Raw genomic sequence first — 55441 nt, forward strand, 5'->3', positions numbered from 1 at the left:
GTGCCGGGCGTGCCGCCCGGGCCTTCCACGCGCGGCGGCGGGCCGCTCATGCAGCCGGCCAGCAGCACGGCCGCCCCGGCCAGCGCCAGCCACGTGCGCCATCCGGTCATGGATGCCGTCGATTTCCCGCCCGTTGCAGGCTGGTTGCACGGAGATACCGCCCCAAAGGATTCCTGATATGCCATCGTCTTCGTTGTTAGCACCGTGCGCGCGCTGCGCGGCGGCACGCATGTCCTACAATCTCGTACCTGTCTGACCGATCCACGCCTCGATCCCGATCCTGATCCCGATGAGCCAGTTCTTCGAAGACCATCCCACCCTGCTGCTCGCGGCCGAAGCCGGCGTGGCGCTGTTGCTGCTGATCTTCATCGTGGTGTGGACCATGGGCACGGCGCGCAAGCATCCGCGCCCGAGCCGCGCGCCCCAGGATCATCCGTCCCGGACCGCCGAGGCACCGAAGGACGCAGACCCGCCGCCCGCCGCCTGAGTTCCCGGCCCGGCTCCCTTAATGGAGCATGCGCGGCAGCACCAGCGCGAACTCGGGAATCGGCACCTCGAAACGATGGCCGTCCTCGGCCACGCAGAAGTACAGGCCCTTCATCGACCCCACCGGGGTGGAAATCGTCGCCCAGCTCGTGTATTCGAAGTGCTCGCCCGGCTTGAGCAGCGGCTGATGGCCCACCACGCCGAGGCCGGCCACTTCCTGCGCGGCGTTATCGCTGTCCGTGATGGTCCAGTGGCGCGAAATCAGCTGCGCGGCCACTTCGCCGGTGTTGTGGATGGTGATGGTGTACGCGAACGCGAAGCGTCCGCGATCGGGGTCCGACTGGTCGGGCAGGTACTGGGTGCGTACCGCCACGGAAAAAGCGTACTCGCTCATTGCTGGCTCATGCGTCGACCGGGATCGACGGATCGGATGGATGGTCGGGGCGGCCTGCGGCGCCGGGCGCCACGGTCGGGTGTCCGCATTGTGCGGCAAGGCCCCGGCAGGGGCAAGCGGGTGGATTTTGGCGAGGTTGGGCGGGATTCGGACCCGGCCCGGCGCCGCGGGCCCGGTCCGGCGTAAAATACGCGCCATTCCCATGCCGACGATCCGGATGCCGGCCGGGCCACCCGCCCCGCCCGCACCGCCCCACACCATGAGCACGCCCACCTACCGCATCGCCCCGTCCATCCTGTCCGCCGACTTCGCCCGCCTGGGCGAGGAAGTGCGCCGCGTCACCGAAGCCGGCGCCGACTGGATCCATTTCGACGTGATGGACAACCACTACGTGCCGAACCTGACCGTGGGCCCGCTGGTCTGCGAGGCCATCCGCCCGCACGTGACCGCCCCGATCGACGTGCACCTGATGGTGCGCCCGGTAGACCGCATCATCCCGGACTTCGCCAAGGCAGGCGCCAATATCATCACCTTCCACCCGGAGGCGAGCGATCACATCGACCGCTCGCTGGCCCTGATCCGCGACCACGGCTGCCAGGCCGGCCTGGTGTTCAACCCAGCCACGCCGCTGCACCACCTGGACCATGTGATGGACCGCCTGGACGTGATCCTGCTGATGTCCGTCAACCCGGGCTTCGGCGGCCAGTCGTTCATTCCCGAGACACTGAACAAGCTGCGCGCCGTGCGCGCCCGCATCGACGCCTACACGGCCCGCACCGGCCGCCAGATCCTGCTGGAAGTGGACGGCGGCGTGAAGGTGGACAACATCGCCGAGATCGCCGCGGCCGGCGCGGACACCTTCGTGGCCGGCTCCGCCGTGTTCAGCAAGCCCGACGCCGATGGCGGCTACCGCGGCATCCTCGGCCAGCTGCGCGACGCGCTGGCCACGGCTGGCCGTTGAGCGGACGGGCCGGACAGATGGGTCTTGAAATCCTGCGCCGCACGGACTGGAGCGGCATCGAGGCGGTGATCGTCGACCTGGACGGCACCATGGTGGATACGGCGGGCGACTTCCACGCCTCCGTCAACGCAATGCTGCTGGCGCTGGCGCACCTGCATCCGCACCTGGGGCCGGTGGCGCCGATGTCCACCCAGGAGATCGTCAGCTTCGTCGGCAAGGGATCGGAAAACCTGATCCGCCGGGTGCTGGACGCCCGTTTCGCGCCGCTGCACGCCAACGGCCTGTTTGCCGAGGCCTACGCGCTCTATGACCGCGAATACGTGCGCATCAACGGCCAGTTCTCGGCGCTCTACCCCAATGTGTGCGAGGGGCTGGCGGCGCTGAAGGCAACCGGGCTGCGGCTGGCCTGCGTGACCAACAAGCCCTGGAATTTCACCGAACCGCTGCTGGCCAAGACCGGCCTGGCGCCATTTTTCGAGCTGGTCTATGGCGGCGACGCCTTCGCGCTGCGCAAGCCCGATCCGTTCCCGCTGCTCAAGGTGGCCGAGGCTTTCCGCCTCGATCCGGCCGCCGTGCTGGCCATCGGCGACTCCGAAAACGATGCGCAGGCGGCCCGCGCGGCCGGTATGGGTGTGCTGTTGGTGCCATATGGCTACAACCATGGGAACCCTGTACAAGGCGTTGACGCCGATGGTATAGTCCCCGACATTGCCCGCGCCGCAGCGCTTGTTACCGCACAGCGCGCACAGCGGGTACCACGCTGAAAACTCCATGTTTCTCAACCGCAAACGCATCTTTTCTGGCAGTGATCGGCAGGCCTGGCCCTGGCGTCGCTGGCGCGCCTCTGAACAGGCGTAAAGTGCGTTCGCGAGTCACCTGACGGACTTGCCGGGCCGGACCCCGCTGCTTCACGCAGCCTGCCGTCCCCGACAAGCTCCCGGTTCCGCCGGACCCGGCCCCCGGTAGTCATACCAACACCCAAGGCCGGCCTCCGCGCCGATCCCCAGATCCCTCCGCCAGCGCCGTAGCCGCATGTGCTACGGTTAGCTCAAGAACGCGCCGCACGCCACGCCCGGCCGTGTGCGCGCTTGTGCGCCTTCGTGCAAGTCTTTCGCACCACGGTCCGCCCCCGGGGCGGGTTGCCAGCGTTGCCAGCCCTCCCCTGCCGACACAAGCGGTGCCGCGCCCCACATCCGATACGCGGGTGCCGCAAGAAGAGGATCGACATGACCGAACTGGAATTCAAATCGCTGGCCGACCAGGGCTACAACCGTATTCCGATCATCGCCGAGGCGCTGGCCGACCTGGAAACGCCGCTCTCGCTCTACCTGAAGCTGGCCCAGTCGCAAACGCGCGGCGTGAACACCTTCCTGCTGGAATCGGTGGTGGGCGGCGAGCGCTTCGGCCGCTATTCGTTCATCGGCCTGCATGCCCGCACGCTGCTGCGCGCCTACGGCCAGCGCGCCGAGGTGGTGACCGACGGCAAGATCGTCGAGACCCACGAGGGCAATCCGCTCGACTTTATCGCCACTTTCGAGAGCCGCTTCAAGGTGGCCATGCGCCCCGGCCTGCCGCGCTTCTGCGGCGGCCTGGCCGGTTATTTCGGCTACGACGCGGTGCGCTATATCGAGAAAAAGCTCGCCGATACCCAGAAGCCGGACGACCTGAACCTGCCCGACATCCAGCTGCTGCTGTGCGAGGAACTCGCGGTCATCGACAACCTGTCCGGCAAGCTCTACCTGATTGTCTACGCCGATCCGACCACGCCCGAGGCCTACCCGCGCGCGCGCCAGCGCCTGCGTGAGCTGCGCATGAAGCTGCGCCAGCCGGTGGACGTGCCGGTGACCAGCCCGTCCGTGCAGTCCGAGGTCTACCGCGAGTTCGCCAAGGCGGACTACATCGCCGCCGTGCACAAGGCCAAGGAATACATCATGGCCGGTGACATGATGCAGGTGCAGATCGGCCAGCGGCTGGTCAAGCCGTACCGCGACTCGCCGCTGTCGCTGTACCGCGCGCTGCGCTCGCTGAACCCGTCGCCTTATATGTATTTCTACAATTTCGGCGATTTCCAGGTGGTGGGCGCCTCGCCCGAGATCCTGGTGCGGCAGGAAACCCGCAAGATGGGCACCAACGGCGATGCCGACAGCAAGCACATCGTGACGATCCGCCCGCTGGCCGGCACGCGCCCGCGCGGCAGCACGCCCGAGCGCGACGCCCAGCTGGCCACCGAACTGCTCAACGATCCGAAGGAGATCGCCGAGCACGTGATGCTGATCGACCTGGCGCGCAACGACATCGGGCGCATTGCCGAGACCGGTACGGTGAAGGTGACCGACAAGATGGTCATCGAGAAGTACTCGCACGTGCAGCACATCGTCAGCTCGGTGGAAGGCACGCTGCGCGAAGGCATGAGCAATCTGGACGTTTTGCGCGCCACCTTCCCCGCCGGCACGCTGTCCGGCGCGCCCAAGGTGCGTGCGATGGAGATCATCGACGAACTGGAGCCGCGCAAGCGCGGCATCTATGGCGGCGCGGTGGGCTACCTGTCGTTCGGCGGCGAGATGGACCTCGCCATCGCCATCCGCACCGGCATCATCAAGGACGGCAATCTCTACGTGCAGGCGGCAGCCGGCATTGTCGCGGACTCGGACCCCGAGGCCGAATGGAGGGAAACCGAGGCGAAGGCGCGCGCCGTGATCCGCGCCGCCGAGCAAGTCCAGGACGGCCTGGACGCCGACCTCTGACCCCAGGAACTGGAGAAACGACCATGCTGCTGATGATCGACAACTACGACTCGTTTACCTACAACCTGGTGCAGTACTTCGGCGAACTCGGCGCCGACGTGCGGACCTACCGCAACGACGAGATCACGCTCGAGGACATCGAGGCGCTCAAGCCGGACCACATCTGCGTGTCGCCCGGCCCGTGCAGCCCGAAGGAAGCCGGCATCTCGGTGGCCGTGCTGCAACACTTCGCCGGCAAGATCCCGCTGCTGGGCGTGTGCCTGGGCCACCAGGCCATCGGCGAGGCATTTGGCGGAAAAGTGATCCGCGCCAAGCAGGTCATGCATGGCAAGGTCAGCACCATCGAAACCACCCAGGAAGGCGTGTTCGCCGGCCTGCCCAGGCACTTCGACATCACGCGCTATCATTCGCTGGCGATCGAGCGGGAGACCCTGCCCGATTGCCTGGAAGTGACCGCGTGGACGCCGGACGGCGAGATCATGGGCGTGCGCCACAAGACGCTGGCCGTGGAAGGCGTGCAGTTCCACCCGGAATCGATCCTGTCCGAACACGGCCATGCGCTGCTGGCCAACTTCCTGAAGGTGCCGCGATGAGGCGGCTCGACCCCGCAACATTCGCCCCCGCCCCCGACCACAGTCAAGAATCCGCCATGTCCATCACGCCGCAGGAAGCGCTGACGCGCTGCATCGAACACCGCGAGATCTTCCATGACGAGATGCTGCACCTGATGCGGCAGATCATGCAGGCGCAGATCTCGCCCGTGATGGCGGCCGCCATCCTGACCGGGCTGCGCGTCAAGAAGGAAACCATCGGCGAGATCTCGGCGGCGGCGCAGGTGATGCGCGAATTCGCCAACAAGGTGCCGGTGACGGACCGCGACAACTTCGTCGATATCGTGGGAACGGGCGGCGATGGGTCGCATACGTTCAACATCTCCACGGCGTCGATGTTCGTGGCAGCCGCCGCGGGCGCGAAGATCGCCAAGCACGGCAACCGGGGCGTGTCGTCCAAGTCGGGCAGCGCCGATGTGCTGGAGGCGCTGGGCGTGAACATCATGCTCACGCCGGAGCAGGTCGGCCAGTGCATCGCGCAGACCGGCATCGGCTTCATGTTCGCGCCGACGCACCATCCGGCCATGAAGAACGTCGCCCCGATCCGCAAGGAAATGGGCGTGCGCACCATCTTCAACATCCTCGGCCCGCTGACCAACCCGGCCGACGCCCCCAATATCCTGATGGGCGTGTTCCATCCGGACCTCGTCGGCATCCAGGTGCGCGTGATGCAGCGCCTGGGCGCCAAGCACGCCATCGTCGTGTACGGCAAGGACGGCATGGACGAGGTTTCGCTCGGCGCCGCCACGCTGGTGGGCGAACTCAAGGATGGCGAAGTGCGCGAGTATGAGATTCACCCGGAGGACTTCGGCCTGTCGATGATCTCCAACCGGGGCCTGAAGGTGGCCGATGCCGCGGAATCGAAGGAGATGCTGCTCGAAGCGCTGACCGATGTGCCGGGTACGCCACGCGAAATCGTCACACTGAACGCCGGCACCGCGCTCTACGCGGCCAATGTGGCCAGCTCGATCGAGGATGGCATCGAACGCGCGCGCGCAGCCATCGCCAGCGGCGCCGCCCGCGAGAAGCTCGACCAGTTCGTGCGCGCCACGCAGCAATTCAAGTAATCCGCCATGTCCGACATCCTGCAAAAAATCCTGGCCGTGAAGGCCGACGAAGTAGCCGCCGCACGCAAGAAACGCGACCTGCCCAGCCTGCGCGCCGAGGCCGAGGCCCTGCGCACCGAGCCCGGCCTGGCGCCGCGCGGCTTTGAGCGGGCCCTGCGCGAGAAGATCGCCGCGGGCCACGCGGGCGTGATCGCCGAGGTCAAGAAGGCGTCGCCGTCCAAGGGCGTGCTGCGCGAGCACTTCGTGCCCGAGGCCATCGCCGAAAGCTACGCCAGCCACGGCGCGGCCTGCCTGTCCGTGCTGACCGACGTGAACTTCTTCCAGGGCCATGCCGATTTCCTGAAGCGCGCGCGCGGGGCCTGCCCGCTGCCGGCGCTGCGCAAGGACTTCATGGTCGACCTGTATCAGGTCTACGAAGCCCGCACCTGGGGCGCCGACTGCATCCTGCTGATCGTGGCCGCGCTGGACCCGGGCCTGATGGCCGAACTGGAAGCCTGCGCGCTGGAACTGGGCATGGACGTGCTCGTGGAAGTGCACGGCGCCGACGAACTGGACCACGCGCTGCGCCTCAAGACCCCGCTGGTGGGCGTGAACAACCGCAACCTGCGCACCTTCGAGGTCTCGCTGGACAACACGCTGGACCTGCTGCCGTCGATGCCGCCGGAGCGGCTCGTGGTCACGGAGTCGGGCATCCTCGGCCCGGCCGATGTGAAGCGGATGCGCGACGCCAACGTCAACGCCTTCCTGGTTGGCGAGGCGTTCATGCGCGCGCCCGATCCGGGCGCGGAGCTGGCGCGGCTGTTTGCCTGAGCCCTTCGCCTAACCCCGGACGACCCCCATGCCGCGTGAAATCGAACTGAAGCTCGCCGTGCCAGACGCCGCGCTGGCGGCCGTGGCCGCATGGCTCGATGCCCACGGCGAGGCGCGTGGCGAAACCACGCTGCTCAATGTCTACCTGGACACGCCCGCGCGCGACCTGGCCCGCCAGCGTGCCGCGCTGCGGCTGCGCCAGAAAGACAACCAGACAGGCAGCCAGTGGCTCCAGACGCTGAAGACCGCCGGCAGCAGCCAGGGCGGACTGGCCTCGCGCAACGAGTGGGAGTGCGAGGTGGCCGGCGAGGCCATCGAGCTGTCCCGCTTCCCCGACGACGCGCGCGCCGTGCTGGCGCCGCTGGCCGGGCAACTGGCGCCGGTATTTCGCACCGATTTCGTCCGCCGCACGTGGATCGTCACGCAGGACGGCGCGCGCATCGAAGCCGCGCTCGATACCGGCACGATTACGGCGCCCGGGCAGGCCCGGACCGAGACCATCCAGGAACTCGAACTCGAATGGCTGCCCGGTGAGGATGGCGACGACAGCCCCCTCGCCGAAGCCGCGCTGCGCGCCTTCGCCGCACGGCTGGCCCATGTGGCACCGCTCACCCCGTCCGATCTGAGCAAGGCCGCGCGCGGCTATCGCCTGACGGGCGGCTCGCTTTCCTGACCTTCTCCCCCTCCCGCCCTCCCCGCATGCAAGCCGACTTCTTTGCCGCCCCGGCCGCCGAGCCCCCTGCCATCGCCCCGCTGCAAACCCAGGTCGATGCGCTGCCCGCCGCGTGGCGGGCCCTGCTCGCGCCGTGCCTCGGCCATGCCGCGTGGGACGAACTGGCGCGCTTTGTCGATGGCGAGCGCGCCGCCGGCAAGCCGGTATTTCCGCACGCGGTCTTCCATGCGCTGCACCTGACGCCGCCCGATGCCGTCAAGGTCGTGATCCTGGGGCAAGACCCGTATCACGGCACCGGGGTGGTCGGCGGCGCGGAGATTCCGCAGGCGCACGGCCTGGCGTTCTCGGTGCCCGAGGGCGTCAAGGTGCCGCCGAGCCTTCGCAATATCTTCAAGGAAATCGGGGCCGAGTATGGCGCCGAGCCGACGCGCGCCTCCGGCAACCTGGAAGGCTGGGCGCGTCAGGGCGTGCTGCTGCTGAACACCGTGCTGACCGTAGAGCAAGGCCAGGCGGCCAGCCACGCCAAGCGCGGCTGGGAGGCGGTGACCGACTGCCTGATCCACGCGCTGGCGGCGTCACAGCCCAATCTCGTGTTCCTGCTATGGGGCAGCCATGCGCAAGCCAAGCGGGCGCTGCTCGATGGGCAGACCGCGCACACGCATTGCGTCCTGGAGGCGCCACACCCGTCGCCGCTGTCCGCGCATCGCGGATTCCTGGGTTGCGGGCATTTCCGGCAGGCCAATGACTGGCTGGAACGCCATGGCCGTGCGCCGATCGACTGGCTGAAAGCCGACTGAAGGCTGACGAATCGTCAAGCAGTCGGCAGCCAGCGGAATCCGCTGAACGGCCCTTCGTCGTCAGCGGGCGTCATCTCCACCCTCGACACCTGCGCCGCCGGTGGGCCCGCCGCCATCCACGTCCGTAACGCCTCAAGCTGGTCGCGCGGCCCCCGCGCGATGACCTCGACCGTGCCATCGGTCCGGTTGCGCACCCATCCCACCAGCCCCAGCGCCGAGGCGCGGTCCGCGCAGGCCGCGCGATAGCCCACGCCCTGCACGCGGCCATGGGCGGTGAGATGCCAGGTTTCGGCGGTCGATGTCATCGGTCGCTCCTTTTCGGAATCGTCTCAGTCCTTCTCCGCCATCGACCGGCCAATCGCGCCGGTGCGCAGCGCGATCTTGGCGGCGTCCTCGCGCAGCGCGCGCAGGCGGCGCTCCAGCACTGCATTAGCGGCGCGTCCGGTCGAACTCGCGCCCGACTCGGCAGGTTGCGCGGGGTCATCCCGCTCGTCCGCGCCGATCTCGCCCGCCACGGCGGCCTGGGCCAGCACGTCCGCCTTGCGCCGGTCGGCCGAATCCGCGATCCGCGCGCGGCGCTCGCTGGCTTCGTCGTCATCGGCGGCGGCCCCTGCGGCCGGCTCGTGCGGCGGCAGGCCTACGCCGGCCACGGCAGTTTCCGTCGGCGTGCGGATAAAGCCGGCGCCGCGTGGCCCGTGCCGCTCCTCGCCCGCCAGCCGTTCGCTGGCCAGCGTCAGGCTGCGCGTGGCGGCCTCCGTGGCCTGCTCGATGGCGGCCTCCGCCGCTGGCACGTCCAGTTCCTCGTAGTGCTGGCGCACCTGGATGCGCGCCGCCGCCACATGCGCCGCCACCAGATAATTCTGATTGATGAAGCGGCTCAGGTTGTCCACGGCGCGGTGCCGGCTGCGCGGCTCGTCGAGCATGCGCTGGAACGAGGCAATCAGCGCCGACAGGTTGTCCATGAACTGCTTGCGCTGCACGCGGTAGGCGAAGTCGTCCTTGGTGCGGCGCAGCAGCAGGTCACGCGTGGCGGCGATATAGCGCCGGTTCGCCTGGAGCACGTTCTCCACCAGCTTCGGAATCGCCCGGTACTCCCAGCTTGGCAGCACAAAGCTGAAGATGGACGCAATCACGCCGCCAATCACCGTATCGATCAGCCGCTCGCCCACCACGGTCTGGCTGCCCGGCATCAGCAGGTTGATCTGGATCAGCACCTGTACGCAGGCGGCGATGGCCGTATAGCGGTACTTGATGGTGGAAAACGCCGAACTGGCCACCAGCGCCACGTACAGCACCGCCAGCAGCACCAGCGGCTCCGTCACCACGCGCAGCACCACCACGCTGATCAGACAGCCGATCAGCGTGCCGATCAACCGGTCGTTGTAGCGCTGCTTGGTCAGGCTGTAGTTCGGCTTCAGGATCACGACAATCGTGAGAAGAATCCAATAGCTGTGCGACGCATACGGCAGCCGGTCGCCCAGCCAGAGCCCTACCGCCACCGCCATCGTGATGCGCAGCGCGTAGCGGAACGCCGGCGAGCGCCAGCGCAGGTTGTCCAGGATCACGCCCAGCTCGTACTTCTGGCGGGTCAGGAACGGGGTCATGTCCGATCCCGGCATCACCTTGGCCGGCTCCACCGGCGTGCGGGACGCCTCGTGCAGCTGGCCAACCAGCGTGATGGCGCCGCGAATCATCTCAAGCGTCTCCGCTAGCGCTGTCATGGCCGCCGCCGGCACGTGGTGATGTCGTAATTGTTCGATTTCCGCCGTCACGGCGCGCAGGTCAGGGCCGTAGTCATGGGCGCTGTACGAGGGCTTGCCACGCGTGACGTCGTAGGCGATTTCCTCGAGATCCTTGCCCAGGCCGCGCACCAGCCGCCGTATCGCGTCCAGCACCGGCGTGCCGCCGAAGGTCTGGCGCAGCAAGGGATAGTCGGTGTTGGTGGAGAGGATGTACTCGTAGAGATCGAGCATCCGCAGGTGCACGCGCACCAGCAGGCCATCGTGCTTGGTGCGGTTTCCCCGCAGCACCAGGTCGCGCGCGGCCTGCTGGCGCTCAGCCACCACGATCTGCTGGCGCACCAGCTGGTTGAACTGTTCCTCGTAGTCGGTGCCGGCATCGTAGAAACCTGCCTTGATCTCGAGGTAGTGAGACATTTCGTACAGCGACTCGGCCAGGATCTGCTGGCGCGTGCGCCGCTCCATGACCCAGCTGACCGCCATCGCATACGCCAGGTAGGCCACCGCCCCGGCCCCGAACAGCCCGGCGTGGACAAGCGCCTTCTGGAGCACGAAGTCCTCGTTCACGGTGAGTGTCATGACGAACAATGCCGAAAACTGCAACGGCATGGTCTTGTTGCCATAGACCGTCATCATCCCGGCCAGGAAGGTCACCAGCACCAGCACCCACGGCAGCACGCGCGGGAACGGCGTGGCCAGCGCCACCACGGCGGTCACGGCGGTGCACAGCAGCACGCTGGCCAGCATCTCGTTGAACTTGTGGTTCAGCGGGCTGGGCAGGTCCATCAGGCTGGTACAGAGCGCGCCCATCGACACGACCATGGCGCTGGGCAGGTCCATGACCTGCATGGCCAGCAGCGTGGCGCCGATGACCCCGGTGGCCGAGCGCAGGCCACGGTAGATATAGTGCGAGAAGAGAAACGTGCGGGGATCGTGCGCGTATTCCATGGGGCGGCTTGGGGCTGGCGGGGCTGGCGAACGATGGCGACGTTGGCGCGGATGGGGGCGACCGGCGCCCGGTGTCAGGACCCGGGCGCCGTCATCGGCCGGTTACTGCCCCAGCCAGCGCGTGCGGGCCGCATGCTTGCCGGGCTCCACGTTCACTTTGTACTGCATGGCCGGCTCGCGCGCCAGGGTGACGGGCAGCACCTGGAGTTCGTCGCGCCGGAACAGGTGGAGTTGCACGGCGTCGCCGGGGCGGTAGCGCGCCAGTTGCTTGTCGAGCTGGCCCGGCGCCAGCCGCAGGCCGTCCAGCGCCACGAGCAGGTCGCCCGCCGAAACGCCGGCCGCCTGCCCTGCCCCGCCGTCGAGCACCTGGCTCACGCGTACCCAGCCTTCCTCGTTGCGGGTCTTGATGCCCAGCGCCGCGCCGGCGGACGGCTTGCCCGGCTCGACACGTTCGGCCTTGATGCCGAACGCGCGGAACAGCGGCGGCAGGTTGATCTCGCCCGTGCCCTCGGTCAGCGCCCGCAGCAGCGGGCCGAGCCGCAGCCCGGTCACCTGATCGAACAGCGCATGGACCTCGGCCTCCGTCACACCGCGCTGGGTGGCGCCCGGCGCGTAGAAGTCGCGGCCGTAGCGCTGCCAGAGCGCGCGCATGATGTCATCGAGCGACTTTCGCCCGCCGGTCTTCTCGCGAATGGTCAGGTCCAGCGCCAGCCCCACCAGCGAACCCTTGGTGTAGTAGCTGACGATGGCGTTCGGCGCGTTCTCGTCCTGCCGATAGTATTTCGTCCAGGCATCGAAGGCACTGTCGGCCACGCTCTGCTTGGTGCGGCCGTTGCCACGCAAGACGCCGTTCCAGGTCTTGGCCAGCATCTCGATGTACTGCGCGGTTGAAACCAGCCCCGTCCGGGCCAGGATCAGATCGTCGTAGTAGCTCGTAAATCCTTCGAACAGCCACAGCAGCGGCGTATAGGTTTCCTGCGCGAGCTGGTACGGCACGAACGCCGCCGGCTTGATCCGCTTGACGTTCCAGGTGTGGAAGTACTCGTGGCTGCACAGCCCCAGGAAGGTGCGATAGCCCTCGCTGGTCTCGGCGTTGCCGCGCACCGGCAGGTCGCCGCGCGCGCACATCAGCGCCGTGCTGGCGCGGTGCTCCAAGCCGCCGTAGCCATCGGTGGTCACCATCGTCATGAAGACGTAGCGGCGATTGCTGTCCAGGAACGGCGCGCGTGCCGAGCGCGGCTCGAACAGTCGGATCTGGGCCTCGCAAATCTGTTTCAGGTCGCGGCAGACGCGTTGCAGGTCCAGGTTCGGCACCTTGCCCGTGAACACCACGTCGTGCTGGGCGCCGCAGGCACGGAAGCTGGCCATGGCGAACGTGCCCATCTCCACTGGATGGTCGATCAGTTCGTCGTAGTTGGCCGCCTGATAGCGCCCGAAGCCGTAGCGGCGCGCGCCGCCGGGGCCGCGCGCCTCGGGCAGCGCCGTGGCGACGCGCCAGTCGGCATACGCCTCGCCGGTGGGCGCGTGCAGATCGACGGTGCACGGGTGGTCGTCCTGCCCCACCACGCGCAGGAACACGGAGCTGCCGTTGAAGAAGCCGTGGGTGGTGTCCAGGTGCGCGCTGCGCACCGACAGGTCCCAGGCGTAGACCTCGTATTGCAGCACCAGCGGCCCGGCATCGGCGGCATCGGCGGCATCGGCGGCATCGGCGGCAAGTGGCGCAGCCTGCCAGGTTTGCTTGTCGAGCTTGGTCAGCGGCACCGCCGCCCCGCCCGCATCGGCCCGGATACGGACGATATTGCGCGCGAAGTCGCGGATCATGTAGCTGCCCGGAATCCACGCGGGCAGCGTGAACACCTGGCCGGCGGGGTCGGGGGCGTCCACCGTCACGGTCACGGCGAACAGATGGGCTTCGGGCTGAAGCGGGGCGATGGCGTAGCGGATCGGCGTCATGGTTGCGATTGTAGCGCCACGCCCCGTCACCCTTCGAACGTGGACTTGTCTTGTGGGGGTTCCCTCGGACGCCTGCCTCAGGCGTTCACATCGACCACCACGCGCCCGCGCATGCCGCCCGCCATGATCTGGCTGGCGGCGTCGATGGCCTCGCCCAGGCGGATCTCGCGCGTGATGGCCTGGAGCCGGTCCGGGGCCAGATCCTGCGCCAGCCGCTTCCACGCCGTCTCCCGCAGCGACATCGGCGCCATCACGCTGTCGATGCCGGCCAGCGTCACGCCGCGCAGGATGAACGGCGCCACCGAGGCCGGGAAATCCATGCCCTGCGCCAGCCCGCACGCCGTGACCACGCCGCCGTAGCGCACCTGGGCGCAGGCATTGACCAGCGTGTGCGAGCCCACCGAATCCACCACGCCCGCCCAGCGCTCCTTCTGGAGCGGCTTGCCCGGCGCGCCCAGTTCGGCACGGTCGATCACGTCGGCGGCGCCCAGCGCGCGCAGGAAATCCGCCTCCGCGGTCTTGCCGGTAGACGCCACCACGCGATAGCCGAGCTTCGACAAAATGGCGATGGCCACCGAGCCCACGCCGCCCGAGGCGCCCGTGACGAGTACCTCGCCATCGCCGGGCTTCACGGGCCCAAGCGCGCCGCCGCGCTCCAGCGCCAGCACCGACAGCATGGCCGTGTAGCCGGCCGTGCCGATCGCCATGGCCTGCCGCGACGTGAACGCATCCGGCAGCCGCACCAGCCAGTCGCCCTGCAACCGCGCGCGCTGCGCCAGGCAGCCCCAGTGCGTCTCGCCCACGCCGAAGCCGTTCAGCACCACGCGGTCGCCGGTGCGCCAGCGCGGGTCGCTCGAATCGAGCACCGTGCCGGCGCCGTCGATCCCCGCCACCATCGGCCACTTGCGCACCACCGGCGCGCGGCCCGTGATCGCCAGCCCGTCCTTGAAATTGATGGTCGAATAGTCGACGGCCACCAGCACGTTGCCGTCCACCGGCAGCGCGGATTCATCGAGTTGGGTGACGGCGGCGGCCGTCTTGCCATCGGCCTGGGTCAGCAGCAAAGCCTGGAACGTCATGGTGTCTCCTCGATCTCTTTGATTTTTCAGGGAATTTGGTAACGCAGCGCAGGCGCCGGAAAGCAAAACGGCCGGACAGTGCCGGCCGCTTCAGACAGCCGGGAGGGTCCGGCGCCGCGCGTTACTTCTTGAGACTGGCGAGCTTGCGCTCCAGCGTGGCGATGTCCGCCGCACCCGGGATGCGCGTGCCGTCGGTGAAGAACACCGCCGGCGTGCCCGAGATGTTCAGGCTCTGGCCCAGCGCCAGGTTCTCGTCCACCGGCGTCTTGCAGCTGCCGTTGCCGGTAATGGCCACATGGTTCAGCATCCAGTCGCGCCACACCTTGGTACGGTCTGTTGCACACCAGACCTGCTTGGCCTTGGTGGTCGAGTCGGGCGACAGCACCGGGTAGAGGAAGGTGTAGACCGTGATGTTGTCCATCTGCTGGAAGGTCTGCTCGATCTTCTTGCAGTAGCCGCAGTTCGGGTCCGAGAACACCGCCACGGTGCGGCTGCCATCGCCCTTCGTCCATTTGATGGCGCGCGCCAGCGGCAGGTCTGACCACTTGATCTTGTTCAGCTCGGCCAGGCGCTCTTCGGTCAGGTTGGTGTTGGTCTTGGTGTCGATGACCTCGCCATTGATGATGTAGCGCCCGGTGGGATCGGTGTAGACGATCTGCCCGGCCACGTTGACTTCATACAGACCCGGTACCGGCGCCTTGGTTACGCTCTTCACCTCGGCGCGGCCGCCCAGCATCTTCTGGATGGACGCCTTGATGCGGTCCGTGCCCGGCTCGTCCGCGGCCAGCGCGTGCAGGGCGTAGCCGCCCAGGGCCAGGCCACCGGCCAGGGCAGCAAGGGCGCCCATGCGGGCGGAACGGCGGCGGAACAGTTGCAACATGGTGACTCCAGGGTTCGGGTGCCTTGTCGGCAGAATCTTTAAATAGTGGATAGCCGGCTCAGCCCAGCGCGCGGCCGATCAGGAAGCGCTTGAGCAGCCCCTGGCCGCCCACGGCGCGCATGCCGGCGTTGCGTATCAGCCGCGCGGGCGTGCCCGGCAGCGAAAACAGCCGGTGCAGGCCATCGGTGGCGGCCGTCAGGGAGAGCAGGTCCGTGGCACGTGCACGCTCGTAGCGGCGTAACAGGCGCAGGTCGCCTTCCGAGCGGAACGGTTCTTTGTCGGCCATCACGCGCCCAAGTTCCGTCACATCGCGTAAACCAAGATTCATCCCCTGCCCGGCCAGCGGATGCACCACATGCGCGGCATCGCCAACCAGCGCCACGTGCGGCTGGACGAACTGCTCGGCACGCTGCAGCACCAGCGGGAAACCCTTGGCCGGCGTCAGGCAGCGCAGCGCGCCAAACCGCGCGCCGACCGCGCCGTTGGCCACCTGGGCCACGGTGGCGGCGAGGGCCTCGGGGGACAGCGCAACGAGGTCCTGCGCGTGGGCTTCATCGGCTGACCAGACCATCGACACGCGGTTGCCGGGCAGCGGCAGCATGGCGACGATCTCGCCATTGGCGAGTTCCTCGTCGGCCATGAGCTTCTCGGGCGCGCCCAGGAACCATTGCCACGCGGTTTCCTGGTGCGGCAGTTCGCAGGCGAAATTCGCCACCACGCCAAGCTGGCGGTAGCGCCGCTGGCTGGTGCCGATATGGCATTGCTGGCGCACCCAGGAGCGCGCGCCGTCGGCGCCGACCACGCAGTTGGCGCGCACGCGGGCGCCGCTGGCGAGGGTCAGGGTCACGCCGTCGAGGTCGCGCTCGAACCCATCGGCGGCTTCGTCGAACCATTGCACCTGGTGCTGGAAGCGCAGCGCGGTGTCCAGCACGCGCTCCACATGGCTCGACTCGATGATCCACGCCAGTTGCGGCACGGCGGCGGCATAGGCCGAGAAATGGAGGTCGCCGTGCGGCGAGGGGCTGGCCTCGGCGGCGCTGACGTCGCCGAAGACGCGCATGTCGCGCACGGGCTGTACGCGGGCGGGGTCGAGCGCCTCCCAGACGCGCAGCCGCTCCAGCAATTGCTGCGAGCTGGCCGAGAACGCGTAGATGCGGCTGTCCCAGTCGTCTTCCCCGGTGCGCGCGGTCTCGCCCACGGGGCGCGGGGCGACGAGGGCGACCTGCATGCCCTGCTGGGCCAGCAGCAGCGCGCAGGCCTTGCCGACGATGCCGCCGCCGACCACGGCAATCTGAAAGCGGGAAGATGGAGTCGAGGACATGGAATGGGAGGCGGCGCGACGCGCCGGTGCGGCTGGTCCGGTCATGCCTCGATTATAGCGACGTGACGTGCGCGCCATCGGAGACATCGCACAAGCCGTGGCGGGCCGGCCGCCGGGGGATAAAGGCTGGCCAAGGGTGGCCATCCGCTAGAATACAGGCTTTGCTATTTCCAGCCAGACACCATGAGCCTCAAATGCGGCATCGTCGGCCTGCCCAACGTCGGCAAGTCCACGCTGTTCAATGCCCTGACCAAGGCCGGCATCGCCGCCGAAAACTATCCGTTCTGCACCATCGAACCCAATGTGGGCGTCGTGGAAGTGCCGGATCCGAGGCTTACGAAGCTGGCTGAGATCGTCAAGCCAGAGCGTATCCTGCCGGCGACGGTGGAATTCGTCGATATCGCCGGCCTGGTGGCGGGCGCGTCCAAGGGCGAGGGCCTGGGCAACCAGTTCCTGGCCAATATCCGCGAAACCGACGCCATCACGCACGTCGTGCGCTGCTTCGAGGATCCGAACGTGATCCACGTGGCGGGCAAGGTGGATCCGCTGTCGGACATCGAAGTCATCAACACCGAACTGGCGCTGGCCGACCTGGCCACGGTGGAAAAGGCCCACGCGCGCTACATCAAGCCCGCCCGCGCCGGTGACAAGGAAGCGCAGCGACTGGTGGCAGTGCTGGAAAAGGCACAGACCGTGCTCGACCAGGCCAAGGCCGTGCGTACGCTGGACCTGTCGCCCGAGGAATGGGAAGCCATCCGCCCGTTCTGCCTGATCACCGCCAAGCCGACGATGTACGTGGCCAATGTGCGCGAAGACGGTTTTGAGAACAATCCGCACCTCGACGCGGTACGCGAGCACGCCAAGCTGACCAATTCGCCGGTCGTGGCTGTCTGCGCTGCCATCGAAGCCGAGATTGCCGACCTGGAAGATGCCGACAAGGCAGAATTCCTGGCCGACCTGGGCATGGAAGAGCCCGGCCTGGACCGCGTGATCCGCGCCGGCTTCACCCTGTTGGGCCTGCAGACCTACTTCACGGCGGGTGTGAAGGAAGTGCGCGCCTGGACGATCCACGTGGGCGACACCGCCCCCAAGGCCGCAGGCGTGATCCACACCGACTTCGAACGCGGCTTCATCCGCGCGCAAACCATCGCCTACGAGGACTTCATCCAGTTCAAGGGCGAACAGGGCGCGAAGGAAGCCGGCAAGATGCGCGCCGAAGGCAAGGAATACGTGGTGAAGGACGGGGACGTGATGAACTTCCTGTTTAACGTCTGAGGCAAGCGTACCCCTTCCAAGGAAACCCGGCAGATGCCGGGTTTTTTGCTTTTGGGCCGTAGCCCGAGCCCCCCGCTCCCGGGCTACAACGGCTTCAACTGTTCATCCCGCATGCCCACCAGCAGTGCCTGGCCACTGCTGTCCAGCCGGAACTCGCCATAGCGGGCCTTGGCGAACCGCTCCGCCTGTCCTTCCTGGAAGAACCACGCGTCGGTGGATACCTGCACGATCGGGCCGCCCCAGCGCGAGGGGACGTTCTGGACGCGCAGGCGCCGCTCGCCCTCGGCCAGCGGCTGGCCGTTCTGCAACCGCACCAGTTGCCCGACCCCAGTGGCGTCGCGGCGGATCACCACCTCGGTCTCCCGCTCGCGCGGGGACTGGGCGCTGGCCTGGGCGGCGGCGATCTCCAGCCCGATGGCGAAGTTCAGCGCCATGTAGTCGCCCTGCATCAGGGACCTCGGGTCCACGGGCGCCAGCCGCAGGTAGACGACCTCGCCGTGCGAGAGCACCCGTTCCTTGCCGACGATGACCGCCCCGGCCACGCCGATCACCAGCAGCCATGCCACCACGATCCATCGTTTCATGGCTGTGCCTCCATCCGTCGCATCACGATCCGGACCGCCAGCAGCAACACGCCGGCCGCCACCAGCGTGGCGGACTTGGCCAGCAGGGTCCACTGGAGCGAGCCGTAGTACCAGACAAAGCCAGCGATGAGCGCCGCGACGCCGAGCCCGAGCCATGGCAGCGACCCGCGCCGCAGGGCCAGCGCCAACGCGAGCACCCCGGCGCCGACTGCCGGCGCCATCACCATCAACGCGGCGAACGCCAGCGTCACGACCATCACCGCCGCGCTGACGCGCGCCCCGACATGCAGGCGCCGGCATTCGAACAGCGCGAATATCAGCAGCACCACCTCGGTCAGCACCCCGGCCAGCCACGGCCCGGCCAGGCGCGGCGCGCCACGCTCGTCGAAGACCCCGGCCAGCGGATGGGTCGCGCCAGTCACCAGCAGCGCCGCCGCCAGCGCGAACACCAGCGTGGCGTCCGCGCCGGGCTCCCATCGTCCATGTTGGCCGTGCGCCGCCAGCGCGTGCTCCTTCAGCACGAAGACGGTGACCACCGCGCAGGCCAGCGGCATCAGCCAGCCGAGCGACCATGGCAGCACGACCCAGCCGTAGTGCCTGGCCCCGGCCAGCAGGATATTCAGCGCGAACGCCAGCGCCGCCCAGGCGCCGAGCGCCACCACGAAGCGATGGAGCCGGTTCGGCACGATGACGTACAGCGCCACTTCGAACCCGGCCACGCCGAGCCAGAACGCTGCGCGGTCCACCAGCCACTCGCCGCCGAGCGTCTCCGCCGTGCCGAAGATCGCCATGCCCTGCCCGCCCAGGCTCAGGGCCAGCGCGAACTGGCCAAGCGCAATGCGCCTGCTGCGCTCGCCGGCCATCCGATACAGCAGCACGGCCCCGCCCAGCATCAGCAGCCCCGTGACCAGCATGGCCAGGCCGTTGCCGCGCGTTGCCGCGAACACCGAGCCGAGCAGGAATACCTGGAAGAACAGCGCGCCGAGCCAGCCCGCCGCGCCCATCAGCAGGCGGATGGGCCACGGCGTGCGCGGATTCGCCACGTACTCCCCCTCGACCACGCCCTGCGTAGCGAGATCGTCCCAAAGCTTCCGCTCCACGGTCTGCGCGCTCATGCCGGGCTCCCGTTGGCGTCACGCCACGCCCGCAGCAGCCATGCCGCCGCCGCAGCAGCCAGCCCCACCGTGACCAGCCCGAGCAGCAGGAAGATGCCGAAGTCGCCATGGCCCTCGGCCAGCAGGCGTCCCAGCGCCGACACCGCCAGCGCGATACCGGCCAGACACGCCAGGCTCAGCACGACGATATCGAAAGAAGCGCGCCGCCGGAACCACCCGCCGAGCCCGGCCAGCGCCACCGCGCCGGCCACCAGCCCCACCGCCTCCACGCGATGGACCAGCACGCTCGTGAGGCCCAGCCAGGCCGCATAGCCGCAGGCGAGCACGGCGATCAGGCGCGGGCCGGCATCGCCACGAAAGCCCCAGCGGGCCGCACGGGCCGCCAGCACGTACCAGAGCGCCAGTTGAACGCAGCACGCCAGCAGCAGGAACAGCGTGGTCTCGCGCGCATGGCGCCCCGCAAACAGCAGGTCGAACATGCCGCCCACGCCCAGCCGCACGCTGCCATAGCGGAGCAGCGCCACATTGCCCACCACGATCACCAGCCACCAATGCGGCGCCGCGCGCGCGGCCAGCGCCCACGGCACGGCCAGCAGCGTCCACAGGGCGAACAATTGCCATGCATCGGCACCGGTCTGGTAGGTCTGGCCGATCACGGCCATCCAGACCCCCGATACCACCTGCGCGCCGGCCAGCGCGGCCTGCCCGACACCGTCCCCGGCCGGCCGCCATGCCGCCAGCGCCGCGAGCCCGGTCAGCAGACCCGCCAGCAGCCCGAACTTGGCGAACTTGTGCAGCGCGTCCCAGTTGAACGCGAAGAAGACGATGACGCCAGCGCAGAGCAGCGCGGTGCCGAGCAGCAGCAGCGCCCGCTCGAGCCAGCGGTGCCAGTCGGCCCGCGCCGGCAGGGTGCGGGCCCACGCGGGCGAGAGGCCCTCCGCGTCAAGGCGATCCTGGGCGCGCCAGTCGGCCAGCGCCTGCTGGGCAATGCGTCGATCTGAAAGCGATGACAACAGAGGTTCCAACGGAATTCTCCCGGGCTGGCATGCGATGGAAAACGATGGAAAGCGAACGCAAGCGCACTGTAGCAAAGCGGCCTGCCCGTGCCTATGAGAGGGTTCTGAAAACGCGGCGCACGGCTTCCGCCGTGCTCCCGGCGCCGGTATGCTGGCGCCTTTCTCATCCAATCCGGGCAGCCATGACCCTCGGCATCCTTGCCGCGCTCCACGACGAAGTCGATGGACTGATCGCCGCCATGCGGCACGAAGACGCGCGCGCTACCGTGCGCACCATCGGCATGCGGGACTACTACGCTGGCACGCTCCACGGGCAAGCGGTGGTGCTGGTGCTGGCGCGCGTGGGGAAGGTGGCGGCGGCCGCCACCACGGTTACGCTGATCCGCGAGTTCGGCGTGGACGAGATCGTGTTCACGGGGCTGGCCGGCGGCGTGGGGGCCGAGGTGCGCGTGGGCGATATCGTCGTGGCCGACCGCACCCTCCAGCACGACCTGGACGCCCGCCCGCTGTTTCCGCGCCACGAGGTGCCGCTGCTGGCGCGCGCCGAGTTCCCGGCCGATGCCGAACTGACGGCGGCGCTGCGCGCGGCGGCTGCCGATTTCCTGCGCCACGACCTCGCCACCGAAGTGCCGGACGGCGTGCTGGCCCGCTTCGGCGTGGCCGCGCCGCGCCTGCACGTGGGCATGGTGGCCAGCGGCGACCAGTTCATCAACGCCCCGGCGGCCGTGGCTGACTTGCGGGAGCGCCTGCCGGGCGTGCAGGCAGTGGAGATGGAAGGCGCGGCGCTGGCCCAGATCTGCTACGAGTACGGCGTGCCCTACGCGGTCATGCGCACCGTGTCCGATCGGGCCGACGACGTCGCCCATGTGGATTTTTCGGCATTTTTGCGCGATGTGGCCAGCCACTATTCGAGCGCGATCCTGCGGCGCTTCCTGTCCGCGCGGGGTCAGGCTTAAGCCGCCGACGATCCGGACCGCCTTACCGTCGCGGCCGCGCCACACCCCAGACGCCTACCAGCACCGCCGCGCCGAGGATGGCGGCAGTCCACCCCGAGAGCTGGCCGTCGGTAAACAAGTGCGCCGCACGCCCGCCGTAGAACGCGCCCAACGCGCCGAGCATGCCCAGCACCAGCGCGGCCGGCAGGCTCACGACCCGCCCGGCCGGGTGCATCTGGCGTCCCGCCAGGCCCACGATCGCCCCCACCACCACCAAGCCGAGCATCGGCACCCCCTGTCTGTCCGGATTTCGGCCACCACCGCGTGACCGCGCCGTAACAATACTGGCGTTTTGGCGCACTTGGAACAAAACGCCCCTTCACCCTGCAAAATCGCGGCCCGGCGGTATAATGACCATCGCTTCCGGCTACGATCCGGATGGCAACGAACCCCACAAATGCAACTGCTCGCGATCGGTATCAATCACACGACGGCACCCGTCTCGCTCCGCGAGCGCGTGGCGTTTCCGCTTGAGCAGATCAAACCGGCCCTGGGCGCGCTGCGCACCCACCTGGCCGGCCGCAGCGGCACCGAGGCCGCCATCCTCTCTACCTGCAACCGTACCGAGATCTACTGCGCCACCGATGTGCTGCAGCCCGGTGCGGACGGCTTCGAGCACACGCTGCGCTGGCTGGCCCAGCATCACAACGTGCCGGCCGGCGAACTGGCCCCCCATCTGTATGCGCTGCCCCAGTCCGAAGCCGTGCGTCACGCGTTCCGCGTGGCCAGCGGGCTGGACTCGATGGTGCTTGGCGAAACGCAGATCCTGGGCCAGCTCAAGGACGCAGTGCGCACCGCCGGCGAGGCCGGCGCGCTCGGCACCTACCTGAACCAGCTGTTCCAGCGCACCTTCGCCGTGGCGAAGGAAGTGCGCGGCCAGACCGAGATCGGTGCCCATTCGGTGTCGATGGCTGCCGCCGCCGTGCGGCTCGCCCAGCGGATTTTCGAAAGTGTTTCCACTCAGCGCGTGCTGTTCATCGGCGCGGGCGAGATGATCGAGCTGTGCGCCACGCACTTCGCCGCGCAGATGCCGCGCCAGATTGTGGTGGCCAACCGCACCATCGAGCGCGGCGAGCGGCTGGCCGAGCAACTGGCCGAACAGGGCCTGACCACGCAGGCCATCCGCCTGCAGGATCTGGGCGAGCGGCTGCACGAGTTCGACATCGTAGTGTCCTGCACCGCGAGTTCGCTGCCGATCATCGGCCTGGGCGCCGTGGAGCGCGCGGTCAAGCGCCGCAAGCATCGCCCGATCATGATGGTCGACCTGGCCGTGCCGCGCGATGTGGAACCCGAGGTGGCGCGCCTGAACGACGTGTTCCTGTACACCGTGGATGACCTCGGCGCCGTGGTGCGCGAGGGCAACGCGCTGCGCCAGGCCGCCGTGGCGCAGGCCGAGGCGATCATCGAGAGCCGTGTGCAGAACTTCATGCACTGGCTGGAGACGCGCAGCGTGGTGCCCGTGATCCGGGAGATCCAGTCCCACGGCGAGGCCATGCGCCAGGCCGAACTCGAACGCGCGCGCCGCATGCTGGCGCGTGGCGACGACCCCGAAGCGGTGCTGGAAGCGCTCTCCGGCGCGCTGACCCGCAAGTTCCTGCACGGCCCCACCCACGCCCTGAACCACACCCAGGGCGAAGACCGCGAGGCGCTGCTGCGCCTGGTGCCGGGCCTGTTCCGCCACAGCAGCCACTCCGAGCGCTAGCCGCGCTCGCCCCCGGCCGGCCGCGCCGGCCCGCTGGCGTTGTGGCCAGCGTCCCACGGTTGCCCCCACGGCGCCGCGCAGACCTCCCCCCATCGCGCCCCAGTTTCCTTTCGGATACCCATGAAAGCCAGCATGCTCAACAAGCTCGACCAACTGGCCGAGCGACTCGATGAAGTCAACGCCCTGCTTGCCCGCGAGAACGCCACGGCCAACATCGACCAGTACCGCAAGCTCTCGCGGGAACATGCCGAACTGTCGCCGGTGGCCGAGCAGTACGGCCAGTACCGGCAGGCGCGGGAAGACCTGGCTACGGCGCAGGCGCTGCTGGACGACCCCGAGATGAAGGAATTCGCCGCCGACGAGATCGGCGCGGCGCGCCAGCGGCTGGAAGACCTCACCGCCAGCCTCCAGACCCTGCTGTTGCCGAAGGACCCCAACGACGACCGCAACCTGCTGCTCGAAATCCGCGCCGGCACCGGCGGCGAGGAAAGCGCGCTGTTCGCCGCCGACCTGCTGCGCATGTACACGCGCTATGCGGAACGGCAGCGCTGGCAGGTGGAGGTGATGAGCGAGTCCGAGTCGGACCTGGGCGGCTACAAGGAAGTGATTGTGCGGATTGCCGGCGACGCCGCCTTCTCCAAGCTGAAGTTCGAGTCGGGCGGCCACCGCGTGCAGCGCGTGCCGGCCACCGAGGCGCAGGGCCGCATCCACACCTCGGCCTGCACCGTGGCGGTGATGCCGGAGGCCGACGAGGTGGGCGAGGTGGAGATCAACCCGTCCGACCTGCGCGTCGACACCTTCCGCGCGTCCGGCGCGGGCGGCCAGCACGTGAACAAGACCGATTCGGCGGTGCGCCTGACCCACCTGCCCACGGGCATCGTGGTGGAGTGCCAGGACGACCGCAGCCAGCATCGCAACAAGGACAAGGCGATGAAGGTGCTGGCGGCGCGCATCAAGGACATGCAGCTGCGTGCGGCACAGGCCAAGGAAGCCAGCACGCGGCGCAACCTGATCGGCTCGGGCGACCGCAGCGACCGCATCCGCACCTACAACTTCCCGCAGGGCCGCGTGACCGACCACCGCATCAACCTCACGCTCTACAAGATCGACATGATCATGGACGGCGACATGGATGAGTTGATCGCCGCGCTCTCCGCCGAACACCAGGCCGACCAGCTCGCCGCGCTGGGCGACGAGGGCTGACTTGCGCCATGAAGTGATGATTTCATCACCAACGGGCAAGTGTTTGTAACTGAGGTAAATGCTTGAAACAGCACTGGCCCGCCAAATCGCGGTGTCTATAATCGATTCGACCAGACCGCCCCCATGCGTCACTTTCCGCACCTGGGAGGCAGCGAAGTCTGGGCTGAAGTCGACTCCTCAAAACAGACACCAAGGATGAAATCATGAAGAAACTGCTCGCCCTGTTGATGATTACCGCCGCCATGGCGGCTTGCAGCAAGAAGGAAGACGCCCCGGCCGCCAACGCCGATGCCGCCATGCAGAGCGCTGCGGAATCGGCCAAGGCCGCCGCCAGCGATGCCGCCGCCGCCGCCGCCAACGCCGCTGACGCCGCCAAGGCCGCCGCGAGCGGTGCCGCCGCCGATGTCTCGGCCGCCGCCGAACAGGCCAAGACCGATGCCGGCCACGCCATGGCCAACGCCAAGGAAGCCGCACGCGATGCCGTGAACACCACGGCGGACAAGGCCAAGGAAACCGTCAATAAGTAATTGGTCCAACGGTAATCACGCCGCCCGCGCGCCCGCGCGCCGCCAAATCGGCTTACACTGGGTGGCTAGTACCCGCGCCAATACGGCGCCCAGCAAAGAACCCCGTCGCGCCAGGTCCCGACGGGGTTTTTTGCACCCGCTCTCCCTGTTTCAGCCATCTATTTCCGATGTCTTCCACCCCGCCGGGCGCCCTGTCGCCCGACCCCACGCTGCGCGAAGCCCAGACGCTGGCTGCGATGGCCGGCCTGCCGGCGCTCGAGGCCCGCATGCTGCTGTCCCACGTGACCGGCCTCACGCGTACGCAACTCATCACGCGTGATACCGACCACCTCAATGGCGCACAACGTGATGCATTCTCCACGTTAATGGCGCGGCGGCTGGCCGGCGAGCCGATGGCCTACCTGCTGGGCGAGCGCGAGTTCTTCGGCCGCACCTTCCGCGTCACGCCCGATGTGCTGATTCCGCGCCCCGACACCGAGGTGGCGGTGGAGATGTCGCTGGCGCGCGTGGCCCATGTGCACGCGCCGCGTGTGCTGGATCTCGGCACCGGTTCCGGCATCCTGGCCGTGACGATTGCCCGCGAGCGCTCCGACGCCGAGGTCTGGGCAACCGATATCTCGCCGGGTGCGCTGATGGTGGCCCAGGACAACGCGCGCGCGCTCGAGGCGCACGGCATCCATTTCCTGGTTTCGGACTGGTACGACGCCGTGCCGGACACCCTGCGCTTCGACCTGATCGTCAGCAATCCGCCCTATATCGCCTCCGGCGACCCGCATCTGGTGGAAGGCGACCTGCGTTTCGAGCCCATCGACGCGCTCACCGACCACGAGGACGGCCTGTCCGACCTGGCCACCATCGTGGCCGGCGCGGCGGGCCGCCTGCTGCCCGGCGGCTGGCTGCTGATGGAGCACGGCTACGACCAGGGCGCGGCCACGCGGGCGCTCCTTGAGGCAGGCGGCTTTACCGAGGTGTCCACCGCCCGCGACCTCGCCGGGCAGGAGCGCTGCAGCGGCGGGCGATGGCCGAGCGAATCCGGTAAAATTCCGACCTGACATCCGCCTCGGCGGCAATCCCAATCCCAAGACACAGGCGGCGCCACACGGCACCGCGCGCAACCGGAAGTGACACCATGAGTGACGTACAGCAGAAGATCGACCAGATCGTGAAGGGCAGCCCCGTGGTCCTGTTCATGAAGGGCACGGCGCAGTTCCCGATGTGCGGCTTCTCCGGCCGTGCCATCCAGATCCTGAAGGCCTGCGGCGTGGACACCCCGACCACGGTCAACGTGCTCGAGGACGAAGGCATCCGCCAGGGCATCAAGGAATATGCGAGCTGGCCCACGATTCCGCAGCTCTACGTGAACGGCGAGTTCGTCGGCGGCTCGGACATCATGATGGAGATGTACCAGAACGGCGAACTGCAATCGCTGCTGAAGTCGTAATCATGCCCGCACCGGATGGCGCCGTGCCGCAACGGCTGATCGTCGCCATCACGGGCGCTACGGGCGCCATCTATGGCGTCCGGCTGCTGCAGGTGCTGCAAGGCGTGGCGGGGGTGGAAACCCATCTGCTGATCTCGCCCGCCGGGGTGATGAACCTCCAGCACGAACTCGATATCAGCCGCGCCCAGGTGGAGGCGCTGGCAGGCGTGGTGCACAACGTGCGCGACATCGGCGCGACCATCGCCAGCGGATCGTTCCGCGCCCATGCGATGGTCGTGGCGCCCTGCTCCATGCGCACGCTGGCCGCCATCGCCCATGGCCTCTCCGACAACCTGATCACCCGCGCGGCGGACGTCACGCTCAAGGAACGGCGCAAGCTGGTACTGATGGTGCGTGAAACGCCGCTGAACCTGGCGCACCTGCGCAATATGACGGCGGTCACGGAGATGGGCGGGATCGTGTTCCCGCCGGTGCCGGGCTTCTACCAGAAGCCGCAGACGATTGCCGAACTGGTCGACCATACGGTCGGGCGCGTGCTCGATCTCGTCGATCTGCCAGAGATCGGCCAATCGCTCACGCCGAGTTGGGGCGGGTTGAACCCTGGCGCTGCCGACGCCGCCACCTAGGGCTCTACCCGCTTCTGCTTGTTGTCACCGGCTTCGTATCTCTCGCCGATTTACCAGCCGCCGCGATAATAACGGCGGCCATAGTAACCGTGGCCACCGTAGTAATACGGCGCGGGCCGCACCACCACGGCGGGCGGTCCGACATAGACCGGCGCAGGCGCCACGGCCACCGGAGCCGGGGCCACGGCGGGGCCGTACGGCGTCGGATAGACCGCGCAGCCGCCCAGCATCGCCGCGCCAATCGCCACCAAACCCATCGCACCTATCGCTTTCGCTCGCATGTTGTTGTCCTTGAGTGTGTCAGGCAGTGCCTGCCCTCATGAACGTTATACGGGGCGGTTTGGTAATACAGCGTCAAGACCCCGTAACTATTGTTACGAGTCGCTACGGGTTCATCCTTCGCATTATTACGATGTATTACAGATCGAAGCGGATGCCCTGCGCCAGCGGCAATGCATCGCCGTAGTTGATGGTATTGGTCGCCCGGCGCATGTAGCCTTTCCACGCATCGGAGCCCGATTCGCGCCCGCCACCGGTAGCCTTCTCCCCGCCGAAGGCGCCGCCGATCTCGGCGCCGCTGGTGCCGATGTTCACGTTGGCGATGCCGCAGTCGCTGCCCGCCGCCGAGACGAACCGCTCCGCCTCGCGCAGGGACTCGGTGAAGAGGCACGACGACAGCCCGTGCGACGCCGCGTTGTTCAGCGCGATGGCCTCGTCGAGCGAGGTGTACGGCATCAGGTAGAGGATGGGCGCGAAGGTCTCGGTCAGCATGGTGTCGTGCTGGGTATCGGTCAGCACCAGCGCGGGCCGCACGTAGCAGGCGTGCGGATAGCGGTCCGCCAGCAGCCGCTCGCCGCCATGCACGACGTTGCCCTGCGCGCGGCAGGCGGCCAGCGCGTTGGCCATGGTGTCACCGGCGGCCATGTCGATCAGCGGGCCGACCAGCGTGCCCTCCTGCAGCGGATCGCCCACCGGCAGCCGCGCGTAGACCTGGCGCAGCCGGTTGGTCACGGTCTCGATCAGGTCGACGTGGACAAAGGCGCGCCGCAGCGTGGTGCAACGCTGGCCGGCGGTGCCGGCTGCCGAAAAGGTCATCGCGCGGATGGTCAGTTCCAGGTTGGCCGATGGCGCGACGATGGCCGCGTTGTTGCCGCCCAGTTCGAGGATGGTGCGCTTGAACCGCCCGGCGCAGGCCATGCCCACCTCGCGGCCCATGCGCGTGGAGCCGGTAGCGCTGATCAGCCGCACGGCCGGATGCTGCACCAGTTGCGCGCCAAGCGTGCGCCCGCCCGGCAGCACTACGCACAGGCCAGCGTGCTGGGGCGCCGCCTCATCGAATACCCGATCGAGCAGCGCCTGCGCGGCCAGCGCGCACAGCGGCGTCTTCTCCGACGGCTTCCAGACCACGCCATTGCCGCAGACCAGCGCCAGCGCCGCGTTCCACGCCCACACCGCCACCGGGAAGTTGAACGCCGAAATCACCCCGCATAGCCCGAACGGATGCCAGGTCTCGCGCATCGCGTGCGCGGGGCGCTCCGAGGCAATCGTCAGCCCGTGCAGCTGGCGTGAGAGTCCCACGGCAAAGTCGCAGATGTCGATCATCTCCTGCACTTCGCCGAGTCCTTCCTGGAGGATCTTGCCGGACTCCAGCGCCACCAGCCGCCCCAGCGCGGTCTTGTGCGTGCGCAGCGCCTCGCCGAAGCGCCGCACCACCTCGCCGCGCGCCGGGGCCGGGGTCAGCGCCCAGGTGGTCTGCGCCGCGTGCGCGCGGGCGATGCGGGCATCGGCGTCGGCCACGGTGCAGGCCGGCAGGTGGCCGAAGATTTCCCCATCGACTGGCGAGCGCAGCGCGAGCGCCTCGCCCGCGCCATGCGAATCGTCCCAAGGCTGGCGCAGGCCCATGGCCTGCCAGCATGCGGCTACGTCCTGCGCTTTCATGCGAGCGTCTCCTGTAGTGGGTGATGGCTGTAATGCTGGCCGAACCGGTTGGCCAGGAAGCGATCGAGCGGCATGGCTTCCTGCGGCACGAGGCCGGACTGGGGCAGCACGCCCGTCGCCACGAGGTCCAGCGCCGTGCAGATACCAGCCGCCGTGGTGAGCTGGATGGCGTTGACGTGCCCGATGCCGCCAAAGTCCTCCATCCCGCCGATGCGCGCCGAGAACGACGCTTGCGTCAGCGGCCCCCGCACGCCATGGCTACCCTGCCCGACTTTGGCGCCGGGGTGGCCCGTGGCGCTGGCGAACACGATCACCACATCCTGCTCGGTCACCGGAATGGCGTGCTCGAAGATCTCGCGCAGCCAGCTCCGGCGCTCGCGCAGTCGCAGGTCGTTCAGCAGCAGCTTCATCTGGGCGCAGTGCCCCGGGTAACGGATCGACTTGTAATCGACATGGCGCGCGCGGCCCGCCAGGGTATCCGGCAGCGTGCCCAGGCCCCCTGAGGTATTAAAGGCTTCGTACTCGATGCCGTCCAGCGCGAAGGATTCATGACCCTCCAGCGCCGCCAACTCCACGCGGCGGCCATCGACAATGGCCTCGCAGGGGTTGCAGTACTCGTTGATCAGCCCCTCGGTGCTCCAGGTCAGGTTGTACTTGAGCGCGTTGCTGGGGTAGCGCGGCAGCGCGCCCACGCGCATGCGCAGGTCGAGCAGGTCGCCGCCATCCCGCAAAAAGCGCCGCGCCAGGTCGTGGCCCACCACGCCGATAAAGCCCGGCGCCAGCCCGCACTGCGGCATCAGCACCGAGCGCGCGCCCTGGGCCAGCTGGCGGATGGCGTGGGTGGCGGCCACGTCCTCGGTCAGGTCGAAGTAGTGCACGCCGAGCCGCGCGGCCACGGTGGCCACGTGGATGGCCGCATGGAACGGCAGCGCATTGAGCACGGCGTCGGCCCCGGCCAGCAAGGCGGCGCAGGTGCCGGGCTCGGTCGGGTCGCCGGCGCGCACGGCAATCTGGCGCGGCAGGCCGTCCAGCCGGTGCGGGTCATGGTCGACCAGACAGACGCGGTAGTCGCCGGTATCCGCGAGCATCGTCGCGATCACACGGCCGATCTTGCCGGCGCCGAGCACGACGACCGACAGCGGCCGGGGCGATTGGGTCAGGTCCCGCGCGGCGCCGGGACCAAGGTTGGATGGTTGCATGATGGCTCCCCCTCAAAAATGCATGAATCCGTAAGGGAAGTATGGGCAGCCTTGCGCACGTTTTGTAGCTGCAAGATCGACGAAAGCGCCCCATAATCGGACGTATCGACGATCACTCCTGACGAAACGTCAGCCCGAGCGAAAAACTATGGCAGACCTCGACCAGACCGACCGGCACCTGCTGTCCCTGCTGCAAGGCAACGCACGCGAGAGCGCGGCCAACCTCGCCCGCGTGCTGGGCATCGCCCGGACCACGGTGGTGGCGCGCATCGCCCGGCTCGAGAAGACCGGCGTGATTGCCGGCTTTGGCGTGCGGCTGGGCGGCCGGATGGAGGACAACGCCATCCTGGCCTTCTGCGGCCTGTCCGTGCAGCCGAAGGCGGCGCCCGCGGTGGTCCGCGCGCTGCAGCGCTTCCCGGAGATCGAGGAACTGAACTCGGTCAGCGGCCCGGTGGACTACATGGCCGTGATCCGCTGCGATACCCACGCCCGGCTCGACAAACTGCTAGACGAGATCGGCATGCTCGATGGGGTGAATCACACCACCACGTCGATCGTGCTGGCGCGCAAGATCGACCGCCGGCGCGCGGCCGGATAGCGCGCTATGCTTGGGCGCTTTGGTCAGGCGCTTTGGTCAGGCGCTTTGGCCACGATTAAGGAGATGACGATGAGCGATCGGATTCGCGTTGCGGTAGGCGGCGTCACCGGCTGGGCCGGCGGCGAACTGGCGCGCGGCGTGGCGCACGCGCCGGACATGACGCTGGTAGCCGGCCTCTCGCGCGGTGCCGCCGGGCAGCCGCTGGCGCAGGTGACCGGCCATGCGGACACCCCCGGCGTGGCCGCCGCCAGCATCGAGGCGCTGGGCGCCACGCCCTATGACGTCTACGTCGAGTACACCAAGCCGAACATCGCCAAGCACAACATCCTGCAGGCGCTGGCGCATGGCGCGCATGTGGTGGTGGGCACCTCCGGGCTGACCGACGACGACTACGCCGAGATCGACGCCGCCGCGCGCCAGGCCGACCGTGGCGTGCTCGCCTGCGGCAATTTCGCGATCACGGTGGTGCTGTTGCAGAAGTTCGCCGAGATGGCGGCGCGCCACCTCGACCACTGGGAAATCATCGACTACGCCAAGGCTGGCAAGGTCGATGTGCCGTCCGGCACGGTGCGCGAACTGGCCTTCCGGCTCGGCCAGGTCAAGACCGCCACGCTGGCGGTGCCGGTGGATCAGGTCAACGGTCCGAAGGAGACCCGTGGCGCGACGATGTCCGGCTCGCAGGTCCATGCGGTGCGGCTGCCGGGGTACCAGCTGGGGGTCGAGGTGATCTTCGGCGCGGACGGCCAGCGGCTGCACCTCAAGCACGAGGCGGGCGATGGCTCGAAGCCGTACGTGTCCGGCGCGCTGCTGGCCATCCGCAAGGTGCGCGGGCTGCGCGGTCTGGTGCGGGGGCTGGATAAGGTGATGGAGGGGCTGTAGGCAGGGATGGCGGCGGCGCGGATGGGATGCGCCGCCACGCATCCCCCAATCACCAAGAACCCGGGTTCACCGGCTTGGCCGGTTCCTTCTTTGACTTGTCTGACTTGTCCGACTTCTCGGATTTTTCCGCCTTCTTCGCGGCCGGGGCCGAAGCCGGCGGGGCGAGCGCCTTGTCCACCTCGGCATCGCGATTGGCCATCAGCGCGCGCGCCTGCGGCAGCATCAGCTCGATCGTGCCCTCGTTCGGGTTCTCGGGAATCGCGTACAGCTCCACGGTGAGCGGGCGACGCATCCAGCCGGCATGGATCGACTTCACAGGCTTGCCGGCCTTGTCCTTCATGTCTTCCTGTTCCTGCCGGAACGGCTTGCCATAGCGCGCGGTCAGCGACTGCACCGCGGCGTCCTGCGAGCGGATGCCATCGGTCGGCACGATCACGCCGACCAGCGCGTTGCCATCGACGAATGCCACCAGGCGCGCGCCATCCATGAACGCGGGACGCTTGTCGCGCGGCACGCCCACCTGGCGCATCACGCCGTCGCCGCGCAATTCCACGCAGAACGCGGTCACGTCGCGGCCATCGGGGGTGCGATGATCGGCGCAATCGGGCAGCGTGGGCAGCGGATTGCCGATCTCGAGCACGCTCAGCATCGGCGCCAGCAAGTCATTCGCGGACAGCGTGGCGGGTGTGGACGACGCGGCTGGGGTGGCTGGGGTAGCTGGGGTGGCTGGGGTAGCGGCAGGCTGCGACGCGGCCGCCTTCGGTGCGGCATGGGCGGCCGTGGCCGCCAGCAGGGCGGCAGCGGCCAGCCCGGCGAGGGAAACTCTCAAAACTGACTCCTGAAATCGGCTCCGCATTGGAGCCCACCCCGTGGCAGGGGTTCCAGCCGCGACCTTACCACGGCGCGCAAGAGCGCCTAGTGGAGCACTTGCTTCAGGAAATGGTAGCCAATCAGGGCCACGCCGATGACCACGGCCCAGAGCATCAGGCGCGGCACGATGCTCGGCGGCAATTGCGTCGGCGGCGTGCGCTGGACCAGCGGCGCGCGCATGCGGGAATTGGTTTGCAGCCCGCGCGTGTGCCAGATCGCCGTGTCGGCGCCCAGGTCCTGCACGATTGGACGATGCGTGGCGGTCGATGTCGTCGGCTTGGTGGCCGGGCGCGTGCCGGCCGGTCGTTGCGATCCCATTCCAGCTCCCCCTCAGAAGATTCCCGACGCATCGCGGTGTGCCGCCGGTACACCGCGCGGCCGGGAAGTCTGCTGCTGCCGGTCCGCGCGCGGCACATGGTATGACATCGGCAGTCGCCACGCCACAACGGCCAGGGGGGGCGATGCGAAACGGAGACACCCTCCGCCGGCGTCGGCCGGAGGTCAGCCCGGGGCGGCCTTGCGGCCGATGGCCATCGCCTCGCGCCGGAACGCGTGGCCCATGTGGTGGTAGAACGGATGCGGGTTGAACTGGCGCGACAGGAACGACGCCAGCAGCGACGCCGCCAGCAGGAACAGCGTCAGGTCCTGCGTGCGCGTCATCTCCATGACGATCACGCTGGCGGTGATCGGCGCCTGCGTGGCGGCGGCCAGGAAGGCGGCCATCGACACCAGCGCCAGCACGCGCGGCTCGGTCATGCCCGAGAGGAAGTGCGACACGGTTTCGCCGATACCCGCCCCGATGGCCAGCGCCGGCGTGAAGATCCCGCCCGGAATGCCGGCGAAGTACGACACCACCGTGGCCCCCAGCTTGGCCAGCCCGAACCACAGCGTGTGGTGGGATTCGCCATTGATCAGCGCGGACGCCTGCTCGTAGCCGGTGCCGAAGGTGGCCCCGGCCGTGGCCCAGCCCAGCGCCGCCACCACCAGCCCGCAGCCGAATGCCACCCAGATCGGATGGGCGACCACCCACGCGCGCCAGCGCGACGGCGTCAGCCCCGGCACGCCCGCGATCAGCATCTTGGCGAACAGCCCGCCGAACACGCCGTTGACCACGGCGCAGAGCAGCACCGGGCCCCAGGCGTCGTGGAGCACCAGCATCGGCACCTTCACAGTGAAATATGGGTTGTTGCCGAGCACGGCCAGCGACAGGAAGCCGGCCGTCAGCACGCCGGACAGCACCAGGCGGTCCCAGCGCACGGCGGTGCCGCGCCCGAGTTCCTCGATGGCGAACACCACGCCGGCCAGCGGCGTATTGAAGGCAGCGGCCAGGCCGCCCGCCGCGCCGGCGGCGATCAGCGCATTGGGATGAAAGCCGATGCGGAAGCGGAACTTGTCCTGGCACCAGCGGCCCCAGGCCAGCATCGCCGCCGCGCCCACCTGCACCGACGGGCCTTCGCGGCCCACCGAGGCACCGGCCATCAGCGCGCCGGTGGTCAGCAGCACCTTCCACATCGACTGGCGGAACGACACCAGCACGCCCTGCGCCACCCCATCCGGCGGCAGCGTGACCGCGGCAATCACCTGCGGAATGCCGCTGCCACGCGCCTGCGGGGCGAGGCGGATGGTCAGCCAGCGCAGCGCGGCCAGCCCGAACGGCAGCAGCACGAACGCCAGCCACGGCGTGGCCGTGGTGACCTGCGCGTTCCAGCGCAGCGCCAGTTCGGCGATATAGGCAAAGACGATGGAGAACAGCGCGACGCAGCCGGCGCCGCACATGAACACGCCGTAGCGCAGCGAGGTACGCGAGATCCGGCTGACCTGGCGGGTCTTGCGCCGGGCCGCGTGGCGGGCCTGCAGCCGCAGCGCGCGCAGGCGGCTGGTCTCGGCGGCGGAGCGGGAATCGGCGGACGGGGGGGACGTCGGGGAATCTGACGAGGGAGGCGAAGCGGACGAATCAGGCGAAGCGGACGAAGCGGACGAATCAGGCGAAGCGGACGAAGCGGACGAAGCGGACGGATCAGGCGGCTCGGCGGAATCGGTCATGGCGGGGGCGGTGAGGATCGAAACGTCCCCGTACTATACGCCCCCACCCTCCCCCAAGCTGCCCCCGATCGCCCCGTCGGCTCAGTCCAGGCTGATGTGGTTGGCCCGGATAACCTTGCCCCAGTTGTCGCGGTCGGCGGCCACGTAGCGGTCGATCTCCGCCTGCGTGCGCGGCGCCTGCACCACCAGCCCCAGCGCGCCGAAGGTGTTGCGGAACTGCGGGTCGGTCAACACACGCGCGGCGGCGGCCTGGAGCCGGGCCACGGCCTCCGGCGGGGTCTGCGCGGGCACCGCGAGGCCGAACCACGTGGCTGCATGGAAGCCCGGATAGCCGCTCTCGGCCACCGTCGGCACATTGGGCAGCACGTCCAGGCGCGCGTTGCTGGTCACGGCCAGCGCCTTGAGCTTGCCAGCCTTGATATGGGGCAGCGAGGTGCTGACCACATCCACCATCAACTGGGTGTCATTGGCCAGCAGCGCCGACAGCGCCGGTGCGCTGCCGTTGTAGGGCACGTGGGTCATGTCGATGCCCAGCTCGGACTTCAGCATCTCCGTAGCGAGTTGCAGCGGGTTGCCGAGCCCCACGGACGCGTAGTTCAGCTTGCCGCCCGCCGCCTTGGCATAGGCCGCGAAGTCCCGGATATTGGCCGCCGGCACCTGCGTATTGGTGACCACCACCAGCGGCACCTCGATACCGATGGCGATGACCTTGAAGTCCTTCGGGTCGTAGCCGGTCTTCTTGTACAGCATGGGATTGAGCACCATGCTCGCGCTGGTCCCCATCAGCATGGTGTAACCGTCCGGTTGGGCGCGCGCCACGCTCTGCGTGCCGACCATGGTGTTGGCGCCGGGGCGGTTCTCCACCACCACGGGCTGCTTCAGGTCGCGCGCCATGCCTTCGGCCAGCGCCCGCCCGAACTGGTCCGTGGAGCCGCCCGGGGTGTACGGCACCACCAGCTTGACCGGCCGCTCGGGCCAGGCCGCGAAGGTGGCCGGTGCGTGGCCGATGGCCAGCGCAAGGCCGAGCGCCCCCGCCGCCAGGTGGGCGAATGTGCGATGCATGGTTGTCTCCTGTCTGGTTTTATATATATAGAAGGCGGGTGCGCCGGGCCGGGGTTCAGACCCGCCGCTGGCGCCCCGCCCAGTGCTGGTCGCGCAGCCGGCGCTTGGCCAGCTTGCCGGTCTCGTCGCGCGGCAGGCGCGCGGTGATCTCGATCGTCCGCGGCACCTTGAAGCCCGACAGCCGCGCCTTGAGCCAGTCGATCACGGCCGCCGGCACGATCTCCGCGCCCGGCATTGGCTCGATCACGCCGTGGAGCCGCTCGCCGTATTCGTCGTCCGGCACGCCGAACACCACGCAGTCGGCCACGCCCGGATAGCGCATCAGTTCATGCTCGATCTCGGCCGGGTAGATGTTCACGCCGCCCGAGATGACCATGTCCGAGGCGCGGTCGCAGATGAACAGGTAGCCATCGGCATCGAGGTAGCCGAGGTCGCCCAGCGTGACCCGGCCCTCGCGGTCGATGGCGCGGCGCGCGGCGTCGTTGTTCAGGTAGGTGAAGTCCGGGTAAGCCGGCTGGCGCACGTAGACCAGGCCGGTCTCGCCCGGCGCGCAGGGCTGGCCCGCTTCGTCGAGGATGCGCACGCTGGCCGCGTCGACGGGACGGCCCGCCGTGCCGGGGCGCTGCGCGGCGTCCTCGGGCGTGGCCACGGTAATCATGCCGGCCTCGCTCGACGCATAGGTCTCGTGGATGACCGGCCCGAACCATTCGATCATCGCCCGCTTGACCTCGGGTGCGCACGGCGAGCCGGTTGACGCCACGAAGCGGATCGACGACAGGTCGTAGCGCGCGCGCACCTCCGCCGGCAGCTTCAGCAGGCGCACGTACATGATCGGCACGAGGTAGAGCACGTCGATCCGGTGTTCCTCCACCAGCGCCAGCACCTGCTCGGCGTCGAAGCGCGGCGTCAGCACCAGCCGCTCGGCCATCTGCAGGGCGTTCTGGATGAACACGCCCGGCGCGCTGTGATAGAGCGGCGCGGACATCAGCGCGCGGCAACCCGGCACTACGCCGATGGCCTTGGCCACCACCGAGCGCATGCGGGTGAGCTGATCGTCGAGCTGGTCGAGCGGTACGGCTTCGCGCAGCACGCCCTTGGGGCGTCCCGTGGTACCGGAGGTGTAGGCCAGATGGCCGCGTGGGGCCACGCGCGGGCCGTCGTACGGGGTCTGGGCTGCCAGCCAGGGTTCGTAATCGATGGCGTCGGCGGCGGTGCCGGGATGGGTGCCGGGATGGGTGCCGCCCACGGCGAGCACGGCCACCCCAGCGGGGACCACCGCGCGGAGCGCCGGCAGCAGGTCCGCGTGGGCGATCAGCACGCGCGCGCCGCTGTCCTCCAGCAGGAAGCGCACTTCCTCGGCCGTGAAGTGCCAGTTGATCGGGCAGTAATAGGTGCCAGCGGTGCGGCACGCGAAGATCACATCGGCGAAGACCGGGTCGTTGCGCAGCAGCACGGCCACCACGTCGCCCTCCTGCAAACCCAGCCGCCGCAAGCCGCCCGCGAGGTGCGTGCCGCGCGCCAGCACCTCCGCGCCGGGTCGGTGCAGCGATTCGAACCAAAGGTCTGCGGGCATGCGGGTCTCCTGGACATCTGAACATCTAATTAGCAGGCCATCGTAAGGCCCGCTGCCGACATCGACAATCCGGCATTTCGGAATCACAATGTTGCGCCAGACTTTACAATCTTTCAGACATCGCGCATGGACCTCAATCTGATTCAGGCCTTCGTCGACATCGTGGAAGCCGGCAACCTTGCCGAAGCGGGCCGCCGGCGCGGCGTCACGCGCTCGCAGATCAGCCGGCAACTCGGCCAGCTTGAGGATCAGGCCGGCACGCAACTGCTGCGGCGGACCACGCGGCGGCTGGAGATGACGGACTCGGGGCAGTCCCTTTACGAGCATGGCCTGCGCATCCTGCAGGAAGTGGCGGCGGCGCAGGCCGAGATCGACAGCCTGGGCAAGACGCTGCGCGGCCATGTGCGGGTCAGCGTACCCACCGGGCTGGGGGACGCCTTTATCGCCCCGCTGCTGCTGCAGTTTGCCGAGCGGCACCCGGGCATCTCGCTGCGCGTGTTCTTCGCCAACCGCGTGACAGACCTGATTGCCGCCGAGATCGACGTGGCGCTGCGCGTGACCTCCGAACCGCCGCTGGACACCGTGGCGCGCGAGGTCTGCGCCATCCGCTGGCAGTTGTGCGCCTCACCGGGCTACCTCGCCCAGGTGCCGCCCGTGCGGGAGCCCGCCGACCTCGCCGCATGTCGTTTTCTCTGTCCGCCCTACACAACCAGACGATTCTCATTGACTCTGGGACGCGACACCGCCCATGGGCCGGAGCGACGTAACGTCGAGGTCACCCCTTACCTGCAGTCGGAACACTTTCCCTTCCTGATCCGTGCCGTGCGGGAAGGCCACGGCATCAGCCTGCTGCCGGTCTACGCCGGCTGGGAGGATGTGCGGCGCGGGTCACTGGTGCCCGTGCTGCCGGACTGGAAGCCCGAAGGGCTGGGCAACCGGCTCTACATCATCACCACGCCGAATCCGCATCCGTCGATGGCCACGCGGGCGTTGATTTCGTTCCTGCGGGAGGCCGTTGCCGGGCTCGACGTCTTCAGCACATCCTAGAAAACGGGCTGGCAAACTTTCAATTTGCAAGCTATTCTCCCCTCAACTTGCAAGCCAAAAGTAAAAAGAGGAGACATGGCCCCGACCGATTTTTCCAACATGCCCTGCCCCGTGGCACGCTCGATGGCGATGCTCGGCGAGCGCTGGGCGATCCTGCTGATGCGCGAGGCCTACTACGGCACCACGCGCTTCGACGAGTTCGAGCGGCACCTCGGCATTGCGCCGAACATTCTCAGCGCACGGCTCAAGACGCTGGTCAGCCATGGCCTGCTGGAGAAGTCGCCCGCCCCGGGCGGCGGCGCGCGCCATATCTATACGCTGACCCAGATGGGGCGCGACTTCTTCCCCGTGTACGTGGCGCTCAAGCACTGGGCAGAGCGCTGGCTGGCCGATGAAAAGGGACCGCCGACGATCTTCGAGGACAAGCGCGACGGCGGCGAGATCGTCGCCGGCAGCCTGACCCGGCCCGATGGCAGCACGATCACCGTGGACGACCTGCGCGTACTGCCCGGCCCCGGCGCGGGCCGCTACATCCGCGCGCGCTTTGGCAATGCGGACGACAACGTCGAAGCCGGCGCCGGCACGGAGGCCATCGACCATGAATAAGCCCGACGCCCTCACCCTCGGCGCGGGCGCCCAGGCCCCTGCCGATCCCGTTCCCGCCTCCGAACTGGCCCGCCGCATTGCCGTGCTGGCCGCGCCGACCAGCCTGGTGGCCTTTCTCCAGGCCGGCGCGCAGTTGATCGAAACCTGGCTGGCCGCGCGCCAGGGCACCGCCGCGCTGGCCGGCTGGGCCGTGGTGCTGCCGTTCGCGCTGCTGCTCCAGCAGATGTCCGCCGGCGCGATGGGCGGCGGCGTGGTGTCCGCCATCGCCCGCGCGCTCGGGGCCGGCAAGCGCGAGGACGCCTCGTCGCTGGTCATGCACGCGGTGATCATCGCCGTGGTGGCCGGGCTGATCTTCGCCGTGGCGCTGGCCGGCTTCCCGCATGCCGTGTTCGGCGCCGTGGCCGGCCCCACCACCGCCGAGGCCGCCGCCACCTACGCGATCTGGCTGTTCGGCGTGGGCGCGGTGCCCGCCTGGCTGACCAACACGCTGGCCTCGGTGCTGCGCGGCGGCGGGCGCCACGCGCTGGCCGCGCGCGTGCTGTGCGTGATGTGGATCGTGTTCCCGGTGCTGTCGTGGTATTTCGCCGAGCGTATGGGCATGGGCCTCGCCGGCATCGGCGCGGCGCTGGCGGCGGTGTCCTGGGCGGCTTCGCTGGCCATGGCCTGGGTGGTGCTGCGCGGGGGCGCCGGCTTCGTGCCGACGCTACGTGTGCGGCCGTCCGGCGCGCTGTTCCATCGCATCCTGTCAGTGGGGCTGGTGGCCTGCGCGCTGGCCTCGGTGGCCAACCTGACGACCATCCTCGTCACCGCGCAACTGCGCCACTACGGCACCTCGGTGGTGGCCGCGTATGGCATTTCGGCGCGGCTGGAATTCCTGATGATCCCGCTCGCATTCGGCGTGGGCTCGGCGCTGACCGCGCTGGTCGGCCGGGCCGTGGGTGCCGGGGACTGGCATACCGCGCGCCGCACGGCGTGGGTGGGCGCGCTGATCGCGCTCGTCATCGCGGGGGCCGTGGGCGCCGCCGTGGGACTGGCGCCGATGTCGTTCGCGGCGCTGTTCACCGACGATGCCGAAGTCCGCGAAATTGCCGCGCGGGCGCTGTCCTGGGTGGGGCCGGCCTTCGGCGGCTTCGGGCTGGGCATGGCGCTCTACTTCGCCTCGCTGGGCGCCGGGCGGATGCGCGGCCCCATCGCCGCCGGGCTGTGCCGCATCGCGCTGGCCGCCGGGGGCGGCTGGCTGCTCGCCAACGTGGCGGGGATGGGCATCGACGGCCATTTCCTCGGCGTGGCGCTCGGCATCACGGCTTATGGGCTGGTGACGGCGCTGGGCGTGCGGCGCGGCGAGTGGTCGCCGCGCTGAGGGAAGGGACTTCTATTTAGCGGGAGGGGGCGGAGGCGGCACAGTGGCGCGGGCGTCGCCGGTCAGGCCGGCGTCCCGCACGTCGCTGGGGATGGCCGGCCAGCCGCCGCCGAGCGACTTGTACAGCGCGGCGGTGGCGGTCAGCACATCGACCTGACCCTGGATCGCCGCCAGCTGCACCGTAAACAGCTTCTCCTGCGCGTCCGTCACCTCGAGGTAGCTGGAATAGCCGCCCTCGTAGCGCGCGCTGGACTGGTCCGCGTAGATCAGCAGGCTCTGCTCCTGCCGCCGCAGGCTGCCGAGCCGGTTGCGGGTTTCCAGGCCGTTGGACAACTGGTTGTTCACATCGGCCAGCGCATTGAGCACGCTGAACTGATAGCCGAGCATGGCCTGATCGCGCACCGCCTCGGCTGTGTTCACCTGCCCCCGGATCGCCCCGCCCTGAAACACCGGCTGGGCGAGGTTGGCGCCAAAACCCCAGATCTGCGAGGCGCTCTGCCACAGGCCCGCCGGCGAGGTGGCCAGCGCGCCGAAGAACCCCGACAAATTGACCGATGGCAGGAACAGCGCCAGCGCGGCGCCCACCTGGGCGTTGGCGGCCACGGCGGTTTGCTCGGCCTGCAGCACGTCCGGCCGGCGCGCCAGCAGCGCGGCTGGCAGGTCGGCGCCGATGGCCGGCGCCATCAGCGCGTTCACCGGCTTGCCGCGCTCCACCGGCCCCGGCTCGCGGCCCAGCAGCACGGACAGCGCGTTCTCGGTCTGGGCGATGGACGTGCGCAGCGGCGGGATGGTCGCCTCGGTCGAATAGAAGTCGTTCTCCGCCTGCGACAGCTCCACCTGCGAAATCACACCGCCCTGATAGCGTTGCTGGAAGATGTCCAGCGCGCGGCCGCGTGCGTCGAGCGTGGCGCGCGCCACGTCGAGCTGCGCATCGAGCCCGCGCAGCGTGGCGTAGCCCTGCACCACCGAGGCCGCCAGCGCCAGCACCACGCCGCGCCGGGTGTACTCGGCATTCCACAGGCTGGCCTCGGCCGACTCGGCCTGGCGGCGGATGCGGCCCCAGAGGTCGATCTCCCAGCTGGCGTTCAGCAGCGTCTCGTAGCTGTTGCGCGGGCCGCCCAGCGCCGCGAACGGCGTGCCGTTGAACGAGCCGCTTTTCTGCCGCGCCGCCGAGGCGGTGGCGTTCAACTGCGGATAGAAGCCCGAGCGCGCCACCATCAGCTGGCCCCGGAATTCCTCGATGCGGGCCGCCGCGATGCGCACGTCGTAGTTGCTGCGCAGCGCCGCCTCCACCATCGCGGTCAGCACCGGGTCGTTGAAGCTGTTCCACCAGTCGCTGTCGGCGGCCACGGTCAGCACGCCGGCATCGATCCGGTAGCTGGGCGGTTCGGCCGCCTCCGGCCGCGCGTAGTCCGGGCCGATGGCACAGCCACCCAGGATCGCCAGACAGGCGGCCGACATCGCGGTGCTGCGCAGAACGGCGTTCATGATGGCTCCCCAGCGGTGGATGACGTGGACGGCGCCACACGCCTGCGCGGGCGGCGGGCCGCCCACTTGTCGGCGGCGGTGCCCACCAGCCACGAGAACAGCGGCACGAACAGCAGCGCGAGCGAGGTGGCCGCGATCATCCCGCCGATGATGCCGGTGCCGATGGAGTGCCGCGAGTTCGACCCCGCGCCCGAGGCGATGAACAGCGGCACCGCGCCGAGGATGAAGGCGAGCGAGGTCATCACGATCGGCCGCAGGCGCAGCTTGGCGGCCTCCACGGCGGCATCGGCGTGGGAGAGCCCTTCCTTGTGCTTCATCACCGCGAATTCCACGATCAGGATGGCGTTCTTCGCCGCCAGCCCGATCAGCGTCACCATGCCGATCTGGAAGTACACGTCGTTCGACAAGCCCCGCAGCAGGATCGCCATCAAGGCGCCGAAGATGCCGAACGGCACGGCGGTCAGGATCGAAAGCGGCAAGGACCACGACTCGTACTGCGCCGCCAGGATCAGGAACACCATGACGATGCCGAACACGAAGACGATAGTGGTGGTGTTGCCGGATTTCTTCTGCTCGAACGCCTCGCCGCTCCAGGCGAAGCTGTAGCCGGCGGGCAGCACCTCCCGGGCGACGGCCTCCATGGCCGCCAGCGCCTGGCCCGAGCTGTGGCCGGGCGCGGCATCGCCGGTGATCTTGGCCGCCGGGAAGTTGTTGAAGCGCGAGAGCAGGTCCGGCCCGCTGGAGTAGTAGGTCTTCAGCAGCCCGGAGACCGGCGCCATCTTGCCGTCCCGCCCGCGCACGTACAGGTATTCGAGATTGGTCGGCGTGGCCCGGTACTGCGGCTCGGCCTGCAGGATCACCTGCCACACGCGGCTGTACTGCGTGAACTGGCTGACGTAGAGCGAGCCGAACTGGGTCTGCAGCGTGCCGTAGACATCGGCAATCGGCACGCCCATGGTCTCGGCCTTCTCCTTGTCCACCTCCACCCGCATCTGGCGCGATGCCGACTGGATCGTGCTGGTGAGCCGCCCCAGCTCCTTGTGCGCGGCCGCCGCCTGGATGAAGCGGCGCGTCACGCCTTCCAGCTCGGCCGTGTTGCCGGTGCCCCGGTTCTGGATCCAGAACTCGAAGCCACCCTGCGAGCCCAGCCCGGGAATCGACGGCGGATTGACCGGGATGATCACCGCCTCGGGAATCGCGCGCAGCTTGGGCGTCATCTCGGCCAGCATCGCCGGCACGCCCAGATCGGCGGAACCCCGGTCCTTGAAGCTCTTCATGCCGACGAACACCGTGCCGGCGTTGGTCTTGTACTGGCTGTCGATGAAGCTGTAGCCGGTCAGCGCGGAGGCATCCTCCACGGCCGGGTGCTTGCGGAACATTTCGGCCACCTGCGAGGTGACCTTCTCGCTGCGATCCAGGCTGGCGGAGTCCGGCATGATCACCGCCACGAGGATGTAGCCCTGGTCTTCGGACGGCACAAAGGCCGTGGGGATGTGCGCGAACAGCTGCCACGTGGCCAGCAGCATCGCCCCGAAGATCGCCAGCGCGACCACCGAGCGCCGCATCACCGTGCGCACCCAGTCGCCGTAGTGGTGCACCAGGCGGTCGAACCGCTCGTTGAACCAGACAAAGCCGCGCCACGGCGTGTGATGCCCCGGCTTGAGGATCAGCGCCGCCAGCGCCGGCGAGAGCGTGAGCGCGCAGAAGCCCGAGATGACCACCGAGATGACGATGGTCAGCGCGAACTGCCGGTAGAGCTGCCCGGTCGTGCCCGAGACAAAGGCCACCGGGATGAACACCGCCGAGAGCACCAGCACGATGGCGATGACCGGGCCGGTCACCTCCTCCATCGCCCGCAGGGTGGCCTCGCGCGGGGAGAGCTTGAACTCGGCCATGTTCCGCTCGACGTTCTCCACCACCACGATGGCGTCGTCCACCACGATGCCGATCGCCAGCACCAGCGCGAACAGCGTCAGCAGGTTGATCGAGAAGCCCAGCGCCAGCAGCCCGGCGAAGGTGCCGATGATCGACACGAACACGGCCAGCACCGGGATCACCGTCGCCCGGATGTTCTGCAGGAAGATGAAGACCACCAGCACGACCAGGATCACCGCCTCGACCAGCGTATGGACCACCTCCTCGATGGAGGCGCTGACGAACTCGGTGGTGTCCAGCGAGACCTTGTACGCCACGCCGGCCGGGAAGGTCTTGGCCATCTCGTCGAGCGTCTTGCGCACGTCGTTGGCCACCTGGAGCGCGTTGGAGCCGGGCTGCTGGTAGACCGCGATGATCGTCGCCGGCTTGCCGTTCAGGGCCGAGCGCAGCATGTACTGCTGCTGGCCGATCTCGGCGCGACCCACGTCCCGCAGCCGCACGATGGCGGCGCCCGTGGCATCGGCACGCAGGATGATGTTCTCGAACTGCTCGGGCGTGGTCAGCCGGCCCGGCGTGACCAGCGGGAACGAGAGCTCCACCGGGTTGGCGTTCGGCGACTGGCCGACGCTGCCGGCGCCGAACTGCTCGTTCTGGCTCTGCACCGCGTTCTGCACGTCCTTGCTGGTGATGCCGAGCGCCGCCATGCGGTCTGGCCGCAGCCAGATGCGCATGGCGAGGTCCGCCGAGCCCATGATCTGCGCCTGGTTGGCGCCGTTGACGCGCTTGATGGCGTCCAGCACGTACAGGTTCGCGTAATTGTTGATGTACTGCTGGTCGAAGCGGCCATCCGGCGAATAGACCCCGATCAGCAGCAGGAAGCTGGTGGAGCGCTTCTCCACGTTGATGCCGGTCTTCTGCACCGCCTCGGGCAGCTGCGGCAGCGCCAGGTTCACGCGGTTCTGCACCTGCACCTGGGCGGTGTCCGGGTCGGTGCCGATGTCGAAGTAGACATTGAGCGTCATCGACCCGGTGGGCGATGACGTGGACTGCATGTAGATCATGTTGTCCGCGCCGTTCACCTGGGTCTCGATGGGCGCGGCCACGGTCTGGGCGACGGTGTCCGAGTCGGCGCCGGCGTAGGTGGCGCTGACCGTGACCTGGGGCGGGGTGATGTCCGGGTACTGGGCGATCGGCAGCGCGAACATTGCCACGCCGCCGCCGATGACGATGATCATCGACATCACCACCGCGAAGATTGGCCGCTTGACGCAGAAGGCGGAAATCATGGGGCGCTCCGGTTCAGGTCTTGGCCGGGGCGGCCGGGGCGACCGGGGCGCTGACGGGGGCACCGCCAGAGGCCGTGGCCGGGCGGCTGCCCTCGCCGACCGCCGCAGGCGGGGCCTCGCCGGTCACGCGCACCGGCACGCCGGCCGCCAGCTTGCCGGCGCCGTCCACCACCACGGTCTCGTTCGGCTGGAGGCCCTTGGCGATGCGCCACATCGAGCCGGACAGCTCGCCCACCATCACCGGCCGCGGCTGGGCCTTGTTGTCCTTGTCCACCACGTAGACCAGATCGCCCTTGGGGCCGTGCATGACCGCGCGCTGCGGCACCACAATGGCGCCGGGCCGGCTCGCGCCGCTGACCAGCACGCGCACGAACTGGCCGGGCCGCAACTGGCCGCCCGGGTTCGGCATCAGCGCGCGCACGAGGTAGGTGCCGGTGTGCTGGTTGTAGGTGGCGTCGGCGAAGGCGATGCGGCCCTTGTGCGGATACTCGCTGCCATCGGCCATGACCACGGTCACCGTGTATTGCTCGTCAGGCGGCACCACCAGCGACTTCGCCTCGCGCTGGGCGCGGAATTCAAGCGTCTGGGGCTCGGAGATGCTGAAGTTGATCCGCATCGGCTGGAGCGTGGAGACCGTGGTCAGCAGGCTGTTGGACGTGCTGACATAGGCCCCCACCGGCAGCACGGCGAAGCTGGACACGCCATCCACGGGCGAGCGCACGTAGGTATAGGACAGGTTCAGTTCCTGGGTCTTTACCTCGGCCTGGGCCTGCTCCACGCCGGCGGCGGCCTCGTGGAAGTTGCCGTTGGCATCATCGAGGTCCTTCTGCGAGAGCGCGTTGCGCGCCGCCAGCGGCTTCACGCGGGCGAGGTTGGCGCGGGCCACCTCGAACCGGGCCTTCTGCTGGGCCAGCTGCGCCCGGGCGGCGTCCAGCTGGACCTGGAATGGCTTGTGGTCGATCTCGAACAGCAACTGGTTTTCCTTGACCACCGCGCCTTCGGTGTAGTTGCGCTTGATCAGGAAGCCGGCCACGCGGGCGCGGATATCGACGGCCTGGTCGCTCTCGGTCTGGCCGACGAAGTCGAAGGTCACCGGCAGGTCCTGCGCGGCAGTCTTGACCACCTGCACCGGCACGGCCTGCTGGGCGGCCGGCGGGGGTTCGGATTTCTTGCAGGCACCCAGGCCGAGCGCGGCAACAGCCAGGACGAGGGGGGAAAGCAGTTTCATGTGCCGCTCCGCTGCGGTTGGGCCTCGCTGCGCGGCATGCCGCACAACGTTCGTGTGGGCAGGTTAAAGCGGTGTCGGCAGCGTCACCATTCAATCTTTTCGTCGCCGCCTTTAACAAATTCGTTGGATCGAGACGCTGCGGACAGGCCGGTTCGAGACTGCGCGCGGTCAGCGCCGGAAGCCGTGGAAACGACCGCCTCCGCCGCCTCCGCCACCGAATCCGCCGCCCCCGAAGCGTCCGCCCCCGCCCTGGAAGCCGCCCCCACGGCCCTGCCACTGTTGCGCGGAGTTGCCGAAGCGTTGCTGGCCCACGTCGCGCGCCTGGCGCTGCTGGTCGAGCCGGTTCTGCACGTCGCTGTTTGGCTGCACCGGCTGCACCGGCTGCCAGCCGTTGGGGGTGTGCTGCTGCCAGCCATCGTCGGTGCGCTGGTAGACGTTGCCGTCGTGGCCGGCGTAGACATTGCCGTTGTTCCACGCCACGGCGTTGTTCTTGTTCGGATTGACCACCACGCCACGGCTGGCGGCGGTGCGGTCGCCGGTCTGGGTGTTGCCGGCCACGCCGAACTCGGCGGCGCCGGCCCGGCCGGTCTGCGCGTTGTAGCCCGCCACCTGCCGGCCGCCGGCGTAGTTGCCGGTGTATTCGTTGCCGACCACGCCGCCGCGCCCGGCACCCTCACGCCCGGTGGACGGATTTGAGAACGAGCCCTGCCGCCCGGCGGCGTAGTCGCCCGAATAAGGATTGAACGCGGCGCCCCGGCTGCCCTGGTAGCGCGCGCCCGTGGCCGGGTTGTAGCCAGAGCCCGCCGTGCCGCGCCACTGGGTGCCGGTCCACGCGTTCCAGCCCTGCGCGTGCGTGACCGTGCCCTGGCCCCATCGGCCATAGAAATTCGCCTGGTTCACGTTGACGTAGTTCCAGCCGTAGCCGCCGCCCCACCAGTAGGGGCCCCAGTACGGCGACGCCGCGCCCCAGATGGCGCCAGCCGCGAAGCCGAACGCGAAGCCTTCGGTCACGCCCACGGCAAACCCGGCGCCATAGCCGTAGGTAGCGGGGTAGCCGTAGTAGTAGGCGCCCACGTAGGGCGGGTAGACGTAGCCGGTGCCGTAGACCACGGTGCCGTCGGGGTTGACCACCACGCCCATGTAGCCGGGGGTGTAGCCGACCACCACGGTCTCAGGCGTGACCGAGTAGATCCGCACGTAGGTGACGTAGTAGATCGGCGAACTTGGCGGGATGGTGTAGAGGGCGGACGGCACCTCGGTGGCCACATGCCACGGTCCGCCCGGCACGCTCGCCGTGAACCAGACGCCGTTGGACACGGCGTAATAGTGGTTGCTATCCACCTCGATGACCGGCGTGCCCGTGTTCACCGCGTATTGCAGCGATGTGCCGGTGATCGGCACGAACTTCGGCGTGCCGTCATAGACCACGGCCACGGTGGCCTTGGCCCGCGCGACCGATGCGGTCTGCGGAATCGTGGCGGCGATCTCGGCCTCGCGCGCCTGCGGCGTGCCCGGCACGGAGACCAGCACGTTGGCCTTGGGGTCCTGCGGCGAGATCCTGGCGAAGTCCGCCGGCAACTGGTTCCCGGTGACGTGCGTCCACGGCCCGGTCAGCATCGGCGCGCGGAACCAGCGGCCCGAGAGCAGCACGTAATACTGATTGGTGGACGGATCGACGAAGACCGCGTGATCGGCGTTGGACAGCGTGAGCAGGCTGGTGCCGCCCACCGGGGTCATCTTCGGCTCGCCGCTGGTGACGACCAGTTCGGCCGGCTGCGTGGCCAGCAGCACGGCCGGCGCCTGCGCGGGCGGCTTGCCGCTGGCGGGCAACATCGGATCAGGCTTCGGCTCGGCCTTGTTTGCCCGGATCTTGCTGGCCGCGCCGAGGAGTGCCGCCGGTGGCGACGGCACCACGGCCCACGCACCGCCCGCCGATTCGGACTTGTACCAGTAACCGGCGGCGTTGAGCCAGAGCTCCCCGCCGGCTTCGCGCAACAGCAGGGCGCGGCTGTTGATCGCCCGTTCCAGCGAGGTGCCACCGACGGCGCGCCACGCGGGCTCGCCATCGACATGCACCAGCAAGGTCGGCGTGGTGGCGAACAGGATCTGCGGCACATCGTTCTTCACCGGCACGCGCACCGCGCGACCCAGTTGCTGGGACACCGCGTAGCTGGCCTGCAACTGGTCCAACGGCACCGTCAGCCCCTTGGCCGGCAGCCGCGCGATGACCGCCTGCCGCACCGTGTCGGCCGCATCGGGGCGGGTGGGGACTTCCACGCTTTCGATCTGGATCTGGGAGAGCTGGACCAGCGCCGAGGGCTTGTCGATATCGGCGGTCGCCGAGAAATGCACCACGCCGTAGGTCGGCGTGCCATCGCGCGGGCCCACCGCCACGGCGGCCCGGCCCGACATGCGGGTGCCATCCCATTTCTCGATCTCTGGCTGATAGAGCTCGATGTGGTCGCCGGCGGTATCGAAGTTGCGCGGCCACGTCAGTGGGGTGAGCGGCGAGCGCGCCGGCGGCTGTGCAGCCAGGGTTGGCGCGGCGGCGCCCAGCAAGGCCAGGGCGACCATCGCCCGGCAGGACAACCCACGCATGAAGCGGAACGACATGGCGACTCCGTCGAATTGCGCAGCATCCGGCACAACCGGGCTGCTGAGAGGAATCTAATGGAGGCGCCCAGGCGGAACAATCCCTCTCGAAAACATTCACTTCGTACGATGAAACGGCGCAGATCACCGCAGCACTGGGTACGGTTCGCGCCGCCCGGCAGGGGGCCGGGTGTGCATCTTGCTTCGCTTGAGAATCCTCTGAATCTGGCCCCCGGCCCTTGAAGCCGCGTTATGCCAGCCTCACCTTCTTCGGATAACTACGATGCCTAAGGCCATCCGATGAGCGCCCTGCCGCCCCGCCGTTCGATCCTCTTTGCCGCCTCCATCACGGCGCTCCTGCATGGCTATATCGGCGTGCGGCTGTTGCCGGACCTGCCCGTGCCGATGGCCGTGGCCTGCCTGGGCGCGCTGTGGCTCGTCATCTCGGCCCTGCTGCTGCCCACCGCGCTGCTGGCGCGGCGCCTGACCCCGCCCTGGGCGGACCGGATTTCCTGGCTCGGCATGCTGGCGATGGGATTCTTCTCAACGCTGCTGATCCTGACCGTGGCGCGCGACCTGTTCCTGCTGGGCACGCTGGCCGTGGGCTGGCATCCACCCGCCCTGCTGCCCGACAGCGCGGTGGCCGTGCTGGGACTGGCGCTGTTCGTCAGCGTGGTCGGCTATTTCAATGCGCGCGGGCTGGCCCGGGTGGTCGAGGTGGATGTGCCGATTCCCAACCTGCCCGAGGCGCTGCACGGCTTCACCATCGCCCAGATCAGCGATATCCACGTCGGCCCGACGATCAAGAAGCCCTACCTGGACCGCATCGTGGACCGCGTGAACCAGTTGCAGGCCGATGCGGTGGCCGTGACCGGCGACCTGGTGGACGGCACGGTGCGCGAGCTGGCCGATCACACCGCGCCGCTGGGCCGGCTATCGGCCAAACACGGGGCCTTCGTCGTGACCGGCAACCATGAGTACTACTCGGGCGCCGAGGCGTGGATCGTCGAGCTGCGCCGGCTGGGCCTGCGCGTGCTGATGAACGAGCATGTGGTGGTGGAGCGCGGCGGCGCAGCGCTGGTGCTGGGCGGCGTGACCGACTATTCGGCAGGCCATTTCATCGATAGCCATCGCAGCGACCCGGCGCAGGCGCTGGCCGGCGCGCCGGCACACGCGGCGGTGCGGGTGCTGCTGGCCCACCAGCCACGTACCGCGCCGGCGGCGGCGGCGGCCGGCTTCGAGCTGCAATTGTCCGGACATACCCACGGCGGGCAGTTCTGGCCGTGGAACCTGTTCGTGCCGATGCAGCAGCCCTATGTGCATGGGCTGAACCGGCATGAAAACCTGTGGGTCTATGTGAGCCGCGGAACGGGCTACTGGGGGCCGCCGAAACGCTTCGGGGCGCCTTCGGAAATCACGAAGGTGAGGCTGGTGCGGGGGTAATGCCTGCGCAGGCCCCTCCCCCGGGCGGGAGAGGGGCTGCCACGATCAACGCGCGATCGGCTTGTAGCGGATGCGCTTCGGCTTGGCGCCTTCCTCGCCGAGGCGGCGCTTCTTGTCCGCCTCGTATTCCTGGTAGTTGCCTGGGAAGAATTCCACGTGGGAATCGCCCTCGAACGCCAGGATGTGCGTGGCGATACGGTCCAGGAACCAGCGATCGTGCGAAATCACCATCACGCAGCCCGCGAATTCCAGCAGCGCATCTTCCAGCGCGCGCAGCGTTTCCACGTCGAGGTCGTTCGACGGTTCATCGAGCAGCAGCACGTTGCCGCCGGCAATCAGCGTCTTGGCCATGTGCAGCCGGCCGCGCTCGCCACCGGAGAGCGTGCCCACGTGCTTCTGCTGGTCGCCGCCCTTGAAGTTGAAGCGGCCGATGTAGGCGCGCGACGGGGTCTCGTAGCGGCCCACGGTCAGCACGTCCGAACCGCCCGAGATCTCCTCGAACACGGTCTTGTTCGGATCCAGCGCATCGCGGCTCTGGTCGACGAACGCCATCTTCACGGTCGGCCCGATCTTGATCTCGCCGCTGTCCGGCTGCTCCTTGCCGGTCAGCATGCGGAAGAAGGTGGACTTGCCGGCGCCGTTCGGCCCGATGATGCCGACGATCGCGCCCGGCGGCACCTTGAAGCTCAGGTTGTCGATCAGCAGGCGGTCGCCATAGCCCTTGCTCACGTTCTCGAACTCGATGACCTCGTTGCCGAGACGCTCGCCCACGGGGATGAAGATCTCCTGGGTTTCGTTGCGCTTCTGGTATTCCTGGCTGTTCAGTTCGTCGAATCGTGCCAGACGCGCCTTCGACTTGGCCTGCCGGCCCTTGGGGTTCTGGCGCACCCACTCCAGTTCCTTGTTCAGTGCCTTCTGGCGCGCCGACTCGGTCGACTCCTCCTGCTTCAGGCGCTGCTCCTTCTGGTCCAGCCACGAGCTGTAGTTGCCCTTCCACGGAATGCCGTGTCCGCGATCCAGCTCCAGGATCCATTCGGCGGCGTTGTCGAGGAAGTAGCGATCGTGGGTCACGGCCACCACGGTGCCCGGGAAGCGCGTGAGGAACTGTTCGAGCCAGTCCACGGACTCGGCGTCCAGGTGGTTGGTCGGTTCGTCGAGCAGCAGCATGTCCGGGCGCGACAGCAGCAGGCGGCACAGCGCCACGCGGCGCTTCTCGCCACCGGACAGATGGCCGACCTTGGCTTCCCACGGCGGCAGGCGCAGCGCATCGGCGGCGATATCGAGCTGGAGGTCGACGTTGTTGCCGTCGCTGGCGGCCAGGATGGCTTCGTATTTCGCCTGGTCGGCGGCCAGGGCGTCGAAATCGGCGTCCGGCTCGGCATAGGCCGCGTAGATCTCGTCAAGCTTCTTGCGCGCCTCGAACACCCCGCCGAGCGCCTCTTCCACGGACTCGCGCACGGTCTGCTCGGGGTCGAGCTGCGGTTCCTGCGGCAGGTAGCCGATGTTCAGGTTCGGCATCGGCGTGGCCTCGCCCTCGATCTCCTTGTCCAGGCCAGCCATGATCTTCAGCACCGTGGACTTGCCCGAGCCGTTCAGGCCCAGCACGCCAATCTTGGCGCCGGGGAAGAAGGACAGCGAAATGTCCTTGAGAATGTGACGCTTGGGCGGAACGATCTTGCCCACGCGATTCATGGTGAAAACGTACTGTGCCATGGAGGTGTGCGGTGTGTGACTAGGAATGGCGGGAGTGTAGCAGGCGGATGGGCGGGGCCGGCGTGCCGCGAGCGCGGCAAAAATGGCGCCCAATTTCAGACTCGTCTCATTGCAGAGGCAAGGAGCGGTTCGGAGAATCAGGCGGGTTCACCACTGGATCGGACCCGACATGGCAAAACTATTGCGCCGCAGCGGCGCGGCAATGGGCGCGCAAATCACGCTCATCGCTGGAAACCAACTCCCTTTCAGGGTCTCGGGCCTGGGCCCGAACCGCAGGCATCTCGCCTTCCGGAGCAGCGACTCCACCTTGAGAATCCTCCCGCTCAAGGTCAATGACCGGGATATCGAGCAACAACTGAAGATCGAAGTCAGCGAAACCGGCATCGTGAGCCGGCGGGTGGTGCATGTCGATGCCTATATATATGGCACCACCCAGCGGGATGCGAATACGCCGAGGCTGACGGTGGAGGTGTTGCCAAGGCTGGAACTACCGGATGCGGGGACCGAGGCGGGGATTCTGGCGCGGATGTTGGTGGTGGAGAACGCGAACCCCGATAGCGACAAATTCAGCAGTCTGGATGAGGCGCTCAAGTGCATGCAATGGATGGTGCATGTCATGCGTAATCGGCTACGCCTCGGGGCAACACATTTTGCAGCGCGCGGTGCCACCAGCTTGACCGATCTTATCAAGGCACCCAATCAGGTAGAGGGTTTCGAAAGCTACCCGATCATTGCGGACCGTCCGGCGCTTCTGCTGAACAAAACCATGAACATTGCGAACGACGGTACGCACGCAAAAAACGCGGCCTTCCGAACCTACGTGGAAAATGCGATAGCGGTCGCCAGTGGAAAGCATTTTGGAAACGACCCATCTGCCGGCGAGATGTACGCATGGCGAACGCTTCCGTCAAAGCCACCGGGGCCCAATTTCGAGCCATTTCAACAACTTGGAGGCCAGCAGTTCTAAACATTGACCAAGTCGTTTCTTGCGCAGTTGAATGCCAAAAAATAGGGCGACTTCCATGAGAAAGACAATCCTGGCTCTCTTGGCCTTCTGCTCGATAAATGCCATGGCCAAAGACAAGCTACCGGACGCCGTTTCGGAAACCGCAACGGGACGCACAAGAGCTTCGACGAACCCCTATTACAGGGATCCCGCTAAAGCCATTCGCTATCTGGTCGCCAGTAGCGGCAAGAACCAACAGCGCAATCGATTTTGCACTGTTGGCTACAGGATGCCGCAAGGATATTTGGTGGTCTGGACCTTGTGGGAGGAGGAGCGAACCCTCCTGCTCTGGCGAGGAAGCTCTGACGCGGACATGCGGCTGGCCGGCTTGGCAATGGCGCGCCACAGCCTAATGCTCGGCCGCGACACCGTAGCCACCGAGAACGACATCAACGGCAGCACCTATCTCGTCACAGTCGACTGGTGGATCTCTATCGCCGATGACTGCCGCAAGCATGGCGAGCAGTACGAAATCGAGCCGTTCGCGATCACGGAGCCGCGTCAATGAAGATAGCGCCTTGGGGCTTCCTGCTATGCGCACTTCTAGGGTGGAGCAGTACACAAGCGAATCATGATCTACCTGATGCTGTTGCCGGCAATGCCTCCGGGCGGTTCAGAGTCTCCGCTGATCCGGGCTACCTAGACCCAAGGGCGACAATCAAGTACCTCCTCGCGATAGAGAGAGCAAACCGAGAGCGGAATCGCTTTTGTGTCGTGGGCTATAAATTCCCCAGCGGCAACGAACTGGCCTGGGTGGTCTGGGAAGAAGAACGGCTGATGATGCTCTGGGACCCCAGCCTCTACGCCGACACCCGCTTGAAAGCCCTGACGATGGCCCGCCGAAATCTCAAACTCGGCCGCGACACCGTTGCCACCGAGAACGACATCAACGGCAGCACGTATATCGTCACGGTGGACTGGTGGATCTCCATCGCCGACGACTGTCGCAAGCATGGCGAGCAGTACGAAATCGAGCCGTTCCGGATTGCCCCGTCGAAAACCAGCGATCCACGCTGATTCGCGGGCATCGTTACAATGTCGCCTTTATCCCGCGAATCTCGCGAGTCCTCCGACAATCGGTCCGAATTGCCATGAAAGCTGCCCTTACCCTGAAGTTCAAGTGCAAGAAGTGCACCAAACCCGTCACGTTGTATCTGCAGAAGACGTCGGCCTGCTCGCACATCCTGCCGTACCAGGGTTTCTGCAAGTGCGGCGAGATGATGCGCCATGCCACCGGGGACAAGGACGCCGTCGAGTCGTTCGTGAACTCGGTGGATAACAGCTGGATGCACCACCACCATCATCACCACTAAATAGGAAGGGTCTGTGAGCGAAGGCTGCCGCCCCGGCGTGAAGGATCCGATGCGCTTCCTGGGTGGTTATCCGCCCGGGGTGCTCGACCAGGTGCGCGCGTTGATCGCGGCGGGCGGGCTGGGGGATCACCTTGCGCGGCGCTATCCGGCGCCGCACACGGTCCAGACGGATCGCGCGCTGTACGACTACACGTCGGACATCAAGCAGGAATACCTGCGCAGCGCGCCGCCGCTGCACAAGGTGGGCTACGACGCGCGCCTCGACACCGCGCAGCACGCGCTCGGCCTGCACACCGCCATCTCGCGCGTGCAGGGCGGCAAGCTCAAGGCCAAGAAGGAAATCCGCGTGGCGTCGCTGTTCAAGGAGGCGCCAGCGGACTTTCTCCGCATGATCGTCGTCCACGAACTGGCCCACCTGAAAGAGAGCGACCACAACAAGGCGTTCTATCGTCTCTGCGAGCACATGGAGCCACGCTATCACCAGCTCGAATTCGATACGCGCCTGTTCCTGGCCTGGCGCGAGCTGGAGAAGACCGGCAAGACGCCAGACTGAGGCACGCCCCGCCGGCCTCCACCGCCCCCCCCCCAATTGCAACAGCCTAGTCGCAGGTGTAGCGGAAGTTATCGTTCAGCTTCAGCGGCAACACCAGCGTGCGCAGGTTCAGCGCCTGGGCCTTCGCGCAGAGCGTGGCGCGCCGCGTGGCGTCCTTCCATTTCGTCGCATATTCCACATTGAACACGGCCTTGCCCTGCGTGGTGAACGCCGCGTAGACCCCGCATTCGTTGTACTGGAAGCACTGCTCGTTGACCGCGAAATCGAAATCGCCAGCAAGCTGGGAGACCTGGTCGATATCGTTCTTGAGTCCGATGGCCAGCCCGCGCGCGTGGGCCTCGGTGGCCAGAAAGCGGTTGTAGTCGAGCTGCGTCGCGGCCGTCAGCGGCAGACCCGGGTTGTTGGTGTAGCCGTCGACGTTATCCGGGTCGATGCCATCGCACCCCTTCGACTTCGCCAGGTCCATCCGCGCCGTCATGATCCTGCGGACGTTGGCGGAACGGGTGTCGAGCCAGCGCTCGCCGGCCCAGCCATCGAGCGGATTGCCCTGGTCAGCGGCCGTGAATTGAGAATAATCTGAACGCCAGTTCTCGCTGCTACCGGCGGAGAAGTAGCAGACCACGCGCTTGCCTTGGGACTTCAGCGTGTCGATGGTGGACTGCGGGGTGTCGAACAGGTCGAAATCGAACACGACGGCGTTGTACGACGTGTTGAGCCTGCCCTGGAGCTGGAGTTGCCACGTGTCCGTGACGGCTGGCATCCAGCGCGTGGTGGGGAGTACGCTGGCGGTGGACTTGCTCGTCGTGGCGGCAACCTCCGAGA

53 protein-coding genes and 1 pseudogene (1 of these 54 cut by a window edge) are annotated in these 55441 nt (G+C 68.1%); 28 read left to right on the top strand and 26 right to left on the bottom strand.

Annotated features, from left to right (window positions below; genetic code table 11):
* Window positions 1-185 (bottom strand): annotated as a pseudogene (locus KHO18_RS28715) (murein transglycosylase); the annotation flags it as partial.
* A gap of 104 nt (window positions 186-289) precedes the next feature.
* On the opposite strand from KHO18_RS28715, the gene KHO18_RS05390 reads away from it, so the two are divergent.
* The gene (locus KHO18_RS05390; RefSeq protein ID WP_144200532.1) at window positions 290-487 is read left to right on the top strand and encodes a hypothetical protein; all 198 of its coding nucleotides are present in this window, start codon (window positions 290-292) and stop codon (window positions 485-487) included.
* An 18-nt stretch (window positions 488-505) separates the two neighbouring features.
* On the opposite strand, the gene apaG is transcribed toward KHO18_RS05390, so the two are convergent.
* Window positions 506-880: a Co2+/Mg2+ efflux protein ApaG gene (gene apaG, locus KHO18_RS05395; RefSeq protein WP_092299026.1), complete on the bottom strand. Its 375-nt coding sequence runs from the start codon at window positions 878-880 to the stop codon at window positions 506-508.
* Window positions 881-1139: 259 nt separating this feature from the next.
* Here apaG and rpe point away from each other — a divergent pair, with 259 nt between their 5' ends.
* From rpe to KHO18_RS05435, 8 genes are all read left to right on the top strand, one after another.
* Window positions 1140-1841: a ribulose-phosphate 3-epimerase gene (rpe, locus tag KHO18_RS05400; RefSeq protein WP_144200577.1), complete on the top strand. Its 702-nt coding sequence runs from the start codon at window positions 1140-1142 to the stop codon at window positions 1839-1841.
* 17 nt (window positions 1842-1858) lie between these two features.
* Window positions 1859-2605, top strand: coding sequence for a phosphoglycolate phosphatase (gene gph, locus KHO18_RS05405; protein WP_144200530.1), 747 nt, complete (start codon window positions 1859-1861; stop codon window positions 2603-2605).
* Between the two features lie 462 nt (window positions 2606-3067).
* Window positions 3068-4585, top strand: coding sequence for an anthranilate synthase component I (trpE, locus tag KHO18_RS05410; RefSeq protein WP_144200528.1), 1518 nt, complete (start codon window positions 3068-3070; stop codon window positions 4583-4585).
* Window positions 4586-4608: 23 nt separating this feature from the next.
* A complete protein-coding gene (locus tag KHO18_RS05415; protein WP_144200526.1) occupies window positions 4609-5178 on the top strand; it encodes an aminodeoxychorismate/anthranilate synthase component II in 570 nt (189 codons plus the stop codon).
* A 56-nt stretch (window positions 5179-5234) separates the two neighbouring features.
* Window positions 5235-6263 (top strand): anthranilate phosphoribosyltransferase, encoded by a 1029-nt coding sequence (trpD, locus tag KHO18_RS05420; RefSeq protein ID WP_144200524.1) that lies wholly within the window; start codon window positions 5235-5237, stop codon window positions 6261-6263.
* Window positions 6264-6269: 6 nt separating this feature from the next.
* Window positions 6270-7073 (top strand): indole-3-glycerol phosphate synthase TrpC, encoded by an 804-nt coding sequence (gene trpC / locus KHO18_RS05425; RefSeq protein ID WP_144200522.1) that lies wholly within the window; start codon window positions 6270-6272, stop codon window positions 7071-7073.
* Window positions 7074-7101: 28 nt separating this feature from the next.
* On the top strand, window positions 7102-7746 hold the full coding sequence (locus KHO18_RS05430) for a CYTH domain-containing protein (protein WP_144200520.1): 645 nt from the start codon (window positions 7102-7104) through the stop codon (window positions 7744-7746).
* A 26-nt stretch (window positions 7747-7772) separates the two neighbouring features.
* Window positions 7773-8543: a uracil-DNA glycosylase gene (locus KHO18_RS05435; RefSeq protein WP_144200518.1), complete on the top strand. Its 771-nt coding sequence runs from the start codon at window positions 7773-7775 to the stop codon at window positions 8541-8543.
* 14 nt (window positions 8544-8557) lie between these two features.
* On the opposite strand, the gene KHO18_RS05440 is transcribed toward KHO18_RS05435, so the two are convergent.
* The 6 genes from KHO18_RS05440 to KHO18_RS05465 all read right to left on the bottom strand — a co-directional run bounded on the left by KHO18_RS05440 (window position 8558) and on the right by KHO18_RS05465 (window position 16508).
* The gene (locus tag KHO18_RS05440) at window positions 8558-8848 is read right to left on the bottom strand and encodes an acylphosphatase (protein ID WP_144200516.1); all 291 of its coding nucleotides are present in this window, start codon (window positions 8846-8848) and stop codon (window positions 8558-8560) included.
* A 24-nt stretch (window positions 8849-8872) separates the two neighbouring features.
* Window positions 8873-11230 (bottom strand): FUSC family protein, encoded by a 2358-nt coding sequence (locus KHO18_RS05445; protein ID WP_144200514.1) that lies wholly within the window; start codon window positions 11228-11230, stop codon window positions 8873-8875.
* A gap of 102 nt (window positions 11231-11332) precedes the next feature.
* A complete protein-coding gene (locus KHO18_RS05450; RefSeq protein ID WP_144200511.1) occupies window positions 11333-13183 on the bottom strand; it encodes a M61 family metallopeptidase in 1851 nt (616 codons plus the stop codon).
* A 77-nt stretch (window positions 13184-13260) separates the two neighbouring features.
* Window positions 13261-14262, bottom strand: coding sequence for an acrylyl-CoA reductase (NADPH) (gene acuI, locus KHO18_RS05455; protein ID WP_144200508.1), 1002 nt, complete (start codon window positions 14260-14262; stop codon window positions 13261-13263).
* A 121-nt stretch (window positions 14263-14383) separates the two neighbouring features.
* On the bottom strand, window positions 14384-15142 hold the full coding sequence (locus KHO18_RS05460) for a DsbC family protein (RefSeq protein ID WP_092299058.1): 759 nt from the start codon (window positions 15140-15142) through the stop codon (window positions 14384-14386).
* Between the two features lie 58 nt (window positions 15143-15200).
* Window positions 15201-16508 carry a UbiH/UbiF family hydroxylase gene (locus KHO18_RS05465; protein WP_144200506.1) on the bottom strand — a complete coding sequence of 436 codons (1308 nt, stop codon included), beginning with the start codon at window positions 16506-16508 and terminating at the stop codon, window positions 15201-15203.
* Window positions 16509-16646: 138 nt separating this feature from the next.
* Here KHO18_RS05465 and ychF point away from each other — a divergent pair, with 138 nt between their 5' ends.
* Window positions 16647-17738, top strand: a complete 1092-nt coding sequence (gene ychF, locus KHO18_RS05470) for a redox-regulated ATPase YchF (protein WP_144200504.1) — start codon at window positions 16647-16649, stop codon at window positions 17736-17738.
* 83 nt (window positions 17739-17821) lie between these two features.
* On the opposite strand, the gene KHO18_RS05475 is transcribed toward ychF, so the two are convergent.
* The 3 genes from KHO18_RS05475 to KHO18_RS05485 are packed head-to-tail and all read right to left on the bottom strand — an operon-like array spanning window position 17822 to window position 20450.
* Window positions 17822-18322, bottom strand: a complete 501-nt coding sequence (locus KHO18_RS05475; protein ID WP_144200502.1) for a GDYXXLXY domain-containing protein — start codon at window positions 18320-18322, stop codon at window positions 17822-17824.
* Window positions 18319-19437, bottom strand: a complete 1119-nt coding sequence (locus tag KHO18_RS05480; RefSeq protein WP_144200500.1) for a DUF4401 domain-containing protein — start codon at window positions 19435-19437, stop codon at window positions 18319-18321. The genes KHO18_RS05475 and KHO18_RS05480 overlap by 4 nt, the downstream gene beginning before the upstream one ends.
* On the bottom strand, window positions 19434-20450 hold the full coding sequence (locus KHO18_RS05485; protein ID WP_144200498.1) for a DUF2157 domain-containing protein: 1017 nt from the start codon (window positions 20448-20450) through the stop codon (window positions 19434-19436). The genes KHO18_RS05480 and KHO18_RS05485 overlap by 4 nt, the downstream gene beginning before the upstream one ends.
* A 185-nt stretch (window positions 20451-20635) precedes the next feature.
* Here KHO18_RS05485 and KHO18_RS05490 point away from each other — a divergent pair, with 185 nt between their 5' ends.
* Complete coding sequence (locus KHO18_RS05490) at window positions 20636-21409, top strand: 5'-methylthioadenosine/adenosylhomocysteine nucleosidase (protein WP_144200496.1); 774 nt, start codon at window positions 20636-20638, stop codon at window positions 21407-21409.
* Window positions 21410-21431: 22 nt separating this feature from the next.
* On the opposite strand, the gene KHO18_RS05495 is transcribed toward KHO18_RS05490, so the two are convergent.
* On the bottom strand, window positions 21432-21674 hold the full coding sequence (locus KHO18_RS05495) for a GlsB/YeaQ/YmgE family stress response membrane protein (protein WP_144200575.1): 243 nt from the start codon (window positions 21672-21674) through the stop codon (window positions 21432-21434).
* A gap of 171 nt (window positions 21675-21845) precedes the next feature.
* Between KHO18_RS05495 and hemA the strand changes: the two genes are divergently transcribed.
* From hemA to KHO18_RS05525, 6 genes are all read left to right on the top strand, one after another.
* Window positions 21846-23150, top strand: a complete 1305-nt coding sequence (gene hemA, locus KHO18_RS05500; protein WP_144200494.1) for a glutamyl-tRNA reductase — start codon at window positions 21846-21848, stop codon at window positions 23148-23150.
* A gap of 120 nt (window positions 23151-23270) precedes the next feature.
* The gene (gene prfA / locus KHO18_RS05505) at window positions 23271-24353 is read left to right on the top strand and encodes a peptide chain release factor 1 (protein ID WP_211942887.1); all 1083 of its coding nucleotides are present in this window, start codon (window positions 23271-23273) and stop codon (window positions 24351-24353) included.
* A 203-nt stretch (window positions 24354-24556) separates the two neighbouring features.
* On the top strand, window positions 24557-24880 hold the full coding sequence (locus tag KHO18_RS05510) for a hypothetical protein (RefSeq protein ID WP_092299088.1): 324 nt from the start codon (window positions 24557-24559) through the stop codon (window positions 24878-24880).
* A 167-nt stretch (window positions 24881-25047) separates the two neighbouring features.
* On the top strand, window positions 25048-25932 hold the full coding sequence (gene prmC / locus KHO18_RS05515) for a peptide chain release factor N(5)-glutamine methyltransferase (RefSeq protein ID WP_144200490.1): 885 nt from the start codon (window positions 25048-25050) through the stop codon (window positions 25930-25932).
* A gap of 77 nt (window positions 25933-26009) precedes the next feature.
* The gene (gene grxD / locus KHO18_RS05520; protein WP_092299094.1) at window positions 26010-26321 is read left to right on the top strand and encodes a Grx4 family monothiol glutaredoxin; all 312 of its coding nucleotides are present in this window, start codon (window positions 26010-26012) and stop codon (window positions 26319-26321) included.
* Window positions 26322-26323: 2 nt separating this feature from the next.
* The gene (locus KHO18_RS05525) at window positions 26324-26947 is read left to right on the top strand and encodes a UbiX family flavin prenyltransferase (protein ID WP_211942888.1); all 624 of its coding nucleotides are present in this window, start codon (window positions 26324-26326) and stop codon (window positions 26945-26947) included.
* Between the two features lie 50 nt (window positions 26948-26997).
* Here KHO18_RS05525 and KHO18_RS05530 read toward each other — a convergent pair whose 3' ends face one another.
* From KHO18_RS05530 to KHO18_RS05540, 3 genes are all read right to left on the bottom strand, one after another.
* A complete protein-coding gene (locus tag KHO18_RS05530; RefSeq protein ID WP_244844568.1) occupies window positions 26998-27228 on the bottom strand; it encodes a hypothetical protein in 231 nt (76 codons plus the stop codon).
* Window positions 27229-27364: 136 nt separating this feature from the next.
* The gene (gene amaB, locus KHO18_RS05535; protein WP_144200486.1) at window positions 27365-28885 is read right to left on the bottom strand and encodes an L-piperidine-6-carboxylate dehydrogenase; all 1521 of its coding nucleotides are present in this window, start codon (window positions 28883-28885) and stop codon (window positions 27365-27367) included.
* Window positions 28882-30084: a saccharopine dehydrogenase C-terminal domain-containing protein gene (locus KHO18_RS05540; protein WP_211942889.1), complete on the bottom strand. Its 1203-nt coding sequence runs from the start codon at window positions 30082-30084 to the stop codon at window positions 28882-28884. The genes amaB and KHO18_RS05540 overlap by 4 nt, the downstream gene beginning before the upstream one ends.
* A 148-nt stretch (window positions 30085-30232) precedes the next feature.
* On the opposite strand from KHO18_RS05540, the gene KHO18_RS05545 reads away from it, so the two are divergent.
* Both KHO18_RS05545 and dapB read left to right on the top strand, forming a co-directional pair.
* On the top strand, window positions 30233-30682 hold the full coding sequence (locus KHO18_RS05545) for an Lrp/AsnC family transcriptional regulator (RefSeq protein ID WP_144200482.1): 450 nt from the start codon (window positions 30233-30235) through the stop codon (window positions 30680-30682).
* Between the two features lie 69 nt (window positions 30683-30751).
* A complete protein-coding gene (dapB, locus tag KHO18_RS05550; RefSeq protein ID WP_144200480.1) occupies window positions 30752-31561 on the top strand; it encodes a 4-hydroxy-tetrahydrodipicolinate reductase in 810 nt (269 codons plus the stop codon).
* Between the two features lie 49 nt (window positions 31562-31610).
* Here dapB and KHO18_RS05555 read toward each other — a convergent pair whose 3' ends face one another.
* From KHO18_RS05555 to KHO18_RS05575, 5 genes are all read right to left on the bottom strand, one after another.
* Complete coding sequence (locus tag KHO18_RS05555; protein ID WP_211942890.1) at window positions 31611-32390, bottom strand: hypothetical protein; 780 nt, start codon at window positions 32388-32390, stop codon at window positions 31611-31613.
* A gap of 86 nt (window positions 32391-32476) precedes the next feature.
* Window positions 32477-32749 carry a hypothetical protein gene (locus tag KHO18_RS05560; RefSeq protein WP_144200476.1) on the bottom strand — a complete coding sequence of 91 codons (273 nt, stop codon included), beginning with the start codon at window positions 32747-32749 and terminating at the stop codon, window positions 32477-32479.
* A 183-nt stretch (window positions 32750-32932) separates the two neighbouring features.
* A complete protein-coding gene (locus KHO18_RS05565; protein ID WP_211942891.1) occupies window positions 32933-34474 on the bottom strand; it encodes a chloride channel protein in 1542 nt (513 codons plus the stop codon).
* Between the two features lie 81 nt (window positions 34475-34555).
* On the bottom strand, window positions 34556-35536 hold the full coding sequence (locus KHO18_RS05570; protein ID WP_144200472.1) for a Bug family tripartite tricarboxylate transporter substrate binding protein: 981 nt from the start codon (window positions 35534-35536) through the stop codon (window positions 34556-34558).
* Window positions 35537-35591: 55 nt separating this feature from the next.
* Window positions 35592-37109 carry an acyl-CoA synthetase gene (locus KHO18_RS05575; protein WP_211942892.1) on the bottom strand — a complete coding sequence of 506 codons (1518 nt, stop codon included), beginning with the start codon at window positions 37107-37109 and terminating at the stop codon, window positions 35592-35594.
* Between the two features lie 126 nt (window positions 37110-37235).
* Here KHO18_RS05575 and KHO18_RS05580 point away from each other — a divergent pair, with 126 nt between their 5' ends.
* The 3 genes from KHO18_RS05580 to KHO18_RS05590 all read left to right on the top strand — a co-directional run bounded on the left by KHO18_RS05580 (window position 37236) and on the right by KHO18_RS05590 (window position 40122).
* Entirely contained in the window at window positions 37236-38156 is a 921-nt protein-coding gene (locus KHO18_RS05580; RefSeq protein WP_144200468.1) for a LysR family transcriptional regulator, read from the top strand.
* A gap of 75 nt (window positions 38157-38231) precedes the next feature.
* Complete coding sequence (locus tag KHO18_RS05585; RefSeq protein WP_211942893.1) at window positions 38232-38762, top strand: winged helix-turn-helix transcriptional regulator; 531 nt, start codon at window positions 38232-38234, stop codon at window positions 38760-38762.
* A complete protein-coding gene (locus tag KHO18_RS05590) occupies window positions 38755-40122 on the top strand; it encodes an MATE family efflux transporter (protein ID WP_144200464.1) in 1368 nt (455 codons plus the stop codon). Before KHO18_RS05585 ends, KHO18_RS05590 begins: the two co-directional genes overlap by 8 nt.
* Window positions 40123-40134: 12 nt before the next feature.
* Here KHO18_RS05590 and KHO18_RS05595 read toward each other — a convergent pair whose 3' ends face one another.
* The 4 genes from KHO18_RS05595 to KHO18_RS05610 form a co-directional block, all read right to left on the bottom strand.
* Complete coding sequence (locus KHO18_RS05595; protein WP_144200462.1) at window positions 40135-41610, bottom strand: efflux transporter outer membrane subunit; 1476 nt, start codon at window positions 41608-41610, stop codon at window positions 40135-40137.
* Complete coding sequence (locus KHO18_RS05600) at window positions 41607-44771, bottom strand: efflux RND transporter permease subunit (protein ID WP_144200460.1); 3165 nt, start codon at window positions 44769-44771, stop codon at window positions 41607-41609. Before KHO18_RS05600 ends, KHO18_RS05595 begins: the two co-directional genes overlap by 4 nt.
* Window positions 44772-44784: 13 nt before the next feature.
* Window positions 44785-45999: an efflux RND transporter periplasmic adaptor subunit gene (locus KHO18_RS05605; RefSeq protein ID WP_144200458.1), complete on the bottom strand. Its 1215-nt coding sequence runs from the start codon at window positions 45997-45999 to the stop codon at window positions 44785-44787.
* Window positions 46000-46167: 168 nt separating this feature from the next.
* Window positions 46168-48612, bottom strand: coding sequence for a carbohydrate-binding family V/XII (locus KHO18_RS05610; RefSeq protein WP_186296928.1), 2445 nt, complete (start codon window positions 48610-48612; stop codon window positions 46168-46170).
* Window positions 48613-48900: 288 nt separating this feature from the next.
* Between KHO18_RS05610 and KHO18_RS05615 the strand changes: the two genes are divergently transcribed.
* Complete coding sequence (locus KHO18_RS05615; protein WP_144200571.1) at window positions 48901-50034, top strand: metallophosphoesterase; 1134 nt, start codon at window positions 48901-48903, stop codon at window positions 50032-50034.
* Window positions 50035-50079: 45 nt separating this feature from the next.
* On the opposite strand, the gene ettA is transcribed toward KHO18_RS05615, so the two are convergent.
* On the bottom strand, window positions 50080-51747 hold the full coding sequence (gene ettA / locus KHO18_RS05620) for an energy-dependent translational throttle protein EttA (protein WP_211942894.1): 1668 nt from the start codon (window positions 51745-51747) through the stop codon (window positions 50080-50082).
* A 169-nt stretch (window positions 51748-51916) separates the two neighbouring features.
* On the opposite strand from ettA, the gene KHO18_RS05625 reads away from it, so the two are divergent.
* The 5 genes from KHO18_RS05625 (at window position 51917) to KHO18_RS05645 (ending at window position 54619) form a co-directional block, all read left to right on the top strand.
* Complete coding sequence (locus tag KHO18_RS05625; protein WP_211942895.1) at window positions 51917-52714, top strand: hypothetical protein; 798 nt, start codon at window positions 51917-51919, stop codon at window positions 52712-52714.
* A 103-nt stretch (window positions 52715-52817) separates the two neighbouring features.
* Window positions 52818-53261: a hypothetical protein gene (locus tag KHO18_RS05630; RefSeq protein WP_244844570.1), complete on the top strand. Its 444-nt coding sequence runs from the start codon at window positions 52818-52820 to the stop codon at window positions 53259-53261.
* A 206-nt stretch (window positions 53262-53467) separates the two neighbouring features.
* Window positions 53468-53770 carry a hypothetical protein gene (locus KHO18_RS05635; RefSeq protein ID WP_244844571.1) on the top strand — a complete coding sequence of 101 codons (303 nt, stop codon included), beginning with the start codon at window positions 53468-53470 and terminating at the stop codon, window positions 53768-53770.
* Window positions 53771-53844: 74 nt separating this feature from the next.
* Window positions 53845-54066 (top strand): hypothetical protein, encoded by a 222-nt coding sequence (locus KHO18_RS05640; RefSeq protein WP_092299156.1) that lies wholly within the window; start codon window positions 53845-53847, stop codon window positions 54064-54066.
* Window positions 54067-54115: 49 nt separating this feature from the next.
* Entirely contained in the window at window positions 54116-54619 is a 504-nt protein-coding gene (locus KHO18_RS05645) for a M48 family metallopeptidase (RefSeq protein WP_211942914.1), read from the top strand.
* A gap of 46 nt (window positions 54620-54665) precedes the next feature.
* Here the strand turns inward: KHO18_RS05645 and KHO18_RS05650 are convergent, their stop codons facing one another.
* Window positions 54666-55441, bottom strand: the 3' portion of a protein-coding gene (locus tag KHO18_RS05650) for an endo alpha-1,4 polygalactosaminidase (protein WP_211942896.1). It continues 127 nt past the right edge of the window; the window shows 776 of its 903 coding nt (coding positions 128-903); its start codon lies beyond the right edge, outside the window; its stop codon occupies window positions 54666-54668.

The sequence above is a fragment of the Cupriavidus campinensis genome (genome assembly GCF_905397395.1).
GTDB lineage: Bacteria > Pseudomonadota > Gammaproteobacteria > Burkholderiales > Burkholderiaceae > Cupriavidus > Cupriavidus campinensis.

Excerpts from the sequence above, each read along its gene's own strand:
- KHO18_RS05465 (WP_144200506.1), bottom strand. The coding sequence starts at position 16,508 with ATGACCGGACCAGCCGCACCGGCGCGTCGCGCCGCCTCCCATTCCATG.
- KHO18_RS05625 (WP_211942895.1), top strand. The coding sequence starts at position 51,917 with ATGGCAAAACTATTGCGCCGCAGCGGCGCGGCAATGGGCGCGCAAATC.
- ychF (WP_144200504.1), top strand. The coding sequence starts at position 16,647 with ATGAGCCTCAAATGCGGCATCGTCGGCCTGCCCAACGTCGGCAAGTCC.
- KHO18_RS05580 (WP_144200468.1), top strand. The coding sequence starts at position 37,236 with ATGGACCTCAATCTGATTCAGGCCTTCGTCGACATCGTGGAAGCCGGC.
- KHO18_RS05590 (WP_144200464.1), top strand. The coding sequence starts at position 38,755 with ATGAATAAGCCCGACGCCCTCACCCTCGGCGCGGGCGCCCAGGCCCCT.
- acuI (WP_144200508.1), bottom strand. The coding sequence starts at position 14,262 with ATGACGTTCCAGGCTTTGCTGCTGACCCAGGCCGATGGCAAGACGGCC.
- KHO18_RS05435 (WP_144200518.1), top strand. The coding sequence starts at position 7,773 with ATGCAAGCCGACTTCTTTGCCGCCCCGGCCGCCGAGCCCCCTGCCATC.
- amaB (WP_144200486.1), bottom strand. The coding sequence starts at position 28,885 with ATGAAAGCGCAGGACGTAGCCGCATGCTGGCAGGCCATGGGCCTGCGC.
- KHO18_RS05510 (WP_092299088.1), top strand. The coding sequence starts at position 24,557 with ATGAAGAAACTGCTCGCCCTGTTGATGATTACCGCCGCCATGGCGGCT.
- KHO18_RS05415 (WP_144200526.1), top strand. The coding sequence starts at position 4,609 with ATGCTGCTGATGATCGACAACTACGACTCGTTTACCTACAACCTGGTG.
- trpC (WP_144200522.1), top strand. The coding sequence starts at position 6,270 with ATGTCCGACATCCTGCAAAAAATCCTGGCCGTGAAGGCCGACGAAGTA.
- KHO18_RS05645 (WP_211942914.1), top strand. The coding sequence starts at position 54,116 with ATGCGCTTCCTGGGTGGTTATCCGCCCGGGGTGCTCGACCAGGTGCGC.
- KHO18_RS05490 (WP_144200496.1), top strand. The coding sequence starts at position 20,636 with ATGACCCTCGGCATCCTTGCCGCGCTCCACGACGAAGTCGATGGACTG.
- prfA (WP_211942887.1), top strand. The coding sequence starts at position 23,271 with ATGAAAGCCAGCATGCTCAACAAGCTCGACCAACTGGCCGAGCGACTC.
- KHO18_RS05570 (WP_144200472.1), bottom strand. The coding sequence starts at position 35,536 with ATGCATCGCACATTCGCCCACCTGGCGGCGGGGGCGCTCGGCCTTGCG.
- KHO18_RS05605 (WP_144200458.1), bottom strand. The coding sequence starts at position 45,999 with ATGAAACTGCTTTCCCCCCTCGTCCTGGCTGTTGCCGCGCTCGGCCTG.
- prmC (WP_144200490.1), top strand. The coding sequence starts at position 25,048 with ATGTCTTCCACCCCGCCGGGCGCCCTGTCGCCCGACCCCACGCTGCGC.
- hemA (WP_144200494.1), top strand. The coding sequence starts at position 21,846 with ATGCAACTGCTCGCGATCGGTATCAATCACACGACGGCACCCGTCTCG.
- dapB (WP_144200480.1), top strand. The coding sequence starts at position 30,752 with ATGAGCGATCGGATTCGCGTTGCGGTAGGCGGCGTCACCGGCTGGGCC.
- KHO18_RS05640 (WP_092299156.1), top strand. The coding sequence starts at position 53,845 with ATGAAAGCTGCCCTTACCCTGAAGTTCAAGTGCAAGAAGTGCACCAAA.
- KHO18_RS05545 (WP_144200482.1), top strand. The coding sequence starts at position 30,233 with ATGGCAGACCTCGACCAGACCGACCGGCACCTGCTGTCCCTGCTGCAA.
- KHO18_RS05630 (WP_244844570.1), top strand. The coding sequence starts at position 52,818 with ATGGCCAAAGACAAGCTACCGGACGCCGTTTCGGAAACCGCAACGGGA.
- KHO18_RS05445 (WP_144200514.1), bottom strand. The coding sequence starts at position 11,230 with ATGGAATACGCGCACGATCCCCGCACGTTTCTCTTCTCGCACTATATC.
- KHO18_RS05525 (WP_211942888.1), top strand. The coding sequence starts at position 26,324 with ATGCCCGCACCGGATGGCGCCGTGCCGCAACGGCTGATCGTCGCCATC.
- KHO18_RS05440 (WP_144200516.1), bottom strand. The coding sequence starts at position 8,848 with ATGACATCGACCGCCGAAACCTGGCATCTCACCGCCCATGGCCGCGTG.
- KHO18_RS05430 (WP_144200520.1), top strand. The coding sequence starts at position 7,102 with ATGCCGCGTGAAATCGAACTGAAGCTCGCCGTGCCAGACGCCGCGCTG.
- KHO18_RS05610 (WP_186296928.1), bottom strand. The coding sequence starts at position 48,612 with ATGTCGTTCCGCTTCATGCGTGGGTTGTCCTGCCGGGCGATGGTCGCC.
- KHO18_RS05575 (WP_211942892.1), bottom strand. The coding sequence starts at position 37,109 with ATGCCCGCAGACCTTTGGTTCGAATCGCTGCACCGACCCGGCGCGGAG.
- KHO18_RS05475 (WP_144200502.1), bottom strand. The coding sequence starts at position 18,322 with ATGAAACGATGGATCGTGGTGGCATGGCTGCTGGTGATCGGCGTGGCC.
- grxD (WP_092299094.1), top strand. The coding sequence starts at position 26,010 with ATGAGTGACGTACAGCAGAAGATCGACCAGATCGTGAAGGGCAGCCCC.
- KHO18_RS05390 (WP_144200532.1), top strand. The coding sequence starts at position 290 with ATGAGCCAGTTCTTCGAAGACCATCCCACCCTGCTGCTCGCGGCCGAA.
- KHO18_RS05480 (WP_144200500.1), bottom strand. The coding sequence starts at position 19,437 with ATGAGCGCGCAGACCGTGGAGCGGAAGCTTTGGGACGATCTCGCTACG.
- ettA (WP_211942894.1), bottom strand. The coding sequence starts at position 51,747 with ATGGCACAGTACGTTTTCACCATGAATCGCGTGGGCAAGATCGTTCCG.
- KHO18_RS05565 (WP_211942891.1), bottom strand. The coding sequence starts at position 34,474 with ATGACCGATTCCGCCGAGCCGCCTGATCCGTCCGCTTCGTCCGCTTCG.
- KHO18_RS05560 (WP_144200476.1), bottom strand. The coding sequence starts at position 32,749 with ATGGGATCGCAACGACCGGCCGGCACGCGCCCGGCCACCAAGCCGACG.
- KHO18_RS05450 (WP_144200511.1), bottom strand. The coding sequence starts at position 13,183 with ATGACGCCGATCCGCTACGCCATCGCCCCGCTTCAGCCCGAAGCCCAT.
- KHO18_RS05600 (WP_144200460.1), bottom strand. The coding sequence starts at position 44,771 with ATGATTTCCGCCTTCTGCGTCAAGCGGCCAATCTTCGCGGTGGTGATG.
- trpE (WP_144200528.1), top strand. The coding sequence starts at position 3,068 with ATGACCGAACTGGAATTCAAATCGCTGGCCGACCAGGGCTACAACCGT.
- apaG (WP_092299026.1), bottom strand. The coding sequence starts at position 880 with ATGAGCGAGTACGCTTTTTCCGTGGCGGTACGCACCCAGTACCTGCCC.
- KHO18_RS05460 (WP_092299058.1), bottom strand. The coding sequence starts at position 15,142 with ATGTTGCAACTGTTCCGCCGCCGTTCCGCCCGCATGGGCGCCCTTGCT.
- KHO18_RS05540 (WP_211942889.1), bottom strand. The coding sequence starts at position 30,084 with ATGCAACCATCCAACCTTGGTCCCGGCGCCGCGCGGGACCTGACCCAA.
- KHO18_RS05585 (WP_211942893.1), top strand. The coding sequence starts at position 38,232 with ATGGCCCCGACCGATTTTTCCAACATGCCCTGCCCCGTGGCACGCTCG.
- trpD (WP_144200524.1), top strand. The coding sequence starts at position 5,235 with ATGTCCATCACGCCGCAGGAAGCGCTGACGCGCTGCATCGAACACCGC.
- gph (WP_144200530.1), top strand. The coding sequence starts at position 1,859 with ATGGGTCTTGAAATCCTGCGCCGCACGGACTGGAGCGGCATCGAGGCG.
- KHO18_RS05495 (WP_144200575.1), bottom strand. The coding sequence starts at position 21,674 with ATGCTCGGCTTGGTGGTGGTGGGGGCGATCGTGGGCCTGGCGGGACGC.
- KHO18_RS05595 (WP_144200462.1), bottom strand. The coding sequence starts at position 41,610 with ATGAACGCCGTTCTGCGCAGCACCGCGATGTCGGCCGCCTGTCTGGCG.
- KHO18_RS05530 (WP_244844568.1), bottom strand. The coding sequence starts at position 27,228 with ATGCGAGCGAAAGCGATAGGTGCGATGGGTTTGGTGGCGATTGGCGCG.
- rpe (WP_144200577.1), top strand. The coding sequence starts at position 1,140 with ATGAGCACGCCCACCTACCGCATCGCCCCGTCCATCCTGTCCGCCGAC.